Raw genomic sequence first — 57,671 nt, 5'->3', positions numbered from 1 at the left:
ATTCTATTCCTTCATGCAGCGCCAGCGCGCTGCCGAGGTAGATGACAACCCCATTGAGCGCCCCGGCGATTCTCCCGGCGGCGCTCTGGATATTGGCCGGTCTCAGCCTTTTACCGCGCCGGACATAATTCCGCGATTGAAGTATTTTTGCAGGCCAAGGTACACAATGGCGCTTGGCAGCATGGCCAGTAACGTGATGGCGATAAATACGTTCGGCGAACTGTTTTCATCAGAACTGAGCACGCGCAGCATGACCTGAATGGTGTACATGTCCTCCTGATTAATCACGATCAGCGGCAGCAGGTACTGGTCCCAAATCATAATGAAACCAAATATCACCACCGTTCCCAGCGCCGGACGAACCAACGGCAGGATGACGTGGAAAAAGATTTGCCATTCGGATGCGCCATCCATTCTGGCGGCATCTTCCAGATCTTTGGGGATGGCGGACATAAACTCGCTCAGCACGAAAATGGAAAACGCCCAGCCGACTATCGGCAAAATCATGCCCAGATAGGTATCGGAGATAGAGGCATCGACAATCGGCAGTTTCCAGTTGATGATCACGTACAGCGGAATGGCGATCACCTCTTCCGGCAGCATCATGGTGGAAAGGATGATCAGCCCGACAATCGCCGCCCCGCGGAATTTCTTGCGCGACAGCGAATAAGCCGCCAGCGCGCTAACCGACACCTGCAATATCAGCCCGAACGCCACCACCACCAGCGAGTTGAATAGATATTTCCACACGCCGACGCTAAACCAGGCCTGGCGGAAATTTTCCAGCGTCAGATGCGCCGGCCATAGCAACAGCTCGCCGGGTTTAACCGTTTCGCCGCTGAATGCCGTCATTACAATCCCCAGAAACGGGCCGACGAAAATAATCAGTACGGCGGCGTAAATAATGACGCTGCCGATACGATCCCCTAGTTTCATTTTCATATTTATTACCCTGCTTAATGGTTTCTGACGCCCGGTTTAATACTTCACATAGCGTTTCTTCACGGCGAAATGAATAAGCGTGAGCAAGACGGTAAAAATAAATAAAACGAACGACACCGCGGAGGCATAGCCATAATCGAACTGAATAAACCCGGCTTTATATATCTGCGTCATGATCATTTCCGTCGCGTCGGACGGCCCGCCGCCGGTAGAGGCATAGACCTCGGCGAAGACGCGGAAGCCGCGGATAAACGACAGCATGATGATGACGGAAATCGCCGGGATCAGGCCGGGCAGCGTGACATAGCGCAAACGCTGCCAGCGGCTGGCGCCGTCCACGTTCGCGGCGTCATACAGTTCGCGGTTAATCCCTGCCAGACCGGCGATGAAAATCACCATGTTATAAGGCACCGCTTTCCAGATTTGCAGCAGCATCACGGTCATCAGCGCCTGATTGGGATCGGTCAAAAAGCCCTGCGGCGCAATATCAAACCAGGAAAGAATATGGTTCATCACCCCGTTATCGGTGGGATTGAACAGAATTTTCCACATTTCCGCCACAATGGCGGCGCTGGTGATGGCCGGCAGAAAGATCGCCGTACGGATGAAACGCAAATGTCTGGCCGGCCCTTCCAGCGCAATAGCCAGAAAAAACGCGATAAACGCCGATGCCAGCGATGTGACCACCACATTGATCAAGGTATTTATCGTGGCATGATGTAAATCGCCGTCGGAAAATAAACGCGAGAAATTGTCCAGCCCTACCCAGTCATTCGGCTGACCGAAATTAACCTGATAAAAGCTCATGATCATTCCCTGAATCATGGGAATAAATTTAAACCAGGTGAAAACAATTAATGCCGGCGCCAGAAATAGCCAAGGCGTTAATAATCGTTTCGCTCTTGGGTTAATAATACGCATAGTAACCGCCCTGAGTTAACACAACGCAATATGCCGTGACGGCAATCCCACCGCAGGCAGGTCCGGGGCGAAGTATCCCCACGGAAAACGCCTCCCCGAACTTGCCGTCATCCCGCCACGGTTATTCCGTCATTTCAGCCTTGCCGAAGAACTAATTGACCAACACCTTCTGTTTACGCAATTCGAGATTCACTTTCGCGTCGAGCTTTTTCAGTTCGGCCGGAATATCGGATGAGCAGTCGGAGAGGATTTTATTGAACCCGTCGGCGGTCACCTGACGAATTGGCGTCCAGTTGGGAACGGCGGGAACATAATGTCCGTTATTGGCGTATTGCTCGGCAAAGACCTGCCAGCGTTCATCGTTATACACCGCGTTGGCATCCACCTTTTTGTTAACCGGCAAACGGACAATCGGTTCATTCGGCGTACCGACGGCGGTGCCGATCTTTTGCCCCTGCTCTGAAATCATGAAGTCAATGAACTTCGCGGCCTGCGCTTTCTGCTTACCGCTTTTCACCAGATAGATGGCTTCGCCTTCCGCCATGCTGTCTTGCCCTACCGGGCCGCGCGGCGGCTTCACCACTTCAAACTTATCCGGCCCGGGTTCATCGGAGAATACCGGCATGCTGTAGGGGCCGGAAAGCACCATACCGACCTGGCCGGAACGAAACGCATTGGAAATATCGGACGTCACCGCGTTGATGGCGCCGGGTTGGACGAATTTCGCGCATACCAGGCCGCGCATAAAGTCCAGCGCATCCGCCACGCCCTTTTCGCTCACCGTGGATTTGAATCCTTCATCGACCGGGCGAACAAACTCCCCGCCCGCCTGCCAGACAAAGGAGGCCAGAATCCAACTGGTGTAGCCCCGGGTTGAAGAACCGGGCAGACCAAAACCGTAGGTGTCATTTTTCTGGTTGCCGTCCGGATCTTTCAGCGTAAAGGCTTCGGCCAGCGCTTTCAGATCCTCCCAGGTTTTTGGCTGCGGCAGCCCCAGCTTTTCACGCCAGTCTTTGCGGATATACAGTGCGGAAGCCTGCACCGAGGTCGGAATACCGTAGTATTTCCCATCGCGATATTTCAGGCTGTTCAGCGCCGTCGGCTGTAAATCCTTACCGTTATCCAGCGATGCGGGGTCGATTTCATCCACGATGCCCAGTTGGATCAACTGCCCCATATAAGCCGCGTCGTTAATGATTAAGTCAGGCAGCGTATTGCCCACCGCCGCCCGCGCCAGACGTTGTTCGAAGTCGGTACTGGCGCTGAAGTAGCTGATTTTAATACCGGTGTTCTTTTCAAACGCCGCCGCTTCCTGCTCATAAATCACACGCGCATTGTTGTTGGCGCGGATCCATACGTTAAGCGTATCCGCCGCCTGAACGGCCAGCGTACTGCCGGCCAATAGGGTGGTAATGATGGCCCTGGTTAATATTTTCATTTTTGTTGTTCCTCGTTTCCTGTCTGGCCCTGGTGTTGGCAAAAAGTCCACTTGCAGCAAAAACCGTGTAGAAACTGTAATTCAACTCTTGATTACTAAACATGTGTTTTTATAGTAAACAAAATGCGATATCAGTAAATCGTCCGGCATTCGATTTGTGATAGAGATCGTGATGTATACGCCAAATAATTCGAGTTGCAGGGTAAAACATGGTCGTTTTCAACAACGCAAAGCGTTGGCCTCTGATGGCCAACGCGCAGGCAACCTGGATCATTTGTCTGATCATTCCCCGGCCAGACACAGGGCGAGGGTTTTAATCTCATAAGGCGTGAACGTCAGCACGATCGGCCCCGCCGCAGCCTGCGTTTTCCGCTCTACGGTTTCCATCAGATCGCATTCGGCCCACCAGCTCAGCGGGAGTCCGGTATCCAGCGTCACGGTCTGTCGCCCGCCGGCAAACTCATGCAGGCGGACAATGATCCAGTTTTCCTGTTCGGCCTTTTTAATGGCGTCCAGTTGAATAAACGGATGATCGACGGTGACGATGCCCCGCTCGGATCCCAGCCATGCTCCCGGCATCACGCTCAGCGGCTCATTGAGATAAAACGCCTGCTGGACGACGGCGGCGTCGCGCCAGTCCCCCGCATGCGGCAGCAGCGAATAGGTAAAGACGTGTTCCCCGCGATCGGCATGGGCATCCGGGCTGACGGCGGATTTAATCAGCGTCAGTTGCATAACGTTGTCTTTAATGGCATGACCGTATTTGCAATTGTTAAGTAAACTCACGCCATAACCATATTCCGAGAGATCGGCCCATTGGTGCGCCACGCTTTCAAAACGGGCGTAATCCCAACTGGTGTTCCAGGTGGTCGGGCGCTTAACATTGCCGAACTGCACATCATAGGTGGCTTCCGTGGCGCGAACGGCGACGGGGAATGCCACTTTCAGCAGTTGGTTATAGTCCTGCCAGTCGACGCGGGTATGGAAATCGATACGCCGCAGCCGGCTGTAGAGCCGGAGCTGCTGCGTAATCCGGCTGTGCTGATAACGCCAGACAAACTCAATCACACAGCGCAGTTCGCCCTGTTCCACCACCCTGACCGACTCAAGCTGCGTTAGCGGCTGCCGCTTCTGGTAGTAAAAGATCTCAATATCCCAGGCATCGTACTTAAGCGGTTTATCTTCATAGACGGTCAGCACATTGCCGCAGTCCGCCAGCACGTCTCGCTGATGCTGACGGTCATAAATGCGCGTCAGGTGGCCGTGCTCATTCCAGCTAATGAGATAAAACGGCGTTTCCAGTTGATTGGCGCCGAGCGAAAAAGGAGAGGTATCGGCCGGTAACGCCGACGTACTGTCGTGGAACAGCGTAACGCCGGTCAGCGGCGGCACGTCTTGCAACGCAACCAGCCAACCGTCGGCGATACGCTGCGCGGTTACGGGCTCGCCGCCGGCGCTGCGCCAACCGCCCACGCCGTCGCCGGGAATAAACGCCATATCGCTGCGCGCCCAGGACGCGCTATTCATCACGCTGACCGCATCGTCACGATGCTGCACCAGATGGCGGCGGCTTTCCGTCAGAATGTCTTCGGCAATCTGTTGCGCCTGCCGATATTCACGCTCCGCATCGCGATAGACTTCCGCAATGGACGAACCGGGAATGATATCGTGGAACTGATTTCGCAACAGAATCTTCCAGCCCTCGGTCAGCGCCTGCTGCGGATACAGCGCCCAGTCCCCCTGTCGCAGGGCCGCTAGCAGTTGCAACCACTCGATGCGGCGATACAGCAGCTCCGCCCGGCGGTTTGCCTTTTTCACCTGCGCCTGGCTGGTGTAAGTGCCGCGGTGGCTTTCAAAGTAGAGTTCGCCGTCCCAGGTGTGTTGATAGCCATCGCTGGCTTGCAGCCGCGCCTCCAGACGTTCAAAGAAGTCATCAACGCGTCCCATGCGAATTTGCGGCAACGCGGGCATTTTTTCAAAACGGCGCAACAATTCGAGCATCTCTTCCGTCGGGCCGCCGCCGCCATCGCCAAAACCATAGGCCAGCAGCAGTTCCTGATTCAGCGGCTTATCCTTGTAGTTATCCCACAGCCCCTGAACCGACATGGCGTCGACCATCCCGTTATAGGTATAGCGCGGGTGTCCTTCCTCCGGCGTGGTAATGAAATGCGCCAGCACTTCGCTGCCGTCGATGCCGCGCCAGGTAAAGGTGTCGTGCGGCATCTGGTTAAATTCATTCCAACTGATTTTGGTGGTCATAAAATAGCGGATGCCGCTTTTTTGCAGAATCTGCGGTAACGCCCAGGCGTAACCGAAAACGTCCGGCAACCACAGGCAGCGGGGTTTTACCCCGAACTCATCCTGCATAAAGCGACTACCCAGCAGTATCTGCCGGACGAAAGATTCGCCGGAAGGCAGGTTGCAGTCGGCCTCGATCCACATGGCGCCGTCCACTTCCCAGCGCCCTTCTTTAACCCGCTGTTTTATCTGCCGGTAGATAGCCGGGTAATCCTGTTTGATGTAGTCATACAACTGCGGCTGGGACTGGAAAAACGTGTATTCGGGATAGCGCTCCATCAACCGCAATACGGTGGAAAAAGAGCGGGCGCACTTCTCGCGCGTATGTTTGAGCTGCCATAGAAACGCCACATCGATATGGGTATGCCCCACGCAGTGTACCGTTACCGGGTGCGCCTTATCCGCCAGCGGATACTCGCGTTCCAGTTGGTCAGCCGCGGCGGCGATGGATTGGTAAAAGCTCTCGCTGCCGGGATCCCGCCAGTCAATCAGACCATAGGCGCGGTCTGTCTGCGTCAGTAAACGTACGCGGTAGGGATCGTTTTGCGGCAGAATCGTCAGCGTTTGCAGAATCGCCTTCGTGGTGTAGCAGAGGTTGTTTGTCGGGCCGTCAAGCAGCGCAAACGACACGCTGTCAAACGCATTGCCGACATGAAAAGCCTGGAAATGTTTGCGCACCTTCCCTTCCAGAATCCCCGACCAGATGCGGAAACAGAACTCGACGCGCTTTCCTGCATACTCCGCCGGGATCGTCACCTGCGCGTGGTTTTGATCGATGCCGTGAAACGGTTGACCGTCGATAAACATCAGCGCTTCAAAATCCTGCCGCTGCGACCCCAGGCTGAAATTAAATCGGCCAACGATGGTGTGCTTACGCCATTGCGCCGGGAAGAGGTAACTCAGCTTCAGCCAAACATAGATATCCCGCTCCTGCCAGCGAACCCCACGCGTACAGGGCCGCCAATCCGCCGATGCCGGCGGCGGCGATGCGCCATTCAACCCTTCACGGTCAAAGCAGAGCTCGGCCTGTTGCACCTGATGCGCCTCGCGCAGCCGGTATTGGGCCACTTCGTCTAAACGCTGACTGAGCTTTTCCTCGGTAAAAAACATCGTTTTCTCACTCTGACGGCGGGAAGAATGGCGCCGGGCGACAAGGATTCCGCACGGCTATCACTCCTCTCCTGGTTCGCTGACAACGGCCTGGGTTTTATGTACTGCGACCGGAATAATCGCTATGTAATAGCATTCGCCATATGTTTAGTAAACAAATCCGAATTTATTCATACGGGTTGCGTGACAACCTTCACATTCCTGATTTGTTTTTTCTTTCCTCTTTAACCGCATTATTTTATTTCCATGAAATACCTAGAGAAAAACAAACATTGCCTGATAGAAAAAACGAACAAATAAAATTGAGTTTAGTAAACAAAAAGAAGTAAACTTCCGCAACGTCCGATGCCGAAAATGGACATAGCATGACTTCCCAGGCAGCTTCCCGCCTGCGCGGGAATGACCAGTGGGCGGGGATGACCGTAGCGTTTTTAGCAGGAGCGATAAATATGTTAAGTCTGGGTATTGATATCGGTGGGTCAAAAATCGAAGCTGTCGTGCTTAATCCCCAGGGAGAAGTGGCGTACAAGCAGCGTTACCCCACGGAAAAACAAAGCTATACGGCCTTTTTCGGCGAGCTCTGCCACGTCATCGACGACGTCCGCCAGGCGCTGTCATCCCCATTCAGCATTGGCATCTGCCTGCCGGGAACGGTGGAAGCCAGCAACGGCAAAATCAAAAACTCCAATATTCTGGTGATTAACCAACAGCCGTTGCCCGCCATGCTGGAAGCCCACTGCCGACAACCGGTCGCGATCAGCAATGATGCGAACTGCTTCACGCTTTCAGAAGCCATTGACGGCGCCGGGCAAGGCTACGACAGCGTATTCGGCGTGATCCTCGGCACCGGTTGCGGCGGCGGCATCGCCATCCGTCAACAGGTTCTGGATGGGCGCAATCGCTGCGCCGGAGAGTGGGGGCATAACAGCCTGCCGCGCTATACGCCGGAACGGGACGGCCCGTCCGTAGCCTGCTACTGCGGCCAAACCAACTGTATCGAATCCTTTATTTCCGGCACCGGGTTAGCGGAACGCTATAACCTGCGCTATCACCGGAAATTGACCTCGAAAGCGATCATGGATGCCGTCGAAGCGGGCGACGTTGAAGCCTGCGAGCATTTCACCCTGTTTCAGGATCAGTTGGCGCGTTCGCTGGCCGGCGCGATCAACCTGATCGATCCCGACGTGATCGTCATCGGCGGCGGATTGTCGAACCGTAAGGCGCTGTATCAGGGCCTGGAGGCGCAGATCGCCCGCTATATCTTCAGCAATACCTTCACGACCCCGATTGTTCAGGCGCGACATGGAGATAGCAGCGGCGTGCGCGGCGCCGCCTGGCTGGGCAAAAAACTGTTATCGACATCCTGCGGGAAACCGCTTTGTGATAGCATTTCCAGACATCGTTGAACCGCGAACAGGAACCAGGGTAACGCATGACCAAGCGTATAAGGATAAGAGATATTGCCGTTGAAGCCGGCGTTTCAGCGGGCGCCGTTTCCCGCGCGCTTAAAGGACAGCCGGGTCTGAAGGACGAAACGCGCCAGCGTATTCTCGGCATCGCCCAGCAGCAGGGATACGACTTTACCCGGTTGCGTAACGATAAAATCCGCCGGGTTCTGTTTTTACTGCACCGCCAGCACAACATTTCCAGCGCGCTGTCGTTCTATTCTCCCTTACTGCTCGGCGTGGAAAACGCCTGCCGCGAAGCCGGCGTCGCCCTGAGCTTTCTGGCGATCGGCCCTACCGATGCCGTAGAAGAGCAGGTTCGGCTGCACGATCCCGATGCCCTACTGTGCGCGGGTTTTTTCGAGCCTGAGCTGCTCGCCGTGTTGCAAAACACGCAACGGCCGCTGGCGCTGGTTGATCTGTGGTCGCCGCATCTTCCCTGCATTAACCCGGACAACTTCCAGGGCGGCTATCTGGCGACCCGGCACCTGATCCGCCAGGGAAGAACGCGCATTGCGTTTCTCGCCAGCAGCCTTGCCCATTACAGTATCCGCCTGCGGGAAAAAGGTTATCGTCAGGCGCTGTATGAGGCCAAGCTGCTCACGCCGCCGGAGTATGAAGCCATTGCCCCGCCCATTCTCGATACGGCCGCGTCGCTCACCAATGCCGTGGAAGAATTGCTGGGGTTGCCGCAGCCTCCCGACGCTATTTTTGCCTACAATGATTCCGCGGCGCTGATCGCCATGCGCGTCTGTCAGGAACATGGCTTGAACGTACCGCAGGATATCGCCATCGTGGGGTTCGATGATATCGAGGGCGCGGCGGTGTCCAACCCGCCGCTGACGACGATCGCCGTTGATAAAGCGGCCCTGGGACGGCAGGCATTGCAGCTATTGCTGGCGCCGCAAGGGGAAAACGAGCAACAGCAGCTTGCCGTCAAGCTGGTGAAAAGAAAAAGCGCCGGTGAAGGCGAAACCAAAAAGCCAATAGCAAATCCGGAACCGATAAACCCGTAACCTAACGCAGCAGGAGCCATCATGAATGCTCATCGCGTTTCTTCTCTGAACAGCCATGACGGCCTGCTGCGCGCGCAGGTCAGCAGCGCGGGCGGCATATTAACCTCACTGACTTATCAGCCCGCCCCCGGTTGCTCTCATGCTATTTTTCACCGGGCGCACTGGCTGGACGACCCCATCGCCTGCGCGGGTCAGCCGCCGCTGATGCGCCGGCTGGCGGGAGAGTGGGTCGGCGTGCCTTTCGGCCACAGCGAAAAAGAGGCCGAGGGCTATTTTAGTCAGGCGCCGCACGGTTTACCGGTGAACGGCCAGTGGGAGATGGACGATAGCCACGCCAACCATATCCGGCTAACGTTCAACTACCCTGACGACTACCCTCTTGCCCGGCTGCAACGCACCATCACGCTGGCCGATAACGGCGAGGTCGACTTTAGCCTGACCATCGCAGCCCGGCGCTCATGCCGTTTCCCGGTGGGGCTGCATCCTATCTTTCCCGTGGGCGGCGAGGCGGGCGAAGTGCGGCTCAGCGCCGAAAATCTGCAACAGGGCATTGTCTATCCCACCGCTACCGAGCCGAATATCAGCCAGCTACAACCGCTGGCGCGCTTTACCGATCTGGCCGCCGTGCCGGCATTGAACGGCGCGACGGCGAACCTGAGCCGGCTTCCCCTGCCCTTCCCAACCGAAGAAATCGTTCAACTGCTTAGTCCGGTATCAGGCATTAAGCTGCACTATCCGACGCGTCAGATAACCGTGTCTTTGCATTGGGATACGCAATGGCTGCCGCACTGCCTGCTATGGTTCAGCAACGGCGGACGGGCTATGCCGCCGTGGGACGGTAAAAACCATTGCCTGGGGGTTGAACCCGTCTGCTCCGCCTGGGATCTCGGCCCCGGCAGTCGCGCGGATAATCCTATCAGCGACCTCGGCTACGAAACCAGCCTGGCGCTCACGCCAGACCAGCCGATAACCATTGGCTACCGGATCCGCTGTCAGACGGCGTGAAGCAGGGCATTCGGATTTGGCGATAAGGCTTATACCAGCGTCAACCTGAACGGCTGCGCATGAAGCTGGGCCTGAACCTCGGGCGGTAGCCCTGTGTCGGTGACGATATCGCCTTTCCCTGCATCAGCTTTCTAAAGGGCTGAATACCGGCCGAATGTCATACTCGGTCGGTATTCATCCTTGATTCAAGTGCTCATCTATTTTCACATGGATTCACGTTTAACATTTAATTTACTTTTTGCATTCAATTCGGCGGCAAAAACATTTCCTTTATCGATATCTTCTTGTGTCATTTTTTCTTTTAAAGAATCCACTAACTTCTTATTTCTTTCTTTTTTTTCTTGATCATAGGTAAGCCATCCATAAGCCTTAATATAATCAGGTTTAACCTCATCATTCGAACCATTTAAATAAATATACCCCATCATATCTTTTGCACTATAATTTCCGGAAAGGGCTGACTTTTCTATTAATTCTATTCCTTTATCCACGTTTTGTTGAATACCCTTTCCATTTAACAATAGAATGCCAAGTTCATACTGCGAAGCAGGATGCCCTTGTTGCGCAGCCAGAGAGTACCATTCGGCCGCTTCTCTATATTTTTCATTTATGCCTTGAGACTGTCCTCGCCACTTATAAATTTCTCCCAAAATGTATTGCGCCTCAACATGACCTTGCTTAGCCGACTGCGTATACCACTTTAATGCCAGCGTAGAGTCATGATCGATGTCTTTACCATAGGTGGCATCATACATTTCCGCCAGCCGAAATTGGGCATTCATATCGCCTTTTTCCGCCAGGCGTTTAGCATCTATAAATTCCTGCGAAGGCTGCTTCGGTTGCCGCTTATCTTCTATCAGGATTGTAGTAAAGTTTAATCCTTTTTCGTCTGAGGGAGAAAAATAAAATCTTACCGGGATGCTGGCGGTAACTGATTTTTCTGGACCTAAAGAAGCCCTGGCGAAGTCTGATGGATAACCATTAAATACTGGAGAATTTGATGATGCTATGCTGATATATTTCATTTTCGTATTATTGATAAGATTGAAAAGCAAATGACTGCCATTCATCTTTTTAGGAAATTTATTACTCCAGTCGGTATTTACGTACCAACCTATTCCTGGTTTCCAGGCTTTATTATCATAATATAAAGAAAGCGTTTTCACCTGTTCATTCGAACTCCCGCCAAGATCAACTGGCACAGTGAAAACAAAATAAGATTGATTATTCATTTCCTCACAAGAGATAAATTTTACATTTTCTATTTTACTCATTTCTCCTTTCAGATGGTCTACATCATCTTCACAGTTATCAACTTCAGTATATGCTTTTAGCAGGATGTTTTTTGGTTTATCACTCACAACATCACTGACTAATACATCTCTGAAATCGAGCTGTTGTGACATTGCATAACAAGGTAGCAAAAAAATCAAAAAAAATACTTTTATCATTACCATCATCCTTAATATTTTTTATCAATTCAATCCCCCTGAACACTGCCAGGTTGACATAATCATTAGGTTTTCGACAGCTAACGAATCTCTTATTCATTATTTCTGCCGCACAAACTCCCGGTATTTCGCCACCAGATCGAGAAAGTCCTCCAGGCCGCACAGCGACAGGCTTTCTTCATCATAGTAGCTCATGCCCTCTTCCATTTCATCGACGACGAATTCCAACTGATTGGCCTGAATCAGCACTTCTTCGGCATCCAGCAATAGCGTGTATTCGTGGCCGACTTTTTGCCACTGTCTTTCGCTTCCCGCCACCGAACGCGCCGCCGCCTCCACCTCGTCCAACAGCGTCAGTTGCCCTTTGACCTCTTCATTAAACCAGTGACCGACCGCCTCATGTCCCATCGACATTCGTACCATTACCTGCCCGGTAACGTCCCGCAAGAATTCATAGTCCATGATGCCGCCCTCTGTGATAGTGCTTGTTTTTCAGTGTAACCATCCTCCTGCCATACCACAGTGATATACCCGTCATACTTCAAGCATGACGGACAGAGAAGAAAAAAGATCTGCCGGTCTGATACAGGTCGCTCGTTTCTAATGCCGAAAGAAATGCAGGCGCAGCGCAGCCGGACAACCAGCAATCCTGTCAATATCAGAAACCTGTCGAACGATAGCAGGTTATCCGGCGCCGGGAAAGATTGCGCCGGATTACGCTTATTGATGCAGCGCTTTGCCGCCGGCGGCCAGCACCGCCTCGTGCATCGCTTCGCTGAGCGTCGGATGGGCGAAAATCACCTGGCTGAGCGATTCTTCCGTCGCTTCAAGGTGATGAGCGATGGCGAATCCCTGGATCTGCTCCGTCACCTCCGGTCCCACCATATGCGCGCCGAGCAGTTCGCCGCTCTCCTTGTCAAAAATGGTTTTCACAAAGCCCACGGCCTCGCCCATCGCCAGCGCTTTGCCGTTGGCCCGATAGTCGAAACGGCCGACCGCAATCGCCCGCCCGCTGGCCCGCGCCGCCGCTTCGCTCAGGCCGAAACTGGCCACCTGCGGACGGGAGTAGGTACAGGCCGGGATGGCGCGTTTGTCCAGCGGCGCGACATCGGCCACCCCCGCCAGTCTCTCCACGCAGATCACCGCCTCGTGGCTGGCCTTGTGCGCCAGGCAGGGCGCCCCCGCGACATCGCCGATGGCATAAAGACCGAAGACATTGGTCCGGCACCACTCGTCGGTTTTGATGTAACCGCCGTCGATCTCGACGCCCAATGCTTCCAGCCCCAGATCTTCATAGTTGGCCCGCACGCCGACCGCCAGCAGCACCTGGCTGACATCCACCGTTTGCTGGTCGCCGTTCGCCAGCCGAATACGGCATCTGGCGCGCTCGTCGTCCGTTTCCACCTCGGTCACGCCGGCGTTGGTCAGAATGGCGATGCCGCGTTGGCTAAACTGGCGGGCGACCAGCGCGGAAACATCGGCATCCTCCAGCGGCATGATGCGTTCGGCGATCTCCACCAGCGTCACCGCGCAGCCCAGATCGTTATACAGGCTGGCGAACTCGATGCCGATGGCGCCGGTGCCGACAATCAGCAGCGACGACGGCACCGTTTCCGGGATCAGCGCGTTCATATAGTTCCAGATACGCTTGCCGTCCGGCGTGATGCCGGGCAGCCCGCGCGGCCGCGCGCCGGTGGCCAGAATAATATGATTGGCCCGATAAGCGCGCGCTGCGCCGTCGGCGTCGACGCTCACCTCCCCTTTGCCGGTCAGCGTCGCCGTGCCGGTAATGACGGTCACGCCGTTTTTTTTCAACAGCGAGGCAATGCCGGCCGTCAGCCCGGCGGAGACGCCGCGGCTACGGGCCACCAGTTTGGCGATATCGAAATGAACCGCCTCCGCGCTGAATCCGAACTCATCCATATGCGCCAGTTGATGAGCCAGTTCAGCGCCGCGCAACAGCGCCTTGGTGGGAATACAGCCCCAGTTGAGGCATACGCCGCCCAAATGCCGCTTCTCCACCAGCGCGGTATTCAGCCCCAGCTGCGCCGCGCGGATAGCGGCGACATAGCCGCCCGGTCCGCCGCCAATAACCAAAACATCATAGTTATCTTTCATTTCCGCTCCTATACCAGCAGCGTGGCGGGGTTTTCCACCAGATGCTTGAGTTGGCTAAGAAACTCGGCTCCGCTGGCGCCGTCGACCACCCGATGGTCGCAGGACAGGGTCACGCTCATCAATGTGCGCACCACCATCTGATCCTGTTCCGCCACCACGCGGCGCTCCCCGGCGCCGATCGCCAGAATCGCCACCTGCGGCGGATTGATAATGGCGTCGAACTGGCGCACGCCGTGCATCCCGAGATTGGAAATACTGAACGTGCCGCCCTGGAACTCTTCCGGCTTCAGGGTGCCCGCTCTGGCTTTGGTCGCCAGCGTTAACATCTCCCCGGCGATCTCGGCCAGCGTCTTGCGGTTCGCCGCCCGCACAATCGGGGTGATCAGACCGTCGGGCAGCGCGACCGCGATCGAAATATCCGCATCGTGATAATGCTGGATCGTCTGGCGATCCTGATCGAACAACGCGTTGACGCCGGGAACCTTAACCAGCGCCAGGCCGCAGGCTTTGATCAACATATCGGTGACCGAGAGTTTGACCGACGGCACCGCCGCATTGATCTCTTTACGCAGCGCCAGCAGACGATCCAGCGCCAAATCCACTTGCAGACGGAAATGCGGCGCATCGCGTTTGGACGCCTGCAAACGCGTGGCGATCGCCCGGCGCATACCGCTCATGGCCGTCACTTCGTAGCCCGGCGTCACTGCTTCTGCCGCCGTGGCTTCCTCTCCCGCCAGCGGGATAGCCAAACGCGCCGCCGCCTGTTCGACGTCCGCCTGACACACCCGTCCCCGACTCCCCGTCGTCCGGCAGTCGTGCAGATTAATCCCCAGTTTGGCGGCCAGACGGCGGGCGACCGGCGTCGCCGCGACCTGACCGTCATCCTGACGCGACGCCGGTTGATGCGTCGTCCGCGCCTGGCGCTCGGGCGTTTTAACCTTGCCGCCATGCTGCACGATGGCCGCATCGATATCGGCGATCGAGATGCGTCCGCCGCGCCCGCTGCCCGCAATCTTGCTCAGATCGACGGCAAGCGAGGTCGCCAGACGCCGCGCGCGCGGCGTGGCGAAACTCTCCTGTCCGCCGTCGCCAAGCAGCGCCGCCGGCACCTGATAAGCGTTGGAGGCCTCTGCCGGCGCAGCGCTCTTTTTAGCGGCGGCGGATGGCGGCGATGCGACGGGCGGCGTAACAACCGGCGGCGCTGGCGGCGGATCTGCCGCGACGGCCTGCGGCGGCGGCGAATTATCGGCGCCGGCAGCGCCTTGCAATTCGGCGACAAAGCGATCCAGCTCGTCATCGCCGACGTCGGCGTCGGCCGCCAGCGCCAACGGCGTGCTGACCGGCACTGTCTCGCCCGGCTGTACCAGAATGCGTCGCAGCACGCCGGCGAAAGGCGCTTCCAGCACGTTGGTGATCTTGCTGGATTCAATCTCGCAAACCTCCTGCCCGGCGGTAAAACTTTCCCCCTCTTTAATCAGCCAGACATTAAGCGTTCCCTCTTCCATCGACAGTCCCCACTTAGGTACTTCGATTACCCGAATGGCGCTCATAGTCAGTCCTCCATCACTTTACGAACCGCGGTCTTGATGCGATCGACGCTGGGTATCCAGGCCTGTTCCAGCACGTTTGAGAAGGGAACCGGCGTATGGGGCGGCGTGACCATCACAATCGGCGCTTTCAACCGATAGAACGCCTGCGAGGCAATCAGCGCGGCGACGTCGTGGGCGAAACCAAAGCGGGCCGCCGACTCGTCAACGATAACCACGCGGCCGGTGGCGGCCACGGACTCCAGGATCCCCTCTTCGTCCAACGGCGAGACGGTGCGCGGATCGACGACTTCCACCGAGATCCCCTCTTTAGCCAGCTGATCCGCCGCCTGATTGGCTTTATGCACCATCGCGGACAGCGCGATAATAGTGACATCGGTGCCTTCGCGGGTGTAATTGGCGACGCCGAACGGAATGGCGTAAGCCTGTTCCGGCACCTCGCCTTTGATGTCGTATAAAATTTTGTGTTCGCAGAACATCACCGGATCGTCGTCGCGAATGGACTGGATCAGCAAGCCCTTGGCGTCATGGGGCGAGGAAGGCACCACCACTTTCAGACCGGGCGTCGAGGCAAAAATGTTATAGGGGGATTGCGAATGTTGCGCGGCGGCCGAAAAACCCGCGCCGATCATCCCGCGCACCACCAGCGGCGCCTTGGCCTTGCCGCCGAACATGTAACGGAACTTCGCCGCCTGGTTGTACAGCATGTCGTGACTGACGCCGAAGAAATCCATAAACATCAGTTCCGCCACCGGCCTTAAGCCGGTCAGCGCCGCCCCCGCCGCCATACCGATAATGGCGGATTCGGTAATCGGCGTATCAATCACCCGCGATGAACCAAACTGCGTCCACAGCCCTTTGGTGACGCCCAATACCCCGCCCATCGCTTCACCGCGGGCGCCGACTTCCACCGTCCCCGCCTGACCGCCGCACACATCTTCACCAATCAGCACCACGCGTTCATCCCGCTCCATTTCCTGCGCCAGCGCTTCTTTTATCGCTTCACGATACGTTTTGATTGCCATGGTCGAGCCCTCAGTAAGAGACATAAACGTCGGTAAGAACCTGATCCACCGTCGGGAACGGCGCGGCCCGGGCTTTCAGGACTGCGTCATCCACCAGCGCCTGAACCTCGCTGTCGATAGCGGCCAGTTCGGCGGTGGAAATCTGCTTTTTCACTTGCTTACTGAAGATTTGCAGGGGATCTTTTTCTTTGCGCAGGCGGTCGACTTCGCCTTCCTGGCGGTAAAGCATCGGATCGCCCTCGAAATGCCCGTGCCAGCGGGGCGCAAACGCTTCGATAACGCTCGGCCCCCCGCCGCTGCGCGCGCGCTGCACCGCCTCTTCGGTGGCGGCGTAAACGGCTAAAAAGTCGGTGCCGTCCACCTTCACCGCCGGCAGACCGAAACCGCCGGCGCGACCGGCGATATCCCGTCCGGCTACCGCATAGTCATGACCGGTGCCTTCGCCAAAGCCGTTGTTTTCAAATACGAAAATGGCGGGTAATTGTAATACCACCGCCATATTGATCGCTTCGAACACCAGTCCCTGGTTGGAGCCGCCATCGCCGGTAAAAGAGACGGCCACATCCGTCGTACCCAGCGTTTTCGCCGTCAGCGCCGCCCCGATAACCAACGGCGGCGCGCCGCCGACAATCGCATTGGCGCCGAGCATGCCTTTGCTCAAATCGGCGATATGCATCGAACCGCCTTTCCCCCGGCACAGCCCGGTTTCCCGGCCGAATATTTCCGCCATCATGCCGTGAATATCACAACCTTTGGCAATGCAATGCCCGTGTCCGCGATGGGTGGAGCCGATATAATCCCGATCGCTCAGGTTCTGACAAACGCCGACGGCAATTGCTTCTTCACCGCTATACAGATGGATAAACCCCGGAATATCCCCGGTGGTGTTCTCCTGATGCAGCCGCTCCTCAAAAACGCGGATCTCGCGCATTTTGCGATAGGCCTGCAATAACGCCTGTTTGCTTAACGACATGATTTAGCCCTCATTTGCTTGGTTTTACCGTTGTTAACGGTGACCCCTATCACGGGATCCACCCTCGCCAGAGACTAAGATAGAAAGATAAAACGGCGGGGATAACTACCCGAACGGGTAGTCAAGGCGGCTAAATTGGGGGGGTAAAAAGCGCAGCCATTACGCCGGCGAATCACAACCTGGACAACAGGACCACATGAGGATCGCGCCCCATGAATGAGAACCTTTTGTACCCGACGCTCACGTCAGCCATCGATTATCGTCAGAAGTCATTTACGCTCAGCCACGGACTGCCGCTGATAGCGACAAAACTGTCTCCGCCGCGCACTTCCGGCGCCGTTTTACGCCGCGATCGCCTGTTATCTCATCTGGATCGGGTTCATCAACTCAGCCTGGCGCTGGTGTGCGCCGGCGCCGGATTCGGGAAAACCACCCTGCTGAGCCAATGGCAGCAGGACATGATTTCCCAGGGGAACTGCGTGGCCTGGCTGAGTCTGGACGAACAGGACAATGCCCTGCATGATTTCCGCCGCTATCTGTTGGCCGCCCTGCACCCTTATTGCGGCGCGCTGTTCAGCCAGCTTGAACCCATTGCGCCGGGCGCCTCGCTGTGTACCGAAGACGGGTTTATCCGCAATCTGATCAACAGCCTGAGCCAGCGCCAGACCCCGCTGTATCTGGTGATCGACGACTTTCATCTGATACGTAATCCGGTGATTTTGCAGGATATCAACGAACTGGTAAACTACGCGCCGGCCTGCCTGCACCTGCTGCTGGGAAGCCGCAGCCTGCCGACGTTGCCGCTGATGCGCATGCTGGCGAGCAACCAGATGGTGATGATCGATATCAACGATCTGCGCTTCAATCCGGCGGAAATTCTGGCGTACTTCGCCGAGACCGCCCATCAGAATCTCGATCAGGCCGATATCCAGCGGCTGTTGGCGATCACCGAAGGCTGGATCATCGGCATCCAGGTAGCCGCGCTCTCCGCGACCGGCAGCGGCGACACCCTGTTTCAGACCCTCGAAGGCCCGGCCGGCGCCAAACAGATGGCGCGCTATCTACAGGAAGTGGTGCTGAATCCCTTGCCGCCGGAAATCCAGCAGTTTTTATTACAGACCTCGATTCTCAATCGCTTCACGCCGGAGTTATGCAACGCCGTCACCCTGCGCAGCGACGGTAAACAGATGCTGCATTTTATCGAACAGCATAACCTGTTCATTTCGCCGCTGGACCAGCAGGGGGGCTGGTTTCGCTACCACTCGCTGTTTGCCGAGGCGCAATATGAGCGCCTGGCCAACGGGCCGGTAAAAATCGCCGAACTGCATGAGCGCGCCAGCAACTGGCTGGCGGCCAACGGCTACTGGGCGGAGGCCATTCGCCATGCGCTGGCGGCGGGCAAGCTGGACAACAGCGCCGCCTACGCCGCGCCGAGCGCGCAATCGCTGGCCGAAGAAGGCGATCTCGATACGCTGGTTCGCTGGCTGCAACAGTTGCCGTTAACCGAGGGCGCCCGCGAAGAACGCATTGAGCTACAGTTGAACCTGGCCTGGGCGCTGGCCCACTACTTTCGTTTTGATGAAGCAAAAGCGCTGCTGAACCGGCTACAGTCCGGCTTCGCGCTTCATCAGCTAAGCGAACGGTTGCGCATTAAATGGCAGGTGATCAGCGCCATCGCCGCCTCGTTCGCCGAAGATATTGTGACCAGCGAAGCCTTGGCCAGACCGCTGCTCAAGCGGGTTCCCTGCGGCGACAGCTGGGTGGATGGTCTGGTGTGCAATATCCTCAGCTACGACTATCTGGTGCAGGACCGCTATCAGGACGTCGCCGCGGTGCAGCAACATATGCCCTCGCCTTGCGCGCCGCAGGATAATTTATTCGTCAGCGTCTATCGGGCGTTCATTCTGGGGCTCCATCATGTGCGTCAGGCGGATTTACGCACCGGCGAAGTATATTACCGGCAGGCATTAAAGCAGGCCGAGCGTCTGACCGGCGTCGACTCCTGCGGCAGCGCGACGTTACAGGCCCTGCTGGCGGAAATTCATTATGAAGAGGACAACGTCCTGCTGCTGGATTCGCAGGTCGCTCCGCATTTAGCCAAAATCGATATTTTCGCGCCGCCGGACGCCTTGCTAAGCGCCTATCGGGCGCTGGTCCGGCGCGCCTTGCCGCACGACCCGGCACAGGCCAAAGTGCTGCTGGAACACGCGCAACAGGTGGTGATCGGCCGGGGCTGGCCGCGGCTGCAAGGCATGCTGCTGGCGGAACAGATCCGGGTCGCCGTGCTGCAAAACCAGCGATGCCAGGCGCGGGAGTTGATGGGGCAATTAACCGCGCTCAGAGAAAAATATCGCCGGACCTTGCCGCACGCCAACTACCTGCAAACCAGCCATCTCACCGCGCAAGCCCTGATACTGATGGATGAAGGCCTGCCCGGTAAGGCGGCGCGTCTGCTGTGGCCGTTGGTGCGGCAACTGGAGGAACGCCGCTGCATACTGGAAGCGCTAAGGCTACGCGCGCTGTGTGCGGTAGCCTGGTGGCGGGAAGGCGAGCGGCAGCAGTCCGCAGACGCGCTGTCGCCGGTGATAAAACTGGCCAGAAGTCAAAATCTGAAGCGCAGCCTGCTGGATGCCGGCGCTGAAATCCACCCGCTGCTTCAACACATGCAGAGCCGGGCGGACGCCGACGAGCGCGGCTATATCGCTAATCTGTTACGCGCCGCGCCGCAAATTGACGTCGGCCCGATTGCCGATTGGCGCCCCTTGCCTCCGCTGACCGAACGCGAAAATCAGACGCTGCTGCTGGTCGCCCAGGGCCGCTCGAACAAAGAGATCGCCCGCAGCATGGATATCTCGGTTGATACGGTCAAATGGCACTTAAAGAATCTCTACGGCAAGCTTGACGTCACCAGCCGTACCCAGGCGATGGGGCGGGCCAAAATGCTAAGCGAAGCCGATTGCTCCGAATAAAAAATCGCCAGGAGCGATTTTTAACGTCGCCCCGCGACGGCCCGCAGGGTGACGGGCAGGGATAGCCCGTCATAAAAAATCGCCAGGAGCGATTTTTAACGTCGCTTGCGACGGCCCTCAACCATCACATCAGGAGAATACACCACAAATGCTTTCTAAAAAGAAATCAATTTGCTAAATTAAAGCCAATAAATCGCAAATATGATTTCCACCTGGAACTTAACAGAAGAAAACCTCGCCATCATGACCATACCAGACTCTTCCCGTTCGCCGGGAGCGTTAGAAAACGCCTTATCCAGACTGCAATGCGTCCTCGTCGCTCGTCGTTCCCGTTACACGCCGGAAACCGTAACCTGGGGACAGTACGATATCCTTGAGCTATTGCGCCTGCACGGCGCGGCGACGCCGACGCAGTTAAGCGAGCGGCTGGGTATTGCCCGAAGCGGCGTCTCCAAAGCCTTACGGGTGCTGAAAGATCTGGATCTGGTGACTCAGGCGTCCGCCGACGGCGATCGCCGCGAACAAGTTACGCTCCTGACCGAACACGGGCTGGACTTTCTGGCGCGCGCCGCGATTGGCCGTCAGGATGCGGCGCAACGGGTGATGGCGGCCCTGACGCCGGGCGAGCAGGCCATCTTCAGCGAATTATGCGACAAAGCCAGCGTAGCGCTGGAGAGTCCCGATCTGCATGAGACAAATCGCTCATGAGTCATGAAAAAACAGATTACCGGGATATTGAGATCATCGGCGCCCGTAACAATAATCTGCGTGATGTGAGCCTGAGCATCCCGAAACACCGCATCACCGTCTTCACCGGCGTATCCGGCTCCGGCAAGTCATCCCTGGTTTTTGACACCATCGCCGCCGAATCACAGCGGCAGCTTAACGAAAGCCATAGCGCTTTCGTCCGCCATCGGCTGCCGCACTACGGTCAGCCGCAGGCCGACGCCCTGCGCAACCTGCCCGCCTCCATCGTTGTCGACCAAAAGCCGTTAGGCGGCAACGCACGCTCTACCGTCGGCACCGTCACCGATATCCAACCGCTGTTGAGGCTGCTATTTTCACGGGCCGGGCAGCCGTTCGTCGGCTATGCCAACGTCTTTTCCTTTAATCATCCGCAGGGCATGTGTCCAACGTGCGAAGGATTGGGCGTCGTCAATCATCTCGATCTTGAGCGCTTGTTCGATCGCAGCAAGTCGCTGAATCAGGGGGCAATCCGCTTTTCCACCTTTGCCCCCGGGACTTTCCGCTGGAAACGTTACACCTGTTCCGGCCTGTTCGATTGCGACAAACCATTGAAGGATTACAGCGAAGCGGAATGGCAAATGTTGCTGTCCGCCGACGATCTGCCGGTGTCCCATCCTTTGCCGGGCTGGCCCGCCAGCGCGCGCTTTCAGGGCGTGCTGCCGCGCTTTCGCCGCGCCTATCTGGATCACGAACCCAGCCGACTGACGCAGGCGGAACGCCAAGGTCTGGCTCGCGTGCTCGTCCGCCAGACCTGCTCGGACTGCAATGGCGCGCGACTCAACCCAAGCATCCTGTCTTGTCGGATAGCGGGTCAATCCATTGCCGATTGCGCCGCCATGGAAGTATCCGATCTGTTGCCATTCATCCGCAGCATCAAGGCCGCGCCCGTCGCCACCGTGATCGCCGCCATCGCTGAGCGGCTGGAACAAATGGTCGCCATCGGGCTGGACTACCTGAGCCTGAATCGGGAAACCGCCAGCCTGTCCGGGGGAGAATCGCAGCGGGTAAAAATGGTGCGCCATCTGGGCAGCAGCCTGACCGATATCGCTTATATTTTCGATGAGCCCAGCGCGGGGCTGCATCCCCGCGACGTGCATCAGTTGAATACGTTGCTGCGCCGGCTGCGTGATAAAGGCAATACCGTGCTGGTGGTGGAACATGATCCGGACGTCATCGCCATTGCCGATCGGGTGGTGGATATGGGCCCGAAAGCCGGCGCGGAGGGAGGAAATATCGTCTATCAGGGAACGTATTCCGGTCTGCGTCGCGCTGATACGCTGACCGGCCGCTGTTTGTCCCGCCCGGCAAAGATCAAAACCAACGTTCGTCGCCCTACCGGCCAACTGTCATTGCACGATGTCTCGCTGTATAGCCTGAATCACCTTAGCGTCTCTGTGCCGACCGGCGTTTTCACCGTCGTGACCGGGGTCGCTGGCTCCGGCAAAAGTACGCTGGTCAATCGCCTGCTGCCCCGTTATTACCCGCATGCCGTCCTTATCGATCAACGCGCGCTGGGCGGGACGCGGCGTGCCTCCATCATCAGTTATCTTGGCGCGCTTGACCCGGTCAGAGCGCTGTTCGCCCGCACCAGCGGGAAACCGGCCGCTCTTTTCAGCCACAATGCGCAGGGCGCTTGCCCGTTATGCAAAGGGCTGGGCCAGGTGCAAACCGATCTGGCGTTTATGGACGATGTGGAAACGCCCTGTGAAGCCTGCGCAGGGACAGGATTCAATGAGGCGGCCCGAGCGGTGAATTGGCGCGGTTACAACATTGCCGGGGTATTGTCCTTACCGGTTATCGAAGCCGTGCATTATTTTTCCGGACAGGAAGATATCGTCGCGCCTTTACAACGCTTGGTACGCGTCGGGCTGGGATATATCCAACTCGGGCAACGGCTCACTACGCTTTCCGGCGGAGAACGCCAGCGTCTGAAGCTGGCCGCCCAACTGAAAGAAAACGGCAATCTGTATATTTTTGACGAACCGACCGCCGGGCTGCATATAGCGGATATTGAACGCCTGCTGAAGGTGTTCGATGATCTGACCCGAAAAGGGCATACCGTTATCGCCGTGGAACACAATCTGGCGGTAATCGCCCACGCCGACTGGCTGATCGAAATGGGACCCGGCGCAGGCAGACAAGGGGGAAAAATCATTTTCTCGGGAACGCCTGCGGACATGCTGGCCTCGCCCACATCGATTACCGCGCCGTTTCTGGGAAAATACGTTCGTCAACAGAGATAACGTCAAAATCAAGCGCACTATCAAGTCCTGCGGATGGCGAGCCGTCAGTTTTCGTTAGCGGAGAGCGCCAACTGCGCCATCTCCTCGTCGGAAAGCCGGGTAATTTGCTGAACCTGCTCGCGCGCCATGCCGGTCAGCAGTAACTGGCGCGCAATCTGCCGCGCGCTGGTTTTCATACCTTGCTCTATACCTTGTTCTATGCCTTGCTCTCTTCCCTGTATTACTCCGGCCTGCAACCCCTCTTCAAATCCAATTTGTTTCAGCTGCTGCGCAATCGTCATTATCTCCTCCCGATCCGTTGACAACGGCTCCGCCACTATTTCGATAAAATCGGCTGGTCTGGATGTATTGCCGGTTTGCGCGATGTAGTACAGCAACGCCTTTTTCTGCCTCAGCGGCACCTGCCAGCGTTCAAATAATAACCCGATATCTCGCGCCAGTTCCAGCATATCCCGCGTACGGATATGCTTTTGCACCAACTCCAGCAACGCCGCCCGCCGGTGGGTTTTAATCTCCTCATCAGAAGTCACAGTCAGATCAATCAGCGGAAAAGCCTTGCTGTATATCCGGGTCGCCAAAACCGGATCATCAAAGGCATCCAGCCAGCGCAGGCTGTACGGATACGGACTGCGTTCTCCCTGATAGAACAGCAGCGGCACCACCAGCGGCAACTGATCATGGCCCTGTTCAAGATGTTGCTGCATCGCCGCCAGACAGTAACGAATCAGGCGGAATGCCATCATGTTTTCCGGTTTGCTCTGATGCTCAATCAAACAGTAGATATAGCCGGTTCCGGCAGTGGTTTGCAGCGAATAGAGCATATCGGATACCCGGGCGCGCAGCGCTTCATCCACAAACGAGGCTGACTCCAGTTGCAGCGTGTTGAAATCGCAGCGTTCACCTATATCCGGCGGCAGATGGATGGACAGAAAATCCCGCGCCACAGCAATATCGCTGAGAAAAAGTTTGAATACCTTATCATGTGATTGCATGTCGTCCCTGGCGAATGGCGTCCCTAAAAACGCCACGATAGCGCCTGCCGCTCGCGGGTAAAGGTAATACGCCCCACCCTGCAAACACGCTCGCAAGAAAAAATTTCCGGGAGAAATTTTTAACGTCGCTTGCGACGACCCAAAGGGTGGCGGGCAGGGATAGCCCGCTATAAAAAATTGCCAGGAGCAATTTTTAACGTTGCTTGCGACGGCCCGAAGGGTGGCGGGCAGGGATAGCCCGCTATAAAAAATTGCCAGGAGCAATTTTTAACGTCGCAGGTGACGACCCGAAGGGCTCGTTTCCCCGGCATGCCGTCACGTATTGTTGTATATGAGAAGCATTACCGCTAACCTCCTCTACCACATCCGTTATTCGCAGTCCGTAAAGGAGTCATACGGCTATGCAAAAAGGTCGGCAGCATATTTATAACCTATTCGTGCTGGTATTCGGTTTGTTGGTCAGCATGCTTATCAGCGGCTGCGACACGCAGGACGCCTCGCCGCCGGCATCCGCCGGCCAGCCTCATGACGGCTGGCCCCGAACCGTACAGACCCTCAAAGGCCCGCTGACGCTGCAACAGCCGCCACAGCGGATTGTCTCCACCAGCGTAACCATCAGCGGAACGCTACTCGCCATCAATGCGCCGCTGATTGGCTCTGGCGCCACCAGCCCGCGCAGCGCGGTGGCGGATAGTCAGGGATTCTTTTCGCAGTGGAGTCAGCAGGCCAAAGAACGCGGCGTAAAACCGCTTTACGTCACGGAGCCGAACGCCGAAGCCATCGCCGCCACGGCGCCCGACCTGATCGTCATTGCCGCCACCGGAGGGGATTCGGCGCTCAAGCTGTACGAGCAATTGTCCGCGATCGCCCCGACGCTGGTCATCGATTACGGCGATAAAAGCTGGCAACAGTTGGCGCAGCAGCTTGGCGAGGTAACCGGTCATGAGGCCGATGCGCAACGTATCGTTAGCCAGTTCGAACAGCGGGTGCTCGCCGTCAAACAGGCCATTCAACTGCCGCCGCAGCCGGTTTCCGCGCTGGTGTACTATGAGGACGGCCGCGGCGTGAATCTCTGGACCGGCGCATCGGCGCAAGGACAGTTGCTGAAAGAATTGGGATTTCAGCTCGCCGCGCTGCCGAAGGGGATCAAAGCGGAAACCTCGCAGGGCAAGCGTCAGGATATTATCCAAATCTCCGGCGAGAACATGGCCGATAGCCTTAACGGCAAATCGTTGCTGCTGTTTTCCGCGGACGAGAGAACGGTTTATAAAGTGATAGGCAATCCTTTCCTTAGCCACCTGGAACCAGTGGTGAAAAATCACGTGTGGGCTCTGGGATTGGATACCTTCCGGCTGGATTATTACAGCGCCAATAACATGCTGGATAGCATTGAGCGTTATTTCCCCAAGTCTTAGCCGCCGATTCCCGCTGCCGGACCATCGCAGCGCGCCGGGGATTATGCCCGTGGCCGAACCCCGGCGCAGCCAAACACCGGGTTTAGGTCAATGTATTTGCTGAATGACGCGTGCTAGCATAGTTATAATGATAATAATTATTATATTTATTCTTTAATGAAGGGAGCGCTCATTGCGTGATGTCATATCCCCATCCTGAAGCCGTCAAGAATATGTCGAGTCCTTCCAATCCCCCTGGCATAAGACGCTTATCCGGCATCATCCTGTGTCTGACGCTTATCGCCGTCAGCGCCGTCGCCAGCCTGATGCTCGGCGCCAAACCCATTTCGCCGGAAGTAGTCTGGATGAGCCTGACCGGACAGATCGACAATGCGGACAGCACCATTATTCTTCACGCCCGGCTGCCGCGTACGCTGGCGGGTATTATCGTCGGTATGGCGCTAGGCGGCGCGGGCGCGGTAATTCAGGCGCTGACGCGCAATCCGCTTGCCGATCCCGGCATCCTCGGCGTCAACGCCGGCGCCAGCTTCGCCATCGTGATCGGCATTACCTGGTTCGGCATTCATGGCATGGCCGCCTGGCTCGGATTCGCCTGGCTGGGCGTACTGGCGGCCAGCCTGATGGTCTGGATCATCGGCACGCTCAGCGGCGGCCGTATCAATCCCGTTCGCTTAACGCTGGCCGGCGTGGCGTTAAGCGCCGTCCTGACGGGCCTCACCTCATCAATCTCACTGCTGAATCCCGATGCGTTCGACCAGATGAGAATCTGGGAAGCCGGCACGCTGGATATTCGCTCCCTGCGCCATATCGCCCTGGTCACGCCGACCATCTTGCTGGGCTGCGGACTGGCGCTGGCGGCATCCCGCTCGCTGAATGCGCTCAGCATGGGGGAAGATGTCGCGACCGCGCTAGGCACCCGCGTGGCGCTGATACGTGTGGTCGCGGTGCTGGCGATCATGCTGATGTGCGGTTCCGCCACCGCGCTGGTCGGGCCGATTGGTTTTGTCGGGCTGATGATCCCGCATATCGCCCGCTGGTGGGCGGGGCCGGATCAGCGCTGGATTCTGATCTATTCCCTGCTATTTGCGCCGGTGCTGCTGCTGTGCGCCGATATCACCGGCCGTTTACTGGTTCCCGGCGAATTGCGGGTGTCGATTGTCACCGCCTTCATCGGCGCGCCCGTGCTGATCTGGCTGGTTCGTCGGCGCAAAGTGTAAGGAAACGCAATATGAACACCAGAACCCAGCGCCTCCGTGGCCCGTCGGGAAATCGCTATGGCCGCCTGCCGCTGCGCGTGCTGACCATCAACAGTATACTGCTGCTGTTAAGCCTGCTGCTGCTTACCCTGGCGGTTAGCCTCGGCACCTTGTCCTTGTCGCCGTTCGACGTCTGGCGGGCCTTCACCGGTCATGGCGAGCCCGGCGTCGTCACCGTCGTCACGCAGTGGCGCGCGCCCCGGGCGATTGTCGCGCTGTTGCTTGGCGCCGCGCTGGGCGTCAGCGGCGCGATTTTCCAGTCGATTATCCGTAACCCGCTGGGCAGCCCGGATATCATCGGGTTTAATTCCGGCGCCTATACCGGCGCGTTGCTGGTTATCATTCTGCTGCACGGCAGCGACTACCAGATCGCCAGCGGCGCGATGCTGGGCGGCATCGCCACCGCGGCATTGGTCTATCTGCTGGCCTGGCGCGGCGGTATCGTCGGCTTTCGCTTAATTATCGTCGGCATCGCCATCAGCGCGATTCTGGTTGCATTCAATACCTGGCTTATCATTACCGGCGCGTTGGAAAGCGTGATGACGGCGGCGCTATGGGGAACCGGATCGCTCAATGGCATGACCTGGACGAAAATCCGGCCCGCCCTGTTTATCATTCCCCTGGCCATCGTCGCCGCGCTGCTAATGGGAAAACGGCTGCAACTGCTGGAGATGGGCGACGACAGCGCCAGGTCGCTTGGCGTTAACGCCGAGGCCAGCCGTCTGTGGCTGATGCTGTTCGGCATCAGTCTGACCGCCGTGGCCACCGCCACCGCCGGACCGATATCCTTTATCGCGCTTGCCGCGCCGCAGATAGCCCGGCGCATGACCCGCGCCAGCGGAACGCCGTTGTTCTCCGCCGCGATGGTCGGCGCCATCTTGCTGCTGGCGGCGGATATTACCGCCCAGAACGCCTTTGCCGATATTCAGCTTCCGGTGGGCGCGGTGACGGTCAGCATCGGCGGAATTTATCTGATTTGGCTGCTGATCCGTGAAGCTCGTCGTTAACCATCCTGAAGGGTAATCATATTGATGACGCATCTCTTGCATGCTAACAACCTGACGCTCGCGTACGATAAAAAAATCATCGCGCAAGCATTGAGCGTCGCAATCCCGGATAATCAATTCAGCGTGATTATCGGCCCTAACGCCTGCGGCAAATCCACCCTGCTGCGGGCGCTGTGCCGACTACTGAAACCGCTGTCGGGCGAGGTGCTGCTGGACGGTAAAAATATCCGCCAACTTCCCACCAAAGCGCTGGCCCGGCAAATCGGCCTGCTGCCGCAGCAGGCCATCGTGCCGGATAACATCACGGTGGCGGACCTGGTGGCGCGCGGACGTTATCCTCATCAAAGCCTGCTGCGACAGTGGAATACCGCGGATCAGGAGGCGGTGGAACAGGCGATGCGCGCCACCAACGTGCATGCTCTGGCCGAACGCAGCGTGGATGAGTTATCCGGCGGGCAGCGCCAGCGGGTCTGGATAGCCATGGTGCTGGCGCAGCAAACGCCGCTGTTGTTGCTGGACGAACCCACCACCTGGCTGGATATGGCGCACCAGATTGACCTGCTCGACCTGTTTCGCGATCTGCACCAACAGCATGGCCGCACGCTGGTGGCGGTGCTGCACGATCTGAATCAGGCCTGCCGTTACGCCGATCATCTGATCGTCATGCGCGACGGCAAGATTATGGCGCAGGGGAAACCCGCCGAGATTATCAGCGCCGAACTGATCAAACAGGTGTTCGGCATGTCGTGCATCATCGTTGACGACCCGGTGTCCCATACGCCGCTGATTGTACCCTGCGGGCGCTACCATCCGGTGCCGGATAACATCGGCGACCTGAAGCCGACCGCCTAGGCGGTCGCTCAGAAAAAACGGCGGGACGACGCTTAGCCTTCGGTCTGCTCCAGCGTCGGGTAGTCGGTGTATCCGGTAGCGTCGGCGCTGTAGATGGTCGCGCTATTCAGCGCATTCAACGGCGCATCACGACGAAAACGCGCCGCCAGATCCGGATTGGCGATATACAGCCGGCCGAAAGACACCGCATCCGCTTCACCGTTGGCGATCAGTTGCTCGGCAGACTCCCGCGTCAGACCGTCATTGGCAATCAGCGCGCCGGCAAACCGTTCGCGAATCAGCGGCAGAATGCGGTTAGGCGTCTCCAGCGTCTCACGGACGAAGATAAACGCCAGATGCCGCTCATTCAATTGTTCGGCCACATAGCCGAATAGCGCCTGCGGATTGGAATCCTGCACGGAATGGGTGTCGGACATGGTGTTCAGATGCACCCCTACCCGATCCGCCGGCCAGACCTCCAGTATCGCATCCACCGTCTCCAGCAGGAAACGGGCGCGATTGGCGATGGAGCCGCCATATTGGTCCGTTCGTTTATTGGAGCCGTCATGCAGGAATTGATCGAACAGATAGCCATTGGCGGCATGGATTTCCACGCCGTCAAAGCCGGCGCGTTCGGCATTTACCGCCGCCTGACGGAAATCCGCCACCAGTCCGGCGATTTCCGCCGTTTCCAGCGCGCGCGGCACCACATACGGTTTATACGGACGGATGGTGGCGACATGGCCTTCCGGCGCAATGGCGCTGGGCGCGACCGGCAATTCGCCATCCAGATAAAGCGGATCGGAAATACGCCCGACGTGCCATAGCTGAATCACCGTTTTTCCGCCGGCCTGATGCACCGCGTCATTAATCTTTTTCCAGCTTGCGATCTGCGCTTCCGACCAGATGCCCGGCGTATTGGGATACCCCACCGCTTGCGGCGTGATGGCGGTGGCTTCGGTCAAAATCAGACCGGCGCTGGCCCGCTGAACGTAGTATTCCAGCGACAGCGCGCCGGGAATGCGTTGTTCAAAAGCGTGCATACGGGTGAGCGGCGCCATAACAAGACGATTGGATAACGGAATGGCGCCGATCTTGATCGGATCAAATAAACTTGGCATAGCATTTTCCTTACGGCTTAACCCAGATGAGTTATCAGAGACCTTATCGATAATATGAGACCACCACGAGCCATATATTGAGCAAATACGCCGGGGAAGGCACGCCATTGCGTGCGGGATCGTCATACCATTAGGCACTAATCCAGTAACGGAAAGTTATATGCGGCTACGGAGGAAGGTAAAAGAGGCCTGACGGCCTCTGAGATTGCTGATTGAAGTTTGGCGCAAGGGTGTGATGACCCCCTCCCGGCCTCCCCCTTGTCAGCTGTCTCTTAGTCACATTTTTATGCGGACTCAGAGGCAGTTTCGTGCGCCACAATGCCGCCATTTCCATGCTACGTCGTAGCACGCGCCCGACATAGGGGGCTCAAGCGCCAGCCCCCTATGAACCTGGGCTTGCGGCTAAATTATGCCGCTGCGCGGTGCCATCGGTGTTCTTGACCGCTATTCGAGCCGCCAGTGACGCGTTCCCGACGCGGCACTGGCTTTCGCCGCATCCATGCGGCTCGCTCGGCGGCCAAGTCCACCGCTGCATAATTTTTTACGCCGCGTAACAACCAACCCCGTCAGCACTCCCGTATTTGTGTATAAGAGACAGCTTGTCAGGGGGAGGGGCATTCTCCCTCCCCTGCGAAGGGGAGGGCCGGGGTGGGGTCAGGGTCATCAGGCAGAAACCGACTATCGCGATTTACACCGCGGTCTGGAAAATCACCCCGTCCGCTTTCTCGGTATACTGATCCAGACGGTCAAAATTCAGATAGCGGTAGGTATCCAGCGCGGTTTTATCCACCTGCTCCATGTAGGTCTGGTATTCATCCGGCGTCGGCAGACGTCCCAGCAGCGAAGCCACCGCCGCCAGCTCCGCGGAAGCCAGATAAACATTGGCGCCGGTTCCCAAACGGTTCGGGAAGTTGCGCGTCGAAGTGGAGACCACCGTCGCGCCGTCGGCCACGCGCGCCTGGTTGCCCATACACAGCGAGCAGCCGGGGATCTCGATACGCGCCCCGCTCTTGCCGAACACGCTGTAGTAGCCCTCTTCGGTCAGCTGCGCGGCATCCATTTTGGTCGGCGGCGCTACCCACAGGCGGGTCGGCAACTGGCCCTTATGGCTATCCAGCAGTTTACCGGCGGCGCGGAAGTGACCGATATTGGTCATACAGGAACCGATAAACACTTCATCGATCTTCTCGCCGGCCACCTCGGACAGCAGACGCGCATCGTCCGGATCGTTCGGCGCGCAGAGGATCGGCTCTTTGATTTCCGCCAGATCGATATCGATCACCGCGGCGTATTCCGCATCCTCGTCCGCTTCCAGCAATTGCGGATCGGCCAGCCATTTTTCCATCCCCTGGATGCGTCGCTCCAGCGTACGACGATCGCCATACCCTTCGGAAATCATCCACTTCAACAGCACGATGTTGGAGTTCAGATACTCGATGATCGGCGCTTTATCCAGCTTGATGGTACAACCGGCGGCGGAACGCTCCGCCGAGGCGTCGGTCAGTTCGAACGCCTGCTCCACCTTCAGATCCGGCAACCCTTCGATCTCCAGGATACGTCCGGAGAAAATGTTCTTTTTGCCTTTCTTCTCGACGGTCAGCAGCCCTTGCTTAATCGCATACAGCGGGATCGCGTGTACCAGATCGCGCAGGGTGATGCCCGGTTGCATCTTGCCTTTAAAGCGCACCAGCACGGATTCCGGCATATCCAGCGGCATCACGCCGGTGGCGGCGGCAAACGCCACCAGCCCGGAGCCGGCCGGGAAGGAGACGCCGATCGGGAAGCGGGTATGGGAGTCGCCGCCGGTGCCGACGGTATCCGGCAGCAGCATGCGGTTAAGCCAGGAGTGGATCACCCCATCTCCCGGACGCAGCGATACCCCGCCGCGGTTCATAATGAAGTCGGGCAGCGTATGGTGCGTCGTCACATCCACCGGCTTCGGATAAGCGGCGGTGTGGCAGAACGACTGCATCACCAGATCGGCCGAGAAACCCAGGCAGGCCAGATCTTTCAGCTCATCACGGGTCATCGGCCCGGTGGTATCCTGAGAACCGACGGAGGTCATTTTCGGCTCGCAATACTCGTTCGGACGAATACCATCGACGCCGCAGGCGCGACCCACCATTTTCTGCGCCAGCGAGAAGCCTTTGTTGCTGTCGGCCACCGCTTTCGCCACCCGGAATACGTCGCTGTTCGGCAATCCCAGGGATTCACGCGCTTTTGACGTCAGCCCGCGGCCGATAATCAACGGAATACGGCCGCCGGCGCGCACTTCATCCAGCAGCACGTCGGTTTTCAGTTCGAAGGTCGCCAGCACCTCGCCGGTATCATGGCGGCGGACTTCGCCCTGATAGGGATAGATATCAATCACATCGCCCATGTTCAGATCGCCGACATCCACCTCAATCGGCAATGCGCCGGCATCTTCCATGGTGTTGAAGAAGATCGGCGCGATTTTGCCGCCCAGCACCACCCCGCCGGCGCGTTTATTCGGCACATGGGGAATGTCGTCGCCCATGAACCACAACACGGAGTTGGTGGCGGATTTACGGGAAGAACCGGTGCCGACCACGTCGCCGACATAGGCCAGCGGGAAGCCTTTCTTATTCAGCGCTTCAATCTGTTTGATCGGGCCGACCACGCCAGGCTGATCGGGTTCGATGCCTTCGCGGGCGTTTTTCAGCATCGCCAGCGCGTGCAGCGGAATATCCGGGCGCGACCAGGCATCCGGCGCCGGCGACAGGTCATCGGTGTTGGTTTCGCCGGTCACCTTGAAGACGGTAACGGTAATTTTTTCCGCCAGGGCGGGACGGGAAAGGAACCACTCGGCGTCGGCCCAGGACTGAATCACCTGCTTCGCATAGGCGTTGCCGGCTTTGGCCTTTTCTTCCACGTCATAGAAGTTGTCAAACATCAGCAGCGTGTGCGACAGCGCTTTCGCGGCAATCGGCGCCAGCGCGTCGCTGTCCAGCGCATCAATCAGGGGATGAATATTATAACCGCCCTGCATGGTGCCGAGCAGTTCAACGGCTTTTTCAGGATCGATCAACGGGGAAGAGGCTTCGCCTTTGGCAATGGCGGCCAGAAAGCCGGCTTTAACGTATGCCGCTTCATCAACGCCGGGGGGAACACGATTAATCAGCAGATCCAGTAAAACGTCCTCTTCGCCGGCCGGCGGATGTTTTAATGACTCAACCAGCGCCGCCATCTGTACGGCGTCCAACGGCTTGGGAACAATTCCCTGTGCAGCCCGCTCGGCCACGTGCTTACGATATTCTTCTAGCACGACTTTCTCCTCGCTCTCATTGTCTTCATTATGCCCGGTGCTCTTGTCCCAGATTCTAATGTTCATGCCGGTATTCCGGCACGGGATGTAAGGTAAGAGAGCGCCCGGTTCAGCCTTGTCAGCATATCAGAATTTGAATTGAATGTTAATTAATTAACACAATCGCAACATTACATTAATTTTAACCGCCGGATATCACGCGGATCCGATAACGACCAACGTCCGAAGATTAACATGTTAGCGGTAAAATCGACCATAAATTATGGCGCTATCAAGCCGCGGCTGAAGCCGTCCCGCGCGGCGGCAATGAGCGGTATGCAGGGAATAACGACCTGAACGCCATAATAAATCAATATGCAAACTATTCGCCCGCTTGCCGATAGTTTCCTAATGGGCAGGTTGATATCAACGCTTGGGAGTGCATATGTCCTTTTTACGGAATGTTACGATCAGAAAGGTTTTGTTGGTTATTCTCAGTCTTTTTCTACTGCTGTGGGGCGGCGTATCGTGGTTTACGCTGTCATCGCTTAATCAGGCTACCCATTACCTGACGCTCGGCAATACGCAGGTGGCGTCCTTAAATACCCTGACGAACGGCACCGATCAGGCGCTGCGCTCGGTGATCCGCATTAACCGGGCAATGACGCTGATGCAAAGCGGCAAACTGGATGATATCGACGCCACCGTGACATCGGCCGATACCGCGCTGAAAAGCAGTCAGGAGAATCTCGAAAAATTCAAAGGTCAGGCTCATACCAACATCGATCGGCTCATCGTCGATGAGGTCGTCGCCTCATGGAGCAAACTGATCGATCAGGGTCTACAGCCGATGATGACCGCCCTGCTGGAGAAAAGATTCGCCGAATACCGACGGTTGTTCCGCGACGATTTTCAAGCATTGAACGAAGCGTTTATCGCCGCGGCGGGCAACTATCAGACTATCGCCTCGGATAACGCCACCGTACAACACGTCTATACGCTGGTCGACTGGTGTAAAAAGATCCTGATTGCGGCGATGATCGCGGGCGTCGTCATTCTGCTGCTGACCGATCGCTACCTGACGGGCTTTATCGTCAAGCCTCTGGTGCGCATCCGGGATCATTTCCGCACGCTGGCTGAGGGAAAATTGGATCATGCGCTGGAAGACTTCGGCCGTAATGATGCCGGACAGTTAATCCCCTATCTGCGCGACATGCAGGAGAGCCTGAAAATCACGGTGACCACCATTCGCAACAGCGCGGATTCCATTTATCAGGGCGCGGCGGAGATCAGCGCAGGCAACAACGACCTCTCTTCTCGCACCGAACAGCAGGCCGCCGCGTTGCAGGAAACCGCCGCCAGCATGGAACAATTGGGTACCACGGTAAAACATAATACCGACAATGTGCATCAGGCTACCGGGCTGGCGGAGAAAGCTACCTCGGTGGCGAAGCAGAGCTGGGAAATGGGGCGCGAACTCGGCGAGATCATGGGTAGCATCGCCACCAGCTCGCGTAAAATCAATGAAATCACCGGTATGATCAACAGCATCGCCTTCCAGACCAATATTCTGGCGCTGAACGCCGCCGTCGAAGCCGCGCGCGCCGGCGAGCAGGGGCGCGGATTCGCCGTGGTGGCCGGCGAAGTGCGTAATCTGGCGCAGAAAAGCGCTCAGGCGGCGAAAGAGATTGAAGGACTGATTGCGGAATCCGTCGAGCGTGTGGATGCGGGCGCCAAACAGGTGGCGCGCACCGGCAACGTGATGGATGACGTGATTACCTCCATCAAACAGGTGAACGATCTGATGGCGGAGATCGCCGCCGCCTCGGACGAACAGAGCCAGGGCATCAGCCAGGTCAGTCAGGCGGTGACGGAAATGGACGGCGTGACGCAACAGAACGCCTCGCTGGTGGAACAATCGGCCGCCGCGGCCGCCTCGCTGGAAGAACAGGCGCGCCAGTTAATGCAGGCCGTCGCCATTTTCCAACTGGAGCAGCAGCAAACGCACGGCGAGGTAAAATCAAACGCGCAGGCGGTGCCGCAACTGGCGGCGACGGTATCCTGAGCGCAGGGCGTCATGCGCGGGCGATAATCGCCGGTCTTGCGGCCGGGCATTATTCGCCCGCGGGCAAATCCTGTTGAAAATGGGTACGCAGCGCATGCTGTAACGCGAACAAGGGCGCGGATTGATGCGACTGTTGCGGATAGATATCCAGCGTTACGCGTAAATTGGGCGAACGTTTTTGCAACGTCCAGGCCAGTTCCCGGATCCCGTCGACCATCCGCCGCTGATGACGATGCTGACGCAACGCCTGACGCTGAGCGTCCGGCAAACCCAACTCCCAGCGCTCCAGAGACTGTTCATATTCTCCCACCGACAGCGCCAGACTGATCGGCCGCATCCTTTGTAATGCACTGGTTGCCAGAAAGGGTTCGACCTGCTGCATAAGATAGCCGCCATTCCACCAGACGGACGGGCTGGAGGCATAAAAATGCTGAAATGCGTTTGGCGCGGCAAACAGCGTATCGACGGTAAACAAACCGCCGTAGGAATGGCCGAACAGGGCTTCGCGCCGGCTGTCGACGGCATAGCCGGCGGCGATAAAAGGTTTTAACTCCGCCTGCATAAAGCGACGGAACCCTGCCGCATCGCCCGCCATGCCGGACGGATAATAACCGCCCGCCGGGTTTGCCTCCGGCACGATGCGTGCGACGGCGGGACGATAGTCCCGTTCGCGTCGGGTCGGCCCTTCATAATCCAACGCGACGATAATCCCCGGCGTCATGCCGCAGCGCGGGCCGGCCAGCGCATCCATCAGCGACACGGCGACGGGGAAATAGCGGGCGCCGTCCAGCAGGTAGATTACCGGCCATCCCTGCGGCGGCGGCGCGCTTGCAGGGCAAAAAGAGAGCACGCGATAGCGCCCGCATGCCGCCGAATCGAATATTTCATCACGAGTATTGCGTAGCTGGTACACCCATCCTCCCTTATTTCTTCTTATTATTTATGCCGACGACCGCGCTGCCAAATAAAAAATCCGGTGTGGAATACCCGCACCGGAAACGATCATGTGATTCCCCTGGCGCTGGTCGCCCGGCGTCGCTTAGAAGCGCGTGTTCAGACTAACGAAAAAGGTTCTGCCCGGTTCGTTATAGGTGGCTGCGCCCGCGCCGGCGATATTATTCACCCCCTGCGCGTTGCCGGCGCGGAACTGGCGCTTGTCCAGCAGATTGTCCACGCCGCCTGTTACGCTCACATATTTATTAAATTCATAGGTGGTGCTCAGACCGAATAACGCATATGGACTGAGTTCATCACTGGCGCTGCCGGTCACCCGGTTGCCGTTATAGTCATACTTTTTAGGTTTCTGCCGACCATACCAGGTGACATCCGCCAGGAAGGAAAGCTGTTCCGTCGCCTGCCATTCAACCGATGAGTTCAGAGTAAACTCCGGCGTGATGGAGAGATAATCGCCGGTGGTTTTATTTTTCGATTCCAGCATCCACGTCAGATTGTTACGCCAGTTGATGCTCTCCGTTACCGGAACGTTCAGGCTACCTTCCAGCCCCTGCACCACCGCTTTCGGGATATTTCCCCATTGGAAAATATTGGCATTGGCGTAAGCGGGATTGCTTCCTCCGACGGCCTGACCAATCGGCGACAAGCCGGACTCAATCTTATTGCGGTAATCATTGTGGAAATAGGTAATGCCCGCCGTCAAGCCGTTGCGGTGGAACTCCAGACCAATCTCTTTATTCAGACTGGTTTCCGCTTTCAAATCTTCATTGCCGAGCAGGTAACAGCTCTGTGAGCTGCCGCCGTAACACCCCTGGCCGCGGCTGTAGAGGATATAGTTAGGGTTGGTCTGATACAGGTTCGGCGCCTTGTAAGCCCGGGCGATACCCAGCTTCAGGGTGTAATCCTCTCCCAGTTCCTGAGACAGGTTCAATGACGGACTCCAGTTGGTGCCCGCCGAGCTATGGTGATCGAGACGCAGCGCCGGCGTCAGCGCCGTGCTTGGCGTCAGTTGGATATTGTCCTCTACAAACGCCGACGCCAGACGGGCGGATGTCTTGTCGCTGCGCCCGCTGCTGCTCAGCGAACCAATGCTGCCGGCTTCAGTGGTGGTCTGCGTATTCGACACCGGATCCTTCATTTTCTGCTCGTTCCACTCGATGCCGATGGTCGCCACCTGATCGAATAGCGCATTAAACGGAATATTGACCTCATTATGCGCAGTAAAACTATTCAACTTGATGGTATTAAACGCATCAGGCGACAAGAAGATCCCTTCTGTACCGCCGGCTAATCCTTCCAGAATACGGGTATTGTGGGTGCGTTCATATTGCAGATATGACATTGAACTGACGCCGCTGTCCCAATAGCCGCGGTGCGTAATCGCAAAGTTCTGCCGGTACATGCGATTGGTTTCTTTGCCGTAATTGCTGAGAACATTGGCATTGCTATTGGTATTTTGGCTATCGCCCGCATAGATATTGCCCTGACGGCTGACGCCCGCTTCAAACTCCAGCGACTGCTGTTTGGTGATATCCCAGCGCAGCAGGCCGTTAATGTCTTTATTACGCACCCCTTCCCGACCGGCGGGCAGAGAATTGATCTGATTGCCGGTGCGCTCGGACTGATGCCCTTCATTGATATCTCTGGCATCGGCCTGGGTTTTATTCAGATTACCGTACAAACGAAAGCTCAGATTATCGGTCAGGCCGCCCATCAGGCTGAAATCGGTGCGTTTGGTGGCGCCTTCCGACTTATGCTGCGGCGCGTTCAGATAGGTATTCCAACTGCCGTGCAGCTCCTGCGTCGGCTGTTTGGTGATGATATTGACCACCCCGCCCGCGGCGCCGTTGCCGTAGCGCGCCGCCGCCGGGCCGCGCAGCACCTCGATGCGCTCCACCATATCGGCCGGCACCCAGTTGGTGTCGCCGCGCGTATCGCGTTCGCCGCGCCAGCCATAGCGCACCGCATTGCGGCTGGAAACCGGTTTGCCGTCCACCAGAATCAACGTATTTTCCGGCCCCATGCCGCGAATATCGATCTGGCGATTGTTCCCGCGCTGTCCGCTGGTGGAGTTCCCGGTAAGGTTCACCCCCGGCATGGTGCGGATCAGTTCCGACAGATCGTTGGCCGGCGGACGCCTGGCGATATCTTGCGCGGTGATCACCGACACGCCCGGCGCCTGACGGGTCTGCTCCGCGGCAGTGACCACGATGGTGTCGTCAGCGTCCGATGCGGTCTCCTGCTGGGTTTGCTGGGTAGCGGCCGTATCGGCCCATGTCATGAACGGCGTTGTCGAACAGCTCAAGCCGATAAGCGTCGCCAGGTAGTGACGTGGTGGTAATCTCATCATCTAAAATCGCCCTGTAGAATCATAATTGGAAAGACGGCGGATGTTGAATGGCGCAGGCAAGCTTCATTTATCACCGTAAAACGGGCTCCATACTTTGTGGAGAAAAGGCTGCCTTATCATTGAGCGAGCGGACAGGATTACCCGCCCGCCGCGTGCTGACCATCAACGAAAAATGCTACTGAGAAGTATTTGCATTACCAATTTTGGTCAGTCATTGTTACATTTGTTTTTTGGCACGGGTTTTGTGCAAACGGCGAATTGTTTTGCGCAAGCGGCAAAATGGCGGACGATAACCAGAGAATATGAGGGGGGATCATGCAAAATCACGTACCGTCATCGAAATCGATTTATAAGAATCACATCGTCCAGCAGTCCAGCCTGGTGACGAATGATTATCGCCTGCTTGGACCGAGGTTGATTGACGATACGCCGGTACTGTTCGGCAATTTCGACGTGATACGGCTGAACCGCGATCTGATTTTGCATACGGCGGATGTGATCAACCTGCACAACATGAAAACCCAGAGCGTGCTGAACGGCGCGATCAAACTGGCTATCGTGGTAAACGGCGTCGCGCATATTACCTATAACGAAAAATTGCTGCACCTGGGCAATCACCAGCCCGCGTCGCTGATTTCGCTGACCGAACCCACGCAATTTAGCCGCAACGGTAAGCGGGATGAATACGAGCGCACCGTTTCCCTCACCTTCAGCCGCGAATGGCTGTACGGCAACCTGCTGGATACGGTCAACGACTGGCAGACCATTTATGACTTCACGCAAACCCATCTCGCCACCCATTTATGGACGCCGTCGCGTCAGGCGATGTCCATCGCCTGGCAGATCCTGAACGCCGGCCCTTGCCATACGCCGCTGCAACGCCTGTATCTGGAAAGCCAGTGCATGATGCTGATTATCGAAGCCTTCGATTCACTCACCGCCCACGCGATACAGAATAAAACCGCGCCCGGCGTTCATCTGCGCAATCATCAGCGCGTCCATCAGGTTCGGGATATGCTGGAAAGCGGCAGCGCCGACCAGCTTTCCATCGCCGACATCGCCAAAAGCGTCAGTATGAGTGAAAGCACGCTGCAACGTCATTTTCGCCAGACATTCAACATCACGGTGTTTGAATACCTGAGAAATTGCCGTTTACAGCGCGCGATGCTGGCGCTGCAAAAAGACGGCATCGGTATTGCGCAGGCCGCCAGCCTCGCCGGCTATAACAGCCCGGCCAACTTCACCACCGCTCTGCGCCGCGCCTTCGGCATCACGCCGGGACAGGTGAAGAATCGTTTTTGATCAATACCGTTCGTTTCCAACTCAGGAGAGCCGGGGCCGCCGCGGCGATATCGGGTTTACCCCGGATAAGGATAGTTATGTTGAAGCGCAATAGCGCGAGAGGCTTACTCACATCGGCGATACTCGCTGTACTGCTTATTGCGTACTCAGGAGCCAGCATGTCCTTTTCATTTAGCAAAAAAATTGAGATCAAGGCAGAAAATGCCATGTTCAAAGGCGTGGAAATGGAATTGCCTAGCCGAAAGGCCGTGGTTCAGATCAAAAGCGTTGAAGCGGATCGGGAACTTTCTTCGTCAGTCTTGCGCTCGCCGTCGCTCATTTCCGGTTACCCCGACCCGCTGCGGGTTGAAGGAAAAGTGTTAAGCAGCAGTGATGACACGTTGCTGGGTAAATCGATATCATTGCGCTTGTCAAAGCAGGAATGGGAGCGCATTAAGGCCGGCGTGAATGACGCCGTCGGCGTCGGCGTCCTGGATACGCATGACGGCTACGGCCTAATTTGTCTGGAAAACCTCACATCCCTCGATGACGCCGCGAAAAGAACGTGGCTAACAAACGAGACCTGTCGTAAACGCTGGGATAATTGACGCGGTAAGTACGCCGCCTTGACGAAATCGCGAAGAGAGACAACCGGTTCGCCGTTTCCGAGCAAAGCCGCCATAAAAAAATCCGGCATAATCGCCGGATTTTTCACTATGCGTAGACGCGCTTACTTTTTCTTGGCTTTCGGGTTCGGCAAGTCGGTAATGCTGCCTTCATAAATCTCGGCCGCCAGACCGACGGATTCGTGCAGCGTCGGGTGAGCATGGATAGTCAGCGCGATATCTTCCGCATCGCAACCCATCTCGATGGCCAGACCGATTTCACCCAACAGTTCGCCGCCGTTGGTGCCGACAATCGCCCCGCCGATAACGCGATGCGTCTCTTTGTCGAAAATCAGTTTGGTCATACCGTCCGAACAATCGGACGCGATGGCGCGGCCGGAGGCTGCCCAGGGGAAGGTCGCCGTTTCGTAGCTGATGCCTTTCTCTTTCGCTTCTTTCTCGGTCAGCCCGACCCAGGCCACTTCCGGCTCGGTATAAGCGATGGACGGGATCACTTTCGGATCGAAGTAGTGTTTTTTGCCGGCAATCACTTCCGCGGCGACATGACCTTCGTGTACGCCTTTATGCGCCAGCATCGGCTGACCGACGATATCGCCGATGGCATAGATGTGCGGCACGTTGGTGCGCAACTGCTTATCCACGCGGATAAAGCCGCGTTCGTCGACTTCAACGCCCGCTTTGCCCGCATCCAGGTTTTTACCGTTCGGCACGCGGCCGATAGCCACCAGCACCGCATCATAACGTTGCGGTTCGGCCGGCGCCTTTTTGCCTTCCATCGTCACGTAGATACCGTCTTCTTTGGCTTCCACGGCGGTCACTTTGGTTTCCAGCATCAGCGTAAACTGCTTGCTGATACGTTTGGTGAACACTTTGACGATGTCTTTATCAGCGGCCGGGATCACCTGATCGAACATTTCCACCACGTCGATCTGCGAGCCCAGCGCATGATAGACGGTACCCATTTCCAGACCGATGATGCCGCCGCCCATGATCAACAGACGTTCCGGCACGCTTTTCAGTTCCAGCGCATCGGTGGAGTCCCATACGCGCGGATCGTCATGGGGAATAAACGGCAGTTGGATCGGACGCGAGCCGGCGGCGATGATCGCGTTTTCGAAATTGATCGTCGTTTTGCCGTTTTCGCCGTCCACTTCCAGCGTATTGGCGCCGGTGAATTTACCCAGACCGTTAACGACTTTCACTTTACGGGCTTTCGCCATACCGGACAGACCGCCGGTTAGCTGCTTGATGACTTTCTCTTTCCACAGGCGGATTTTATCAATATCGGTTTTAGGTTCACCGAATACAATGCCGTGCTCCGCCAGCGCTTTGGCTTCTTCAATCACTTTGGCTACGTGCAACAGAGCTTTGGAAGGGATACAGCCAACGTTCAGACACACGCCACCCAGCGTGGAGTAACGTTCCACCAGTACGGTTTCCAGGCCGAGATCCGCAGCGCGGAATGCCGCGGAATAGCCTGCGGGGCCGGCACCAAGTACCACCACCTGAGCTTTAATTTCAGTACTCATCATGACCTCATGTTTTGTTTGTCCGGCGGTCAGACGACATTCTTATGGCGAGTTAATTTAAGTACGCCCTTCATCCACCGGGACGCTTTCACCGTCGGCAGTTTACATAATTGTTAACAATCTGCAAATCACCTGTAAGTAAACGCGGTCTCAACAGTGTCGTCTGATAATATTTAAGCGCCTAAACCCACTATCCGGGTTCTAGAAACAGAATATTGTTAGCAACACTGACGTTAACAAAAAGGCTGGCCGTAAGGCCAGCCTTTACGGTTACATCACCAGACGACGAATATCCGACAGCGTGTTGTTGATGATGGTAATAAAGCGCGCACCATCAGCACCGTCAATGACGCGGTGGTCGAAGGACAGAGAGATCGGCAGCATCAGACGCGGCGTAAACTCTTTGCCGTTCCAGACCGGCTCTATCGCGGACTTGGATACGCCCAGGATAGCCACTTCCGGCGCGTTGACAATCGGCGCGAAATGCGTGGTGCCAAGACCGCCGATGCTGGAGATGGTGAAACATCCCCCCTGCATTTCGCCTGCGGTCAGCTTACCGTCGCGCGCTTTCTTGGAGATCGTCGCCAGTTCACGAGACAGCTCGATGATGCCCTTCTTGTTCACATCTTTGAACACCGGAACCACCAGACCGTTCGGCGTATCGACCGCCACGCCGATGTTGATGTATTTCTTCAGCGTCAGACGCTGGGCGTCTTCGGACAGCGAACTGTTGAAACGCGGCAACTGCTCAAGAGCAGCGGCAACGGCTTTCATGATGAAAACCACCGGCGTGATTTTCACATCCAGTTTACGTTTCTCCGCTTCCGCGTTCTGCTGTTTACGGAACGCTTCCAGCTCGGTGATATCCGTTTTGTCGAAGTGCGTAACGTGTGGAATAACCACCCAGTTGCGGCTCAGGTTGGCGCCGGAGATTTTCTGGATACGGCCCAGCTCCACTTCTTCCACTTCGCCGAACTTGCTGAAGTCGACTTTCGGCCATGGCAACAGACCCGGCAGACTGCCGCCGCTGGCGGCGGCCGGCGCGGATTCGGCGCGTTTAACCGCCTCTTTCACATAGGCCTGAACGTCTTCGCGCAGGATACGGCCTTTACGCCCGGTCCCCTTCACTTTAGCCAGATTGACGCCGAACTCACGCGCCAGACGGCGGATAACCGGCGTAGCATGAACGTAAGCGTCATTTTCGGCGAACTCGCCTTTGCTTTCCGCTTTCGCGGCCGGCGCAGGCGCGGCGGCTTTGGCTTCCTGCTTAGCCGGCGCCGCTTCCTGTTTGGCGGCCGGCGCGGCGGCCGGGGCTGCGCCCGCCACTTCAAACACCATGATCGGCGAACCGGTTTTCACTTTGTCGCCGGTATTGATTTTGATCTCTTTCACCACGCCGGCGAACGGCGCAGGCACTTCCATCGACGCTTTGTCGCCTTCCACGGTGATCAGCGACTGCTCGGCTTCCACCTTGTCGCCCACTTTCACCAGCACTTCGGTGACTTCGACTTCGTCATCGCCGATATCCGGCACGGCGACGTCTTTCGCGGCTGGCGCGCTGCCGGCGGCGGGCGCGGCTTCCGCGGCGCTCTCTTCTTTAGCCGGAGCGGCATCAGCCGCGCCCGCCACTTCAAACACCATGATCGGCGAGCCGGTTTTCACTTTATCGCCGGTGTTGATTTTGATCTCTTTCACCACGCCGGCGAACGGCGCAGGCACTTCCATCGACGCTTTGTCGCCTTCCACGGTGATCAGCGACTGCTCGGCTTCCACCTTGTCGCCCACTTTCACCAGCACTTCGGTGACTTCGACTTCGTCATCGCCGATGTCCGGCACGGCGACGTCTTTGCTGGCGCTGGCCGCCTGAGCCGCCGGTTTGGATGCTTCTTTTTTCTCTTCTTTCTCTTCAGCCTTGGCAGGCGTGGCATCGGCCGCGCCGTCGGCGGAATCGAAAATCATAATCAGCTTGCCGGTCTCGACTTTGTCGCCCACCGCAACCTTGATCTCTTTTACCACACCGGCCTGCGGGGAAGGCACTTCCATAGAGGCTTTATCGCCTTCCACGGTGATCAGCGACTGTTCAACTTCAACTTTGTCGCCCACCTTCACCAGCACTTCGGTGACTTCAACTTCATCTGCACCGATATCCGGTACGTTGATTTCGATAGCCATGTAATCTTTACCTCTTATGCCAGACGCGGGTTGACTTTATCTGCATCGATCTCGAATTTGCCAATCGCTTCGGCAACCACTTTCTTATCGATTTCACCGCGCTTAGCCAGTTCACCCAGGGCCGCAACCACCACGTAAGACGCATCCACTTCAAAGTGGTGACGCAGGTTCTCACGGCTGTCGGAACGTCCGAAACCGTCGGTTCCCAGCACGCGATAATCGCTGGCCGGGATGAAGTTGCGAATTTGCTCGGCGAACAGCTTCATGTAGTCGGTTGAGGCTACGGCCGGCGCATCGCTCAGAACCTGAGCCACGTAAGGAACGCGTGGTTCTTCGGTCGGGTGCAGCATATTCCAGCGCTCGCAATCCTGACCGTCGCGCGCCAGTTCGGTGAAGGACGTGACGCTGAACACGTCGGAACCGATGCCGTAGTCTTTCGCCAGAATCTGCGCCGCTTCACGCACGTGGCGCAGAATGGAGCCGGAGCCCAGCAACTGTACTTTGCCTTTGTCGCCTTCCACCGTTTCCAGCTTGTAGATACCCTTGCGGATACCCTCTTCCGCACCCTGCGGCATGGCGGGCATGTGGTAGTTTTCGTTCAGCGTGGTGATGTAGTAGTAAATATTTTCCTGCGCTTCGCCGTACATACGATGCAAACCGTCATGCATGATGACAGCCACTTCATAAGCATAGGCCGGATCGTAGGAAATACAGTTCGGGATGGTCAGCGACTGAATGTGGCTGTGGCCGTCTTCGTGCTGCAAGCCTTCGCCGTTCAGCGTAGTCCGACCGGAAGTCCCGCCGATCAGGAAGCCGCGCGCCTGCTGATCGCCCGCCGCCCAGCACAGGTCGCCGATACGTTGGAAACCGAACATCGAATAGTAGATGTAGAACGGGATCATCGGCAGGTCGTTGGTGCTGTAGGAGGTGGCCGCCGCCAGCCAGGACGCGCCGGCACCCAGCTCGTTGATCCCTTCCTGTAGAATCTGACCTTTCTCGTCTTCTTTATAGTAGGCGACCTGCTCGCGGTCCTGCGGGGTGTACTGCTGACCGTTCGGGCTGTAAATCCCGATCTGGCGGAACAGACCTTCCATACCGAAGGTACGCGCTTCATCGGCGATGATCGGCACCAGACGATCTTTGATCGACTTGTTCTTCAGCATAACGTTCAGCGCGCGCACGAAAGCGATGGTGGTGGAAATTTCTTTATTCTGCTCGTCCAGCAGGCTGCGGAAATCTTCCAGCGTCGGCAGTTCCAGCGTTTCGCTGAAAGTCGGCTGGCGAGTCGGCAGGTAGCCTTCCAGCGCCTGACGACGTTCGTGCAGGTATTTATATTCCGCGGAATCTTTATCGAGCGTGATGAACGGCAGTTTTTCGATATTTTCATCGCTGACCGGCACATTGAAACGATCGCGGAAGTAGCGCACGCCTTCCATGTTGATTTTCTTGACCTGGTGCGCGATGTTCTTGCCTTCGGCCGCTTCGCCCATACCATAGCCTTTAATGGTATGCGCCAGAATAACCACCGGCTTGCCTTTGGTTTCCTGCGCTTTTTTCAGCGCGGCGTAAACTTTCTTCGGATCGTGGCCGCCGCGGTTCAATGCCCAGATTTGATCGTCGGTCCAGTCTTTCACCAGCGCGGCGGTTTCCGGATATTTGCCGAAGAAGTGCTCGCGCACATAGGCGCCGTTTTTGGATTTGAACGTCTGATAGTCGCCGTCAACGGTTTCATTCATCAGTTGGACCAGTTTGCCGCTGGTATCTTTACGCAGCAGTTCGTCCCAGCGTCCGCCCCAGATCACCTTGATCACTTCCCAGCCGGCGCCGCCGAAGATACCTTCCAGTTCGTTGATAATCTTGCCATTACCGGTAACCGGGCCGTCGAGGCGTTGCAGGTTACAGTTGATAACGAACACCAGGTTGTCCAGTTTTTCGCGGGTGGCGATGGTGATCGCGCCTTTGGATTCCGGCTCGTCCATTTCACCGTCGCCCAGGAAAGCGTAAACGGTTTGTTGAGAGGTGTTTTTCAGGCCGCGATGCTCAAGGTATTTCAGGAACTTAGCCTGATAGATAGCGCCAATCGGCCCCAGCCCCATGGAGACGGTCGGGAACTGCCAGAACTCAGGCATCAGTTTCGGGTGAGGATAAGAAGACAGGCCCTTACCGTGCACTTCCTGACGGAAGTTGTTCATCTGTTCTTCGGTCAGACGGCCCTCAAGGAAGGCGCGGGCATAAATGCCGGGAGAAATGTGGCCCTGGAAGTAAACCAGATCGCCGCCGTCCTGTGCGTTGCGCGCGCGGAAGAAGTGGTTAAAGCACACTTCATAGAAAGTTGCGGAAGACTGGAAAGAAGCCATGTGACCGCCCAGCTCCAGATCTTTTTTCGAAGCGCGCAGCACCGTCATTACCGCATTCCAGCGAATAGCTGAACGGATATGGCTTTCCAGATCCAGGTTGCCTGGATATTCCGGTTCATCTTCAACTGCGATGGTGTTGACGTATTGGCTTGCAGCGCTGCCGGCGGCAACGCTGACTCCGCCTTTACGCGCTTCGCCCAACACCTGATCAATCAGGAACTGAGCGCGCTCAACACCCTCTTCACGGATGACCGATTCGATCGCCTGCAGCCAGTCGCGGGTTTCGATCGGATCCACGTCATTATTTAAACGATCTGACATGGTTTTTCCTTATCTTCTCTAATAAGTTGGTTTGTTGGAGCCTGTCTTCCTGTGCTCTGAACCCGCTATAATCCGAGTAAAACACATGAAGACAGGCTCGTGTCGTAGTCGCCGTATTCAACGTCCCCAAATATAAAGGACGCTCAATCCTTGCGTTGCTGGAGCCGGCGCAATGACCTTTCTCGTCGGCTATTTTCCCGGTTAAGATCCAGCAATACTTCCTCAATAAACGCCAGATGACGATGTGATGCTTCGCGCGCCTTCTCAGGCTCGCGGGCAACAATCGCCTCAAAAATCCCGGCGCGATGAACGCTCACCTGCGCCAGCACTTCCCGGCTTAGATAAAGCAATTCAAAATTCTGTCTGACATTCTGTTCAAGCATCGGTCCCATACAGCGTAGCAGGTGCAACAGCACCACATTATGGGTCGCCTCTGTTACGGCTATCTGATACTGCATCACCGCTTCCGATTCCGCCGCCAAATCGCCCGCGTCTCTGGCCTGCTGAGTCACCGCGTGGCAATCGCGGATACGTTGCAAATCCGACTCGGTGCCGCGCAGGGCCGCGTAATAGGCGGCGATGCCTTCCAGCGCATGACGGGTTTCCAGCAGATCGAATTGTGATTCAGGGTGATTGCTCAGCAACGCGACCAGCGGATCGCTGACGCTTTGCCATAGATTGGCCTGCACGAAAGTGCCGCCGCCCTGTCGGCGCAAAAGTAATCCTTTGGCTTCCAGGCGTTGAATGGCTTCTCTCAGAGAAGGGCGGGAGACATCGAACTGTTTGGCCAGTTCACGCTCCGGGGGCAGTTTCTCGCCGGGGCGCAAGGTTCCCTCAAGGATCAGAAACTCCAGTTGCTGCTCAATCACATCTGATAGTTTGGGCTGACGGATCTTGCTGTATGCCATGGTGAATTCATCTCTGCGAATGGCGCGGAGTCAATTGGTAATACCAATTTCAAAAACGTGACGCTAAAGTAACAAATTATTCACCTTCTGTCCATAAGGACGTTGAGCAAAATTACCAATCCCCCCAGATTTTAACAAATGCGGCCGCAATGTAAGGCAAAGTAAAAGCACACCGGTGGTCTTACCATTAATTCCGCCACCTGAATTTTAACTTTCATGAAACGAAAACCGAGCGATGCTGAACCGTTTAAACATCAATAAAAATTCATTTAATGTGATTTTTTATTCAAAAAACAGATCGGCGACGAGGTGTTTTCCCGTGCGATTCCGCCGCTTATCGGGCTACTTCACGACAAAAAGGTAAAGCTAAGCGAAAAACGGCGCGCCAAAAACCGTCCCTGGCAATCGGAATGGCCAACTGCTGTGTGAGACATTGATGCGGCTATAATTTTTCTATGTAGGCCAGCAAGAAATCAGTGCAATCTTGTTGGCTTGCCACTATTCTCTGACAAACGATAGCGGCGAGAGAATATTAGTTTGCGCGTTATCGTAAATATAAAATTACACAAACGTAACCGCATAAATGCGCGGCGCTTCTCAGGAGGCAGTTCGTTTTTGTCAACAACGGCAGAGGGTTAAATTAATGGATGGTCAACAACAAGACGGAGCGTTAAAACGTGGTTTAAAAAACCGTCATATTCAGTTGATTGCCCTGGGTGGCGCAGTGGGAACCGGGCTTTTTCTCGGTATTGCTCAAACGATCAAAATGGCCGGACCGTCGGTCATATTGGGATACGCCATAGGTGGGCTGATCGCCTTTCTTATCATGCGCCAACTGGGAGAAATGGTGGTAGAGGAACCGGTTGCGGGTTCTTTCAGCCATTTTGCTTATAAATATTGGGGCAACTTTGCCGGTTTTGCCTCCGGCTGGAACTACTGGGTGCTGTATGTGCTGGTCGCCATGGCGGAACTGAGCGCCGTGGGAATTTATGTTCAGTACTGGTGGCCCGATATCCCCACCTGGGTTTCCGCCGCCGTTTTCTTCCTGGTGATTAACGCCATCAATCTGGCGAACGTCAAAATTTACGGTGAGATGGAGTTCTGGTTCGCCATCATCAAAGTGACGGCCATTATCGGCATGATCGTATTTGGCGGCTGGCTATTGATTAGCGGCACCGGCGGTCCGGAAGCGACCGTCACCAACCTGTGGGCGCAGGGCGGCTTCTTCCCCAACGGAGCGACCGGGCTCTTAATGGCGATGGCGGTGATCATGTTCTCATTCGGCGGGCTGGAGCTGGTCGGCATCACCGCGGCGGAAGCGGATGACCCGGAAAAAAGCATTCCACGCGCGACTAATCAGGTTCTTTACCGCATCCTGATCTTTTATATCGGTTCGCTCTCCATTCTGCTGTCACTTTACCCGTGGGGGAAAGTCGTGGAAGGCGGCAGCCCCTTTGTGCTGATTTTCCATGAGTTGAACAGCAACGTGGTGGCGACCGTATTGAACATCGTGGTTCTGACCGCGGCGCTGTCGGTATACAACAGCTGCGTTTATTGCAACAGCCGTATGCTGTTCGGTCTGGCCCATCAAGGCAACGGGCCAAAAGCGCTGAAAACGGTCGACGCCCGCGGCGTGCCGGTGGTGGCGATTGGGGTTTCCGCCCTGGCCACCGCGTTCTGCGTACTGATCAATTACCTGATCCCCGGCAAAGCGTTTGAACTATTGATGGCGCTGGTGGTTTCCGCGCTGGTGATAAACTGGGCGATGATCAGCCTTGCCCACCTGAAGTTCCGCGCGCAGAAAGACCGCGAAGGGACAGTGACCAAGTTTAAAGCGCTGCTTTACCCGCTGGGCAACTATATCTGCCTGCTGTTCCTGGCCGGTATTCTGGTCATCATGTATCTGACGCCGGGCATTCGCATTTCCGTGTTATTGATCCCGGTATGGCTGATTATTCTGGGCATTGGTTACGCGATTAAACAGAAAAACCAGGTGAGTTAATTCAGCTTACACCGCAAAAATGGCCGATATCCTCGGCCATTTTTTTCCGTTTCGCTTTACACCAGCGCCCCATAAATCGTTAGCAACGCCACCACCACCACCAACGTCAACGTGACTTTTTTCGCCAGCGCCACCGCGGCCTTCGGCGTTTCAACGGGGTCGATATGCGGTTCACGCGCCAGCGAGAATTGCGCCAATTGGGTCAACACCCAATATTGCGAATTACGGTAGTCGCCAAGCGAGGCAAACCATGCCGGCAGCGCCTTCTCGCCATGTCCCAACAGCGCATAAGCCACGCCGGCCAGACGCACCGGGATCCAGTCCAGCCAATGCAACAAGGAATCCACGCCCGACTGCGCACGCGCCAGCGGCGTATGATGGCGTGCCAGCCAGGTCTGCCAGGCACGTAAAAAAGCATAGCCCGCCACAGCGACAGGGCCGTAAGAACCTGCCACGGTAAACCAAAACAAGGGCGCCAAATAAAAGCGAAAGTTAATCCATAGCAGGGCGTTCTGAAGTTCTTTTAACCGTTCCTGTTCGCCTGCGCCGACGGGTAAACCGTGAATTAAGGCCAACTCCGAGGCCATTTCCTGACTGGCGCCGGCTTCGCCGTTCCCGGCCGCTTGCAGATAGCGGCGATAATGCTGGCGGACGCTCCCCGCGCCGATGCACATCAGACCAATCACCACCCACAACAGCAAGAGAATCAGACCAAACAACAGCCCGCCGGCCAGCCATAGCAGGACCGCCGATACGCCCATGCAGCACAGCGTCAGAAACAGGGTTTGCAATAAAGAAGGCGAGGAGAGATGACGAAACACCGCTTCAAGCCGGTGATCCAATTGCCAATGCTCACCCAGCTTGAACAGACGCTCCCACGCCAATACCAGCAACAATGTAAACAGCGTCATCGTTTTATACTCCCTTCGTTCTCTATCCCGTTTTCCTGTAACAGACGGTGATAACAATCCCAATCGAAAGCCGGCCCCGGATCGGTTTTACGTCCGGGGGCGATATCGCTGTGTCCGGTAATGCGCGCCGGGGTAATGGGGTATGCGTTCATCAGCATTCCTGTTATCGCCACCAACTGAGAATATTGTTCAGTAGTAAAAGGTAACGTATCCGTTCCTTCCAGTTCGATGCCGATGGAAAAATCGTTACACCGCTCGCGCCCGGCAAACGCAGAAACGCCGGCATGCCAGGCCCGCTGATGAAAAGGTACGTATTGAATAATTTCCCCATCGCGGCGAATCAGGCAGTGCGCGGAAACGCGTAAATGACAAATATCGACAAAATAAGGGTGCGCCGTCGGATCCAGCGTCGCAGTAAACAATTGATCGATGTAAGGCCCGCCGAATTCCCCCGGCGGCAAACTGATATTGTGGATAACCAGCAGAGAAGGCGATTCATCGTCGGGGCGACGATCACAATGTGGGGAAGGAATATGTTTTATCTCGGATAACCAGCCATTTTCCAAAAGCATCGGCGATAACCTCGCATCATGTCGTTTGCCGGGCTGAATCTGGCGCGCGAAGCGAAATGCGGTTTAACCAGAATGCGCCGGTCAACAGAGTACCATGTTTCTCAACATCATGCCTAACCGGCTGGATACAAAAAGGTTTTATTGTTTCCCCCGCCGATCATGGCAAGACGGTAAATCGAAATTAACACACGGCCTTCGCGCCAGACCTCCCCTCTTCCCATAAAAAAATAGTGATACGCATCACAATTTTAATGCAACAAACCGAAGACATTAATTAACTAACGCGCACTGCATCAATTTTTATTTACAATAACGACATAAAATGACAAACATTTGTCATTCATAACAAAAACCTATGCAACAACAACCGACATCACAACACACTTTGCCAACAATACGGAAATTAACATGAAAAAAACTTTCGCCGCAGGCGCTTTGGTCGCCTTGTCCTACAGCGTGCCGGCTCTCGCTGACGAGAATAAACCAGAGTATCTTTCCGACTGGTGGCATCAGAGCATCAACGTGGTGGGAAGCTACCACACCCGCTTCGGACCTCAGTTAAACAATGATGTCTATCTGGAATATGAGGCGTTCGCCCGCAAAGACTGGTTCGATTTTTACGGCTATGTCGATGTCCCCAAATTCTTCGGCGTGGGAAACTCGCATGACCGCGGCGCCTGGGACGATGGCTCGCCGCTGTTCGTGGAAATTGAACCACGCTTTTCCATCGATAAGCTGACGGGCGTCGACCTTGGCGTCGGCCCGTTCAAAGAGTGGTATGTCGCCAACAACATCATTTACGACCACGGGCGCAGCAGTGATTCGCGGCAAAGCACCTGGTATGTGGGATTGGGCAACGATATCGATACCGGCACCGACTTATCGCTTTCCACCAATATCTATGCCAAATACCAGTGGAAGAACTATGGCGCCGGTAATGAAAACGAATGGGACGGCTACCGTTTCAAAGTGAAATACTTCTATCCGTTAGGATCGCTGTGGGGCGGCAACGTCACGTATATCGGTTTCACCAACTTTGATTTCGGATCAGACCTGCGCAATAAAGACGGCCGGTCGCGTACCGGTAACTTCATCGCCTCCAGTCATATTCTGTCGCTGGGTTACGACCACTGGCACTACGCCGTCGCCGCCCGTTATTTCCACAACGGCGGACAGTGGGCGGACGGCGCCGAGCTGAATTTCGGCCAGGGGCCATTTGAAGTGAAATCAACCGGCTGGGGTTATTACCTGGTGGTGGGCTACAACTTTTAAAGCGATTCATCAGGCCTGACCTGATGCAACCAGGGCGCGGGGAAGACGCCTTCCCCGCCGCCAATCCCATCCCATAGTACTGACGGATCCCCGCCTCATCGACAAAATGATTTAATCTATTGAATTAAAACAATTATTCATTCTGGATGTCGTCACATAAACAAGGTAGCATAGAACCCCGAATCCCCCCTTCGGAGCTTTTGTGATGACAACGCGTCGCTACAGTCAGGAACAACGCCAGATCGATCTGCGCAATCGTATTGCGCAGGATATTCCCGCCAGCGTCCGGCTAGCGTTAAGTGAAGATTTAGGCGGCGTGGTCGATGCCTCGCAAGATATCACCGCACGATTGTTGCCGGATAACCCCCAGGCTCATGCCCGTATTATCACCCGTGAAGCCGGTATCTTCTGCGGCAAACGCTGGCTTGAGGAAGTTTTTGCTCAACTTGGCGGGACAACGTCCATAACCTGGCGCGTCGCCGATGGCGATGCCATCGCGCCCGACCAAATCCTGTGCGATATCGCCGGCCCGGCCAAACAGCTGCTGACCGGGGAACGTACCGCGCTGAATTTCCTGCAAACGTTGTCCGGCGTGGCAACGGAGGTCAGCCATTACGCCGCGTTGCTGCAAGGCACCGGCACCCGGTTGCTGGATACCCGAAAAACCATTCCGGGATTGCGCACCGCGCTGAAATACGCCGTGTCATGCGGCGGCGGCAATAACCACCGGCTTGGTTTAGCCGATGCCTTTTTGATCAAGGAAAACCATATCATCGCGGCCGGCTCAATCCGACAGGCGGTGGAAAAAGCCCTTTTACTGCGCGACGATGTGCCGGTGGAAGTGGAGGTGGAATCACTGGATGAACTGCGACAGGCGTTGGATGCCGGCGCGGATATCATCATGCTGGACAATTTCAGTCTGGAAAAAATCCGTGAAGCGGTAAGCATCGTCCAGGGGCGCGCGCTGCTGGAAATCTCCGGCAACGTCACGATCGAGACGCTGCGCGATTATGCGCAAACCGGCGTGGACTATATTTCCGTCGGCGCACTGACCAAGCATATCCGCGCGCTGGATTTATCGATGCGCTTTATCTGACGGCTGTTTTGCTATAGCCCCCCGCCCCCCGGCGCAGGGGGCTTTGCCGTAAGAAAACCACGGCTATTTTTTCACCTCTTCCGCTATGGCGAGCATATCGACGCCCGCAAATTGCAAAAGCCCTCGCAAAAACCAGTCAATAATCGATAAATCCCCTATTCTTCTCCGCACCGTATTCCGCTTTTCATCATCGCCTGTCGCCAGCCGTCGTCATGTTTTCTATCTTGTCGCGACACGCAACATCGACCAATAGACAACAGGGAAAAGCGACAATGGGCAAACAACAGGGGTTCACGCTGGTTGAATTGATGATCGTCATCGCGATTGTCGCGATCCTCAGCGCAATAGGCGTACCGGCCTACCAGGGCTATCTGCAAAAGGCCGCGATGACCGATATGCTGCAAACGATGGCGTCATATAAAACCGCCGTCGACCTTTGCGGACTGGAAAACGCGGCTTTCTCAACCTGCAATGCGGGTAATCAGGGTATTCCCGGCAGCAAATCCTCACGTTATGTCAGCACGGTAAGCGTTAGCCAGGGCATCATCACCTTAACCGGGCAATCCACGTTAAAAGGGTTGAGCGTCGTATTGACGCCGGTGTGGGATACCAGCACCAGCACATCGCGCTGGACTAAAAATTGCGTTACCGAAAGTAAAACAGACAGCCTGCAAACCGCCTGTCAGGATGTTTTCCGTTTTGACAATACGGCGAGTTAACCATGGACGACGCAGAGCATCTCACCCATGAATTACAGATACTGTGCCGGCGCTATCACGCATTGCTGCTGAACATGGATGAACAAACGTTGTCGGTGGCGGTCAGCGGCGCCCCTTCGGCGGACATGCTCGCCGCGCTGCGTTTTGCCGGCAACCGGCAGATTTTGCTTGAACAGTGGCCGCAGGCCAGAATGGAGCAACAGCTCAATCCGGTAAAAACCGTGGCAGAGCCCACGGAGGATTACCATGCCGAGCCAGAAGATCATATCAACGACGAAGATACGCCGGCGGTTCATTTTATTAATCAAACATTACGCCTGGCGATTCAACGTCGCGCATCCGATATTCATTTAGAGCCGTTGCTGACTCAGTATCGCGTCCGTTTACGCATCGACGGCGTATTACAGGAAATATCGCCCCCGCCGGCCGAACTGAGCACGCGTATTACCGCCCGGCTGAAAATCATGGGTAAGCTGAATATCGCCGAGCGGCGATTGCCGCAGGATGGGCAGTTCAGTCTCACGCTGGATCAGCAGGTCTATTCGTTACGCATTGCGACACTGCCCGTGCAACATGGGGAAAAAGTAGTGCTGCGCGTCCAGCAAACGCAACAGCAAGAGCTGGCGCTGGCTAAACTGGGGCTTTCAGACGGCGATCTGGCCCGACTGATCCGAGTGCTCGGCATGCCGCAGGGCATGATCCTGGTAACCGGCCCCACCGGCAGCGGCAAAACCGTCACGCTATACAGCGCCATTCGCTGGCTGAACGATGTCAGCCGCAATATTTGCAGCGTGGAGGATCCCATTGAAATCCCGCTGCCGGGGATCAATCAGACGGCGATCAACCCTAAAGCGGATCTGGATTTCAGCAGGATACTACGCGCGATGTTGCGTCAGGATCCGGACGTGATCATGGTCGGCGAGATCCGCGATGCCGAAACCGCGGAAATTGCCGTTAAAGCGGCGCAAACCGGGCATTTGGTGATGTCCACGCTGCACACCAACTCCGCGGTGGAAACGCTGACCCGGCTGAGCCACCTCGGCATACCGGGCTACCTGATCGCCGCGGCCCTGAAACTGGTGATATCCCAACGCCTGGTGCGTCGTCTGTGTCCTCACTGTAAAACGCCGGCCGAACCGCTATCTCAGCTGCCGGCGGAACTGTGGCGCGGTCCGTTGCGGCACTGGCAGGCCAAAGGCTGTAGTCACTGTTTGTCCGGTTACTATGACCGTATCGCCATCTATGAATTCCTGGTGATTACGCCCGCGCTACAGCAGGCATTGGCCGATAACGCGAACAACAACCGACTAGCGCGGCTCGCGCGCGAATCAGGCTCGATCACCCTGCTGGCGGCCGGCTTAGCGCTGGTCAATCAAGGCGTGACGTCGATAACAGAAATCTATCGCATTGCCGGCGCAGGCGTTCTGGATCAGGGGGCGGCGTGATGAGATGGGAACGCCTCTATTACTGGCAGGCGCTTACTCAGGAAGGAACATTGCTCCACGGCGAGATGATTAGCGCTCAACGACAACAGGCCTATACCCGTTTAATTATTCAGGGGTATCAGCCCCTGTCATTGAAAACAGGCCAATATCTGTCGCCGCGTTACTGGAAGGGAGAACAGCTCAATGAACTTATCAAACAACTGGCCATGCTTTTACACGCGGGGCTTCCCCTGCTGGAAGCCCTTAAGCTGATGGCTGAGCAGCATGAGCGTCCGGGCTGGCGTTGCATACTAACAGAGATTAGCGTCCAGATCGCACAAGGGAAATCACTGTCTGAGACGTTAGCGACGTATCCGCATATTTTCCCCGTCATCTATCGTTCCCTGATCGCCGTCGGTGAGCTGACGGGCAACCTTGATGAATGCTGCTTTCAATTGGCCCGACAGCAGGAGCGAAGATCCCGGTTACAGCAACAGGTGATCAAAGCGCTGCGCTATCCCTGCTTCGTATTGATCATTGCGTTGCTGGTCAGCGTCCTGATGCTCACCCTGGTGTTACCGGAGTTTTCCAGCCTGTATGCATCTTTCGACACGCCGCTGCCCTGGTTTACCCAACAATTACTGTCGCTGTCGCAGGGACTCGCCGACTATGGTCTGGCGGGCTTGATCCTCACTTCCGCCGGTGCGGCGGGCTATATCAGCTTACGCCGGCGCAGACGCGGCTGGCGGGAAAAAGAACAGGCTTGGTTGCTCAGGTTGCCCGTCATCGCGAATCTGATCCGCGGTAACTGCCTAAGCCAGATATTTCAGATACTGGCGATGACGCAGCACGCGGGGCTGACATTGCCGGCTGGATTGGATGCCGCGGCGACGATCCATCACCCCGTTTACCAGCGCGCTATTCAACGGATCCAAACAGAGATTCACCAGGGCGTCACGCTGAATCATGCGACACAACGCTATGCAGCCCTCTTCCCGCCGCCTTGTCAGCAGCTTATCCGCGTCGGCGAGGAAACCGGGGAATTGGATACGTTGTTTACGCAGTTGGCGCAGTGGTATGAGCGAAAAACGCGACAGCAGGCGGAAACGCTGATGCAAACGCTGGAGCCGGTCATGATGCTGATTGTCGGGGGGATGGTGGGCGCTCTGGTTATCGGCATGTACCTGCCGATTTTTCAACTGGGCAATGTATTGGCCGGAGCCTGAACCAGCCAATACCCTCCTTCATCCATACCGCCATCGGCCAACAAAACCCGATAGCGGCCCCTCATCCTGCAAATGGCCGCAGCGTCGCTTTTCCCACGGCTTGCAGCATAAGGGTGGGAAATCAATTATTGAAGATACGGTTTTCCTGTTCGGCGACGCGGATAAACGTGGTGCGCTTAGTCAGTTCCTTCAAACGGGATGCGCCGACATAGGTACAGGCGGAGCGCAACCCACCCAGAATATCCCGCACGGTATTCTCAACCGGCCCGCGCAGCGGCAGTTTGACCGTTTTCCCTTCGGCGGCGCGATACTCCGCCACGCCGCCGACATGACGCTCCATCGCCGACGCGGAGCTCATGCCATAGAACAGCATCATTTTTTCGCCATTCTCTTCAACAATGGCGCCTTCACACTCATCGTGTCCGGCCAGCATGCCGCCCAACATGACGAAATCCGCCCCGCCGCCAAAGGCCTTGGCGATATCACCGGGAACGGAACAACCGCCGTCGCTGACGATCTGTCCGCCCAGGCCGTGCGCGGCATCGGCGCACTCGATAACGGCGGACAACTGAGGATAGCCAACGCCGGTCTTCACCCGGGTGGTGCAGACGGATCCCGGACCAATACCGACCTTCACAATATCGGCGCCAGACAAAATCAGCTCTTCGACCATTTCCCCCGTCACCACATTCCCCGCGCAAATGACTTTATCCGGGCAGGCTTCACGCGCTTTTTGCAGAAAGGTGACAAA

At 56.5% G+C, this 57,671-nt stretch carries 41 protein-coding genes (1 of these 41 running past the window's edge); 19 read left to right on the top strand and 22 right to left on the bottom strand.

Annotated features, from left to right (window positions below; translation table 11 throughout):
* Nucleotides 1-102 precede the first annotated feature (102 nt).
* The 4 genes from ABRZ28_RS04235 to ABRZ28_RS04220 form a co-directional block, all read right to left on the bottom strand.
* Nucleotides 103-942 carry a carbohydrate ABC transporter permease gene (locus ABRZ28_RS04235; protein WP_319604407.1) on the bottom strand — a complete coding sequence of 280 codons (840 nt, stop codon included), beginning with the start codon at nt 940-942 and terminating at the stop codon, nt 103-105.
* A 36-nt stretch (nt 943-978) separates the two neighbouring features.
* Nucleotides 979-1,863 (bottom strand): carbohydrate ABC transporter permease, encoded by an 885-nt coding sequence (locus ABRZ28_RS04230; RefSeq protein WP_319604406.1) that lies wholly within the window; start codon nt 1,861-1,863, stop codon nt 979-981.
* Nucleotides 1,864-2,014: 151 nt separating this feature from the next.
* A complete protein-coding gene (locus tag ABRZ28_RS04225; RefSeq protein WP_319604404.1) occupies nt 2,015-3,301 on the bottom strand; it encodes an ABC transporter substrate-binding protein in 1,287 nt (428 codons plus the stop codon).
* 282 nt (nt 3,302-3,583) lie between these two features.
* Nucleotides 3,584-6,709: an alpha-mannosidase gene (locus tag ABRZ28_RS04220; protein WP_330519567.1), complete on the bottom strand. Its 3,126-nt coding sequence runs from the start codon at nt 6,707-6,709 to the stop codon at nt 3,584-3,586.
* Nucleotides 6,710-7,158: 449 nt separating this feature from the next.
* Between ABRZ28_RS04220 and ABRZ28_RS04215 the strand changes: the two genes are divergently transcribed.
* From ABRZ28_RS04215 to ABRZ28_RS04205, 3 genes are read left to right on the top strand one after another with little or no spacing between them, the layout of a single operon-like run.
* Nucleotides 7,159-8,115 carry an ROK family protein gene (locus tag ABRZ28_RS04215; RefSeq protein ID WP_319604571.1) on the top strand — a complete coding sequence of 319 codons (957 nt, stop codon included), beginning with the start codon at nt 7,159-7,161 and terminating at the stop codon, nt 8,113-8,115.
* Nucleotides 8,116-8,141: 26 nt separating this feature from the next.
* Entirely contained in the window at nt 8,142-9,170 is a 1,029-nt protein-coding gene (locus tag ABRZ28_RS04210; protein ID WP_319604402.1) for a LacI family DNA-binding transcriptional regulator, read from the top strand.
* A gap of 21 nt (nt 9,171-9,191) precedes the next feature.
* Nucleotides 9,192-10,175, top strand: coding sequence for an aldose epimerase family protein (locus ABRZ28_RS04205; protein ID WP_330519566.1), 984 nt, complete (start codon nt 9,192-9,194; stop codon nt 10,173-10,175).
* Between the two features lie 203 nt (nt 10,176-10,378).
* Here ABRZ28_RS04205 and ABRZ28_RS04200 read toward each other — a convergent pair whose 3' ends face one another.
* From ABRZ28_RS04200 to ABRZ28_RS04175, 6 genes are all read right to left on the bottom strand, one after another.
* Nucleotides 10,379-11,626 (bottom strand): tetratricopeptide repeat protein, encoded by a 1,248-nt coding sequence (locus ABRZ28_RS04200; RefSeq protein ID WP_330519565.1) that lies wholly within the window; start codon nt 11,624-11,626, stop codon nt 10,379-10,381.
* A 99-nt stretch (nt 11,627-11,725) separates the two neighbouring features.
* A complete protein-coding gene (gene yacL, locus ABRZ28_RS04195) occupies nt 11,726-12,088 on the bottom strand; it encodes a protein YacL (protein WP_330519564.1) in 363 nt (120 codons plus the stop codon).
* 258 nt (nt 12,089-12,346) lie between these two features.
* Nucleotides 12,347-13,744, bottom strand: a complete 1,398-nt coding sequence (gene lpdA, locus ABRZ28_RS04190; protein ID WP_330519563.1) for a dihydrolipoyl dehydrogenase — start codon at nt 13,742-13,744, stop codon at nt 12,347-12,349.
* Between the two features lie 8 nt (nt 13,745-13,752).
* Nucleotides 13,753-15,294 (bottom strand): dihydrolipoamide acetyltransferase family protein, encoded by a 1,542-nt coding sequence (locus tag ABRZ28_RS04185; protein WP_330519562.1) that lies wholly within the window; start codon nt 15,292-15,294, stop codon nt 13,753-13,755.
* Nucleotides 15,295-15,296: 2 nt separating this feature from the next.
* Nucleotides 15,297-16,316 carry an alpha-ketoacid dehydrogenase subunit beta gene (locus ABRZ28_RS04180; RefSeq protein WP_330519561.1) on the bottom strand — a complete coding sequence of 340 codons (1,020 nt, stop codon included), beginning with the start codon at nt 16,314-16,316 and terminating at the stop codon, nt 15,297-15,299.
* A gap of 10 nt (nt 16,317-16,326) precedes the next feature.
* Entirely contained in the window at nt 16,327-17,289 is a 963-nt protein-coding gene (locus tag ABRZ28_RS04175; RefSeq protein WP_330519560.1) for a thiamine pyrophosphate-dependent dehydrogenase E1 component subunit alpha, read from the bottom strand.
* Between the two features lie 212 nt (nt 17,290-17,501).
* Here ABRZ28_RS04175 and ABRZ28_RS04170 point away from each other — a divergent pair, with 212 nt between their 5' ends.
* The 3 genes from ABRZ28_RS04170 (at nt 17,502) to ABRZ28_RS04160 (ending at nt 23,248) form a co-directional block, all read left to right on the top strand.
* Nucleotides 17,502-20,258, top strand: a complete 2,757-nt coding sequence (locus tag ABRZ28_RS04170; RefSeq protein ID WP_330519559.1) for a winged helix-turn-helix domain-containing protein — start codon at nt 17,502-17,504, stop codon at nt 20,256-20,258.
* 243 nt (nt 20,259-20,501) lie between these two features.
* Nucleotides 20,502-20,966 (top strand): MarR family winged helix-turn-helix transcriptional regulator, encoded by a 465-nt coding sequence (locus ABRZ28_RS04165; protein ID WP_319604393.1) that lies wholly within the window; start codon nt 20,502-20,504, stop codon nt 20,964-20,966.
* Nucleotides 20,963-23,248 carry an ATP-binding cassette domain-containing protein gene (locus tag ABRZ28_RS04160; RefSeq protein WP_330519558.1) on the top strand — a complete coding sequence of 762 codons (2,286 nt, stop codon included), beginning with the start codon at nt 20,963-20,965 and terminating at the stop codon, nt 23,246-23,248. Before ABRZ28_RS04165 ends, ABRZ28_RS04160 begins: the two co-directional genes overlap by 4 nt.
* A 44-nt stretch (nt 23,249-23,292) precedes the next feature.
* Here the strand turns inward: ABRZ28_RS04160 and ABRZ28_RS04155 are convergent, their stop codons facing one another.
* Entirely contained in the window at nt 23,293-24,240 is a 948-nt protein-coding gene (locus ABRZ28_RS04155; RefSeq protein ID WP_330519557.1) for an Rpn family recombination-promoting nuclease/putative transposase, read from the bottom strand.
* Between the two features lie 401 nt (nt 24,241-24,641).
* Between ABRZ28_RS04155 and fepB the strand changes: the two genes are divergently transcribed.
* The 4 genes from fepB to ABRZ28_RS04135 all read left to right on the top strand — a co-directional run bounded on the left by fepB (nt 24,642) and on the right by ABRZ28_RS04135 (nt 28,770).
* Nucleotides 24,642-25,655 carry a Fe2+-enterobactin ABC transporter substrate-binding protein gene (gene fepB, locus ABRZ28_RS04150; protein WP_330519556.1) on the top strand — a complete coding sequence of 338 codons (1,014 nt, stop codon included), beginning with the start codon at nt 24,642-24,644 and terminating at the stop codon, nt 25,653-25,655.
* 212 nt (nt 25,656-25,867) lie between these two features.
* Nucleotides 25,868-26,872 carry a Fe(3+)-siderophore ABC transporter permease gene (gene fepD / locus ABRZ28_RS04145; RefSeq protein WP_319604768.1) on the top strand — a complete coding sequence of 335 codons (1,005 nt, stop codon included), beginning with the start codon at nt 25,868-25,870 and terminating at the stop codon, nt 26,870-26,872.
* Nucleotides 26,873-26,883: 11 nt separating this feature from the next.
* A complete protein-coding gene (gene fepG / locus ABRZ28_RS04140) occupies nt 26,884-27,918 on the top strand; it encodes an iron-enterobactin ABC transporter permease (protein ID WP_330519555.1) in 1,035 nt (344 codons plus the stop codon).
* Nucleotides 27,919-27,942: 24 nt separating this feature from the next.
* Complete coding sequence (locus ABRZ28_RS04135) at nt 27,943-28,770, top strand: ABC transporter ATP-binding protein (protein ID WP_330519554.1); 828 nt, start codon at nt 27,943-27,945, stop codon at nt 28,768-28,770.
* A 32-nt stretch (nt 28,771-28,802) separates the two neighbouring features.
* Here the strand turns inward: ABRZ28_RS04135 and ABRZ28_RS04130 are convergent, their stop codons facing one another.
* On the bottom strand, nt 28,803-29,870 hold the full coding sequence (locus ABRZ28_RS04130) for an alkene reductase (RefSeq protein ID WP_330519553.1): 1,068 nt from the start codon (nt 29,868-29,870) through the stop codon (nt 28,803-28,805).
* A gap of 688 nt (nt 29,871-30,558) precedes the next feature.
* Entirely contained in the window at nt 30,559-33,156 is a 2,598-nt protein-coding gene (acnB, locus tag ABRZ28_RS04125; protein WP_319604769.1) for a bifunctional aconitate hydratase 2/2-methylisocitrate dehydratase, read from the bottom strand.
* 424 nt (nt 33,157-33,580) lie between these two features.
* Between acnB and ABRZ28_RS04120 the strand changes: the two genes are divergently transcribed.
* Nucleotides 33,581-35,200, top strand: coding sequence for a methyl-accepting chemotaxis protein (locus ABRZ28_RS04120; RefSeq protein WP_330519552.1), 1,620 nt, complete (start codon nt 33,581-33,583; stop codon nt 35,198-35,200).
* Nucleotides 35,201-35,249: 49 nt separating this feature from the next.
* Here the strand turns inward: ABRZ28_RS04120 and ABRZ28_RS04115 are convergent, their stop codons facing one another.
* Both ABRZ28_RS04115 and ABRZ28_RS04110 read right to left on the bottom strand, forming a co-directional pair.
* Nucleotides 35,250-36,113, bottom strand: coding sequence for an alpha/beta hydrolase (locus tag ABRZ28_RS04115; protein WP_319604588.1), 864 nt, complete (start codon nt 36,111-36,113; stop codon nt 35,250-35,252).
* Between the two features lie 126 nt (nt 36,114-36,239).
* Nucleotides 36,240-38,501: a TonB-dependent siderophore receptor gene (locus ABRZ28_RS04110; protein WP_330519653.1), complete on the bottom strand. Its 2,262-nt coding sequence runs from the start codon at nt 38,499-38,501 to the stop codon at nt 36,240-36,242.
* 318 nt (nt 38,502-38,819) lie between these two features.
* Between ABRZ28_RS04110 and ABRZ28_RS04105 the strand changes: the two genes are divergently transcribed.
* Together ABRZ28_RS04105 and ABRZ28_RS04100 are read left to right on the top strand one after the other, a co-directional pair.
* Nucleotides 38,820-39,806 (top strand): helix-turn-helix transcriptional regulator, encoded by a 987-nt coding sequence (locus ABRZ28_RS04105; protein WP_330519551.1) that lies wholly within the window; start codon nt 38,820-38,822, stop codon nt 39,804-39,806.
* A gap of 158 nt (nt 39,807-39,964) precedes the next feature.
* On the top strand, nt 39,965-40,393 hold the full coding sequence (locus ABRZ28_RS04100; protein ID WP_330519550.1) for a hypothetical protein: 429 nt from the start codon (nt 39,965-39,967) through the stop codon (nt 40,391-40,393).
* Between the two features lie 122 nt (nt 40,394-40,515).
* On the opposite strand, the gene lpdA (ABRZ28_RS04095) is transcribed toward ABRZ28_RS04100, so the two are convergent.
* The 4 genes from lpdA (ABRZ28_RS04095) to pdhR all read right to left on the bottom strand — a co-directional run bounded on the left by lpdA (ABRZ28_RS04095) (nt 40,516) and on the right by pdhR (nt 47,698).
* Entirely contained in the window at nt 40,516-41,940 is a 1,425-nt protein-coding gene (lpdA, locus tag ABRZ28_RS04095) for a dihydrolipoyl dehydrogenase (protein WP_319604771.1), read from the bottom strand.
* Nucleotides 41,941-42,210: 270 nt separating this feature from the next.
* Entirely contained in the window at nt 42,211-44,112 is a 1,902-nt protein-coding gene (aceF, locus tag ABRZ28_RS04090; protein WP_330519549.1) for a pyruvate dehydrogenase complex dihydrolipoyllysine-residue acetyltransferase, read from the bottom strand.
* Between the two features lie 14 nt (nt 44,113-44,126).
* Nucleotides 44,127-46,790, bottom strand: coding sequence for a pyruvate dehydrogenase (acetyl-transferring), homodimeric type (aceE, locus tag ABRZ28_RS04085; RefSeq protein ID WP_330519548.1), 2,664 nt, complete (start codon nt 46,788-46,790; stop codon nt 44,127-44,129).
* Between the two features lie 143 nt (nt 46,791-46,933).
* Nucleotides 46,934-47,698 carry a pyruvate dehydrogenase complex transcriptional repressor PdhR gene (gene pdhR / locus ABRZ28_RS04080; RefSeq protein WP_319604595.1) on the bottom strand — a complete coding sequence of 255 codons (765 nt, stop codon included), beginning with the start codon at nt 47,696-47,698 and terminating at the stop codon, nt 46,934-46,936.
* 643 nt (nt 47,699-48,341) lie between these two features.
* On the opposite strand from pdhR, the gene ABRZ28_RS04075 reads away from it, so the two are divergent.
* Complete coding sequence (locus ABRZ28_RS04075; RefSeq protein ID WP_330519547.1) at nt 48,342-49,700, top strand: amino acid permease; 1,359 nt, start codon at nt 48,342-48,344, stop codon at nt 49,698-49,700.
* A gap of 56 nt (nt 49,701-49,756) precedes the next feature.
* Here the strand turns inward: ABRZ28_RS04075 and ampE are convergent, their stop codons facing one another.
* Nucleotides 49,757-50,611: a beta-lactamase regulator AmpE gene (gene ampE, locus ABRZ28_RS04070; protein WP_319604597.1), complete on the bottom strand. Its 855-nt coding sequence runs from the start codon at nt 50,609-50,611 to the stop codon at nt 49,757-49,759.
* A complete protein-coding gene (gene ampD, locus ABRZ28_RS04065; RefSeq protein ID WP_330519546.1) occupies nt 50,608-51,183 on the bottom strand; it encodes a 1,6-anhydro-N-acetylmuramyl-L-alanine amidase AmpD in 576 nt (191 codons plus the stop codon). The genes ampE and ampD overlap by 4 nt, the downstream gene beginning before the upstream one ends.
* Before the next feature lie 408 nt (nt 51,184-51,591).
* Here ampD and ABRZ28_RS04060 point away from each other — a divergent pair, with 408 nt between their 5' ends.
* The 5 genes from ABRZ28_RS04060 (at nt 51,592) to hofC (ending at nt 56,920) form a co-directional block, all read left to right on the top strand.
* On the top strand, nt 51,592-52,455 hold the full coding sequence (locus tag ABRZ28_RS04060) for a nucleoside-specific channel-forming protein Tsx (protein WP_330519545.1): 864 nt from the start codon (nt 51,592-51,594) through the stop codon (nt 52,453-52,455).
* A 205-nt stretch (nt 52,456-52,660) separates the two neighbouring features.
* Nucleotides 52,661-53,551 carry a carboxylating nicotinate-nucleotide diphosphorylase gene (nadC, locus tag ABRZ28_RS04055; protein WP_319604600.1) on the top strand — a complete coding sequence of 297 codons (891 nt, stop codon included), beginning with the start codon at nt 52,661-52,663 and terminating at the stop codon, nt 53,549-53,551.
* Between the two features lie 272 nt (nt 53,552-53,823).
* Nucleotides 53,824-54,270, top strand: a complete 447-nt coding sequence (gene ppdD, locus ABRZ28_RS04050; RefSeq protein WP_330519544.1) for a prepilin peptidase-dependent pilin — start codon at nt 53,824-53,826, stop codon at nt 54,268-54,270.
* A gap of 2 nt (nt 54,271-54,272) precedes the next feature.
* Nucleotides 54,273-55,715, top strand: a complete 1,443-nt coding sequence (gene gspE / locus ABRZ28_RS04045) for a type II secretion system protein GspE (protein WP_319604602.1) — start codon at nt 54,273-54,275, stop codon at nt 55,713-55,715.
* Nucleotides 55,715-56,920, top strand: coding sequence for a protein transport protein HofC (gene hofC / locus ABRZ28_RS04040; protein WP_330519543.1), 1,206 nt, complete (start codon nt 55,715-55,717; stop codon nt 56,918-56,920). Before gspE ends, hofC begins: the two co-directional genes overlap by 1 nt.
* Nucleotides 56,921-57,041: 121 nt before the next feature.
* Here hofC and ABRZ28_RS04035 read toward each other — a convergent pair whose 3' ends face one another.
* Nucleotides 57,042-57,671: the 3' portion of a GMP reductase gene (locus tag ABRZ28_RS04035; RefSeq protein ID WP_330519542.1), read on the bottom strand. It continues 411 nt past the right edge of the window; 630 of the gene's 1,041 nt are visible here — the last part of the coding sequence; its start codon lies off the right edge, out of view; it ends in the stop codon at nt 57,042-57,044.

This window comes from Brenneria sp. g21c3, from assembly GCF_040240345.1.
In the GTDB taxonomy this organism is placed as follows: domain Bacteria; phylum Pseudomonadota; class Gammaproteobacteria; order Enterobacterales; family Enterobacteriaceae; genus Brenneria.
Note: the sequence above shows the minus strand (reverse complement) of the source record. Positions and strands in the feature narration are given on the sequence as shown.

Bases quoted from the DNA above. Each gene is read 5' to 3' on its own strand.
- ppdD (WP_330519544.1), top strand. From the start codon at position 53,824: ATGGGCAAACAACAGGGGTTCACGCTGGTTGAATTGATGATCGTCATC.
- ABRZ28_RS04235 (WP_319604407.1), bottom strand. From the start codon at position 942: ATGAAAATGAAACTAGGGGATCGTATCGGCAGCGTCATTATTTACGCC.
- pdhR (WP_319604595.1), bottom strand. From the start codon at position 47,698: ATGGCATACAGCAAGATCCGTCAGCCCAAACTATCAGATGTGATTGAG.
- ABRZ28_RS04220 (WP_330519567.1), bottom strand. From the start codon at position 6,709: ATGTTTTTTACCGAGGAAAAGCTCAGTCAGCGTTTAGACGAAGTGGCC.
- fepB (WP_330519556.1), top strand. From the start codon at position 24,642: ATGCAAAAAGGTCGGCAGCATATTTATAACCTATTCGTGCTGGTATTC.
- gspE (WP_319604602.1), top strand. From the start codon at position 54,273: ATGGACGACGCAGAGCATCTCACCCATGAATTACAGATACTGTGCCGG.
- ABRZ28_RS04110 (WP_330519653.1), bottom strand. From the start codon at position 38,501: ATGAGATTACCACCACGTCACTACCTGGCGACGCTTATCGGCTTGAGC.
- ABRZ28_RS04205 (WP_330519566.1), top strand. From the start codon at position 9,192: ATGAATGCTCATCGCGTTTCTTCTCTGAACAGCCATGACGGCCTGCTG.
- nadC (WP_319604600.1), top strand. From the start codon at position 52,661: ATGACAACGCGTCGCTACAGTCAGGAACAACGCCAGATCGATCTGCGC.
- lpdA (WP_319604771.1), bottom strand. From the start codon at position 41,940: ATGAGTACTGAAATTAAAGCTCAGGTGGTGGTACTTGGTGCCGGCCCC.
- ABRZ28_RS04210 (WP_319604402.1), top strand. From the start codon at position 8,142: ATGACCAAGCGTATAAGGATAAGAGATATTGCCGTTGAAGCCGGCGTT.
- ABRZ28_RS04165 (WP_319604393.1), top strand. From the start codon at position 20,502: ATGACCATACCAGACTCTTCCCGTTCGCCGGGAGCGTTAGAAAACGCC.
- hofC (WP_330519543.1), top strand. From the start codon at position 55,715: ATGAGATGGGAACGCCTCTATTACTGGCAGGCGCTTACTCAGGAAGGA.
- fepG (WP_330519555.1), top strand. From the start codon at position 26,884: ATGAACACCAGAACCCAGCGCCTCCGTGGCCCGTCGGGAAATCGCTAT.
- ampE (WP_319604597.1), bottom strand. From the start codon at position 50,611: ATGACGCTGTTTACATTGTTGCTGGTATTGGCGTGGGAGCGTCTGTTC.
- ABRZ28_RS04180 (WP_330519561.1), bottom strand. From the start codon at position 16,316: ATGGCAATCAAAACGTATCGTGAAGCGATAAAAGAAGCGCTGGCGCAG.
- ABRZ28_RS04225 (WP_319604404.1), bottom strand. From the start codon at position 3,301: ATGAAAATATTAACCAGGGCCATCATTACCACCCTATTGGCCGGCAGT.
- yacL (WP_330519564.1), bottom strand. From the start codon at position 12,088: ATGGACTATGAATTCTTGCGGGACGTTACCGGGCAGGTAATGGTACGA.
- fepD (WP_319604768.1), top strand. From the start codon at position 25,868: ATGTCGAGTCCTTCCAATCCCCCTGGCATAAGACGCTTATCCGGCATC.
- aceE (WP_330519548.1), bottom strand. From the start codon at position 46,790: ATGTCAGATCGTTTAAATAATGACGTGGATCCGATCGAAACCCGCGAC.
- ABRZ28_RS04135 (WP_330519554.1), top strand. From the start codon at position 27,943: ATGACGCATCTCTTGCATGCTAACAACCTGACGCTCGCGTACGATAAA.
- ABRZ28_RS04120 (WP_330519552.1), top strand. From the start codon at position 33,581: ATGTCCTTTTTACGGAATGTTACGATCAGAAAGGTTTTGTTGGTTATT.
- lpdA (WP_330519563.1), bottom strand. From the start codon at position 13,744: ATGAAAGATAACTATGATGTTTTGGTTATTGGCGGCGGACCGGGCGGC.
- ABRZ28_RS04130 (WP_330519553.1), bottom strand. From the start codon at position 29,870: ATGCCAAGTTTATTTGATCCGATCAAGATCGGCGCCATTCCGTTATCC.
- ABRZ28_RS04100 (WP_330519550.1), top strand. From the start codon at position 39,965: ATGTCCTTTTCATTTAGCAAAAAAATTGAGATCAAGGCAGAAAATGCC.
- ABRZ28_RS04105 (WP_330519551.1), top strand. From the start codon at position 38,820: ATGCAAAATCACGTACCGTCATCGAAATCGATTTATAAGAATCACATC.
- ABRZ28_RS04170 (WP_330519559.1), top strand. From the start codon at position 17,502: ATGAATGAGAACCTTTTGTACCCGACGCTCACGTCAGCCATCGATTAT.
- ABRZ28_RS04230 (WP_319604406.1), bottom strand. From the start codon at position 1,863: ATGCGTATTATTAACCCAAGAGCGAAACGATTATTAACGCCTTGGCTA.
- ABRZ28_RS04075 (WP_330519547.1), top strand. From the start codon at position 48,342: ATGGATGGTCAACAACAAGACGGAGCGTTAAAACGTGGTTTAAAAAAC.
- ampD (WP_330519546.1), bottom strand. From the start codon at position 51,183: ATGCTTTTGGAAAATGGCTGGTTATCCGAGATAAAACATATTCCTTCC.
- ABRZ28_RS04200 (WP_330519565.1), bottom strand. From the start codon at position 11,626: ATGATAAAAGTATTTTTTTTGATTTTTTTGCTACCTTGTTATGCAATG.
- ABRZ28_RS04185 (WP_330519562.1), bottom strand. From the start codon at position 15,294: ATGAGCGCCATTCGGGTAATCGAAGTACCTAAGTGGGGACTGTCGATG.
- ABRZ28_RS04060 (WP_330519545.1), top strand. From the start codon at position 51,592: ATGAAAAAAACTTTCGCCGCAGGCGCTTTGGTCGCCTTGTCCTACAGC.
- ABRZ28_RS04215 (WP_319604571.1), top strand. From the start codon at position 7,159: ATGTTAAGTCTGGGTATTGATATCGGTGGGTCAAAAATCGAAGCTGTC.
- ABRZ28_RS04155 (WP_330519557.1), bottom strand. From the start codon at position 24,240: ATGCAATCACATGATAAGGTATTCAAACTTTTTCTCAGCGATATTGCT.
- ABRZ28_RS04160 (WP_330519558.1), top strand. From the start codon at position 20,963: ATGAGTCATGAAAAAACAGATTACCGGGATATTGAGATCATCGGCGCC.
- aceF (WP_330519549.1), bottom strand. From the start codon at position 44,112: ATGGCTATCGAAATCAACGTACCGGATATCGGTGCAGATGAAGTTGAA.
- ABRZ28_RS04175 (WP_330519560.1), bottom strand. From the start codon at position 17,289: ATGTCGTTAAGCAAACAGGCGTTATTGCAGGCCTATCGCAAAATGCGC.